Source organism: Onishia taeanensis, assembly GCF_013349955.1.
GTDB classification, from domain to species: domain Bacteria; phylum Pseudomonadota; class Gammaproteobacteria; order Pseudomonadales; family Halomonadaceae; genus Onishia; species Onishia taeanensis_B.
Map to the genome: position 1 here is coordinate 170,643 of NZ_JABVXC010000002.1, position 55,381 is coordinate 226,023.

Annotated in this window: 58 protein-coding genes and 1 other RNA gene (2 of these 59 only partly in view); 19 read left to right on the forward strand and 40 right to left on the reverse strand. The window is 63.2% G+C overall.

Annotated elements, in window-relative coordinates:
* Positions 1–315: the 3' portion of a carbon-nitrogen hydrolase gene (locus HUS66_RS03570; protein WP_175069592.1), read on the forward strand. The gene continues 600 nt to the left of window position 1, outside the view; 315 of the gene's 915 nt are visible here — the last part of the coding sequence; the start codon falls outside the window, past its left edge; it ends in the stop codon at positions 313–315.
* A gap of 136 nt (positions 316–451) precedes the next feature.
* Here the strand turns inward: HUS66_RS03570 and HUS66_RS03575 are convergent, their stop codons facing one another.
* From HUS66_RS03575 to HUS66_RS03590, 4 genes are all read right to left on the reverse strand, one after another.
* Positions 452–1,399, reverse strand: a complete 948-nt coding sequence (locus HUS66_RS03575) for a Nudix family hydrolase (RefSeq protein ID WP_175069593.1) — start codon at positions 1,397–1,399, stop codon at positions 452–454.
* A gap of 78 nt (positions 1,400–1,477) precedes the next feature.
* Positions 1,478–2,701: a bifunctional glutamate N-acetyltransferase/amino-acid acetyltransferase ArgJ gene (gene argJ / locus HUS66_RS03580; protein ID WP_175069594.1), complete on the reverse strand. Its 1,224-nt coding sequence runs from the start codon at positions 2,699–2,701 to the stop codon at positions 1,478–1,480.
* Positions 2,702–2,749: 48 nt separating this feature from the next.
* Positions 2,750–5,491: a preprotein translocase subunit SecA gene (secA, locus tag HUS66_RS03585; protein ID WP_175069595.1), complete on the reverse strand. Its 2,742-nt coding sequence runs from the start codon at positions 5,489–5,491 to the stop codon at positions 2,750–2,752.
* A 90-nt stretch (positions 5,492–5,581) separates the two neighbouring features.
* Complete coding sequence (locus HUS66_RS03590; RefSeq protein ID WP_175069596.1) at positions 5,582–5,926, reverse strand: hypothetical protein; 345 nt, start codon at positions 5,924–5,926, stop codon at positions 5,582–5,584.
* A 64-nt stretch (positions 5,927–5,990) separates the two neighbouring features.
* On the opposite strand from HUS66_RS03590, the gene HUS66_RS03595 reads away from it, so the two are divergent.
* On the forward strand, positions 5,991–6,482 hold the full coding sequence (locus tag HUS66_RS03595) for a DUF721 domain-containing protein (protein ID WP_175069597.1): 492 nt from the start codon (positions 5,991–5,993) through the stop codon (positions 6,480–6,482).
* Between the two features lie 289 nt (positions 6,483–6,771).
* Here the strand turns inward: HUS66_RS03595 and lpxC are convergent, their stop codons facing one another.
* From lpxC to rsmI, 17 genes are all read right to left on the reverse strand, one after another.
* Positions 6,772–7,683, reverse strand: a complete 912-nt coding sequence (gene lpxC / locus HUS66_RS03600; RefSeq protein WP_175069598.1) for a UDP-3-O-acyl-N-acetylglucosamine deacetylase — start codon at positions 7,681–7,683, stop codon at positions 6,772–6,774.
* Between the two features lie 115 nt (positions 7,684–7,798).
* Positions 7,799–8,974: a cell division protein FtsZ gene (ftsZ, locus tag HUS66_RS03605; protein WP_175069599.1), complete on the reverse strand. Its 1,176-nt coding sequence runs from the start codon at positions 8,972–8,974 to the stop codon at positions 7,799–7,801.
* Positions 8,975–9,007: 33 nt separating this feature from the next.
* Positions 9,008–10,279 carry a cell division protein FtsA gene (gene ftsA, locus HUS66_RS03610; protein ID WP_175069600.1) on the reverse strand — a complete coding sequence of 424 codons (1,272 nt, stop codon included), beginning with the start codon at positions 10,277–10,279 and terminating at the stop codon, positions 9,008–9,010.
* A 213-nt stretch (positions 10,280–10,492) separates the two neighbouring features.
* Entirely contained in the window at positions 10,493–11,203 is a 711-nt protein-coding gene (locus HUS66_RS03615; protein ID WP_175069601.1) for a cell division protein FtsQ/DivIB, read from the reverse strand.
* A gap of 6 nt (positions 11,204–11,209) precedes the next feature.
* Positions 11,210–12,172 carry a D-alanine--D-alanine ligase gene (locus HUS66_RS03620; protein ID WP_254628674.1) on the reverse strand — a complete coding sequence of 321 codons (963 nt, stop codon included), beginning with the start codon at positions 12,170–12,172 and terminating at the stop codon, positions 11,210–11,212.
* The gene (gene murC / locus HUS66_RS03625) at positions 12,169–13,581 is read right to left on the reverse strand and encodes a UDP-N-acetylmuramate--L-alanine ligase (protein WP_175069809.1); all 1,413 of its coding nucleotides are present in this window, start codon (positions 13,579–13,581) and stop codon (positions 12,169–12,171) included. Before murC ends, HUS66_RS03620 begins: the two co-directional genes overlap by 4 nt.
* Before the next feature lie 43 nt (positions 13,582–13,624).
* Positions 13,625–14,680: an undecaprenyldiphospho-muramoylpentapeptide beta-N-acetylglucosaminyltransferase gene (gene murG / locus HUS66_RS03630; protein ID WP_175069810.1), complete on the reverse strand. Its 1,056-nt coding sequence runs from the start codon at positions 14,678–14,680 to the stop codon at positions 13,625–13,627.
* Positions 14,681–14,705: 25 nt separating this feature from the next.
* Positions 14,706–15,929, reverse strand: coding sequence for a putative lipid II flippase FtsW (gene ftsW / locus HUS66_RS03635; RefSeq protein WP_175069602.1), 1,224 nt, complete (start codon positions 15,927–15,929; stop codon positions 14,706–14,708).
* Complete coding sequence (gene murD / locus HUS66_RS03640) at positions 15,926–17,308, reverse strand: UDP-N-acetylmuramoyl-L-alanine--D-glutamate ligase (protein WP_175069603.1); 1,383 nt, start codon at positions 17,306–17,308, stop codon at positions 15,926–15,928. Before murD ends, ftsW begins: the two co-directional genes overlap by 4 nt.
* Positions 17,308–18,390, reverse strand: coding sequence for a phospho-N-acetylmuramoyl-pentapeptide-transferase (mraY, locus tag HUS66_RS03645; protein WP_175069604.1), 1,083 nt, complete (start codon positions 18,388–18,390; stop codon positions 17,308–17,310). The genes murD and mraY overlap by 1 nt, the downstream gene beginning before the upstream one ends.
* 9 nt (positions 18,391–18,399) lie before the next feature.
* The gene (locus HUS66_RS03650) at positions 18,400–19,770 is read right to left on the reverse strand and encodes a UDP-N-acetylmuramoyl-tripeptide--D-alanyl-D-alanine ligase (RefSeq protein ID WP_175069605.1); all 1,371 of its coding nucleotides are present in this window, start codon (positions 19,768–19,770) and stop codon (positions 18,400–18,402) included.
* The gene (locus HUS66_RS03655) at positions 19,767–21,305 is read right to left on the reverse strand and encodes a UDP-N-acetylmuramoyl-L-alanyl-D-glutamate--2,6-diaminopimelate ligase (RefSeq protein ID WP_175069606.1); all 1,539 of its coding nucleotides are present in this window, start codon (positions 21,303–21,305) and stop codon (positions 19,767–19,769) included. The genes HUS66_RS03650 and HUS66_RS03655 overlap by 4 nt, the downstream gene beginning before the upstream one ends.
* Before the next feature lie 15 nt (positions 21,306–21,320).
* The gene (locus HUS66_RS03660) at positions 21,321–23,051 is read right to left on the reverse strand and encodes a peptidoglycan D,D-transpeptidase FtsI family protein (protein ID WP_175069607.1); all 1,731 of its coding nucleotides are present in this window, start codon (positions 23,049–23,051) and stop codon (positions 21,321–21,323) included.
* Positions 23,048–23,365, reverse strand: coding sequence for a cell division protein FtsL (gene ftsL / locus HUS66_RS03665; RefSeq protein WP_175069608.1), 318 nt, complete (start codon positions 23,363–23,365; stop codon positions 23,048–23,050). Before ftsL ends, HUS66_RS03660 begins: the two co-directional genes overlap by 4 nt.
* A gap of 79 nt (positions 23,366–23,444) precedes the next feature.
* Positions 23,445–24,401 carry a 16S rRNA (cytosine(1402)-N(4))-methyltransferase RsmH gene (rsmH, locus tag HUS66_RS03670; RefSeq protein ID WP_175069609.1) on the reverse strand — a complete coding sequence of 319 codons (957 nt, stop codon included), beginning with the start codon at positions 24,399–24,401 and terminating at the stop codon, positions 23,445–23,447.
* Positions 24,402–24,464: 63 nt separating this feature from the next.
* Positions 24,465–24,826: RNase P RNA component class A (gene rnpB / locus HUS66_RS03675), an RNA gene on the reverse strand.
* A gap of 61 nt (positions 24,827–24,887) precedes the next feature.
* Positions 24,888–25,748: a 16S rRNA (cytidine(1402)-2'-O)-methyltransferase gene (gene rsmI, locus HUS66_RS03680; RefSeq protein WP_175069610.1), complete on the reverse strand. Its 861-nt coding sequence runs from the start codon at positions 25,746–25,748 to the stop codon at positions 24,888–24,890.
* 37 nt (positions 25,749–25,785) lie between these two features.
* Here rsmI and HUS66_RS03685 point away from each other — a divergent pair, with 37 nt between their 5' ends.
* From HUS66_RS03685 to HUS66_RS03700, 4 genes are read left to right on the forward strand one after another with little or no spacing between them, the layout of a single operon-like run.
* Positions 25,786–27,663 (forward strand): penicillin-binding protein activator, encoded by a 1,878-nt coding sequence (locus HUS66_RS03685; protein ID WP_175069611.1) that lies wholly within the window; start codon positions 25,786–25,788, stop codon positions 27,661–27,663.
* On the forward strand, positions 27,647–28,015 hold the full coding sequence (locus tag HUS66_RS03690; protein ID WP_175069612.1) for a YraN family protein: 369 nt from the start codon (positions 27,647–27,649) through the stop codon (positions 28,013–28,015). The genes HUS66_RS03685 and HUS66_RS03690 overlap by 17 nt, the downstream gene beginning before the upstream one ends.
* A 24-nt stretch (positions 28,016–28,039) precedes the next feature.
* The gene (locus HUS66_RS03695) at positions 28,040–28,633 is read left to right on the forward strand and encodes a phosphoheptose isomerase (RefSeq protein ID WP_092524643.1); all 594 of its coding nucleotides are present in this window, start codon (positions 28,040–28,042) and stop codon (positions 28,631–28,633) included.
* A 5-nt stretch (positions 28,634–28,638) separates the two neighbouring features.
* Positions 28,639–29,214: a BON domain-containing protein gene (locus tag HUS66_RS03700; RefSeq protein ID WP_175069613.1), complete on the forward strand. Its 576-nt coding sequence runs from the start codon at positions 28,639–28,641 to the stop codon at positions 29,212–29,214.
* 195 nt (positions 29,215–29,409) lie between these two features.
* Here HUS66_RS03700 and HUS66_RS03705 read toward each other — a convergent pair whose 3' ends face one another.
* The 8 genes from HUS66_RS03705 to zapE all read right to left on the reverse strand — a co-directional run bounded on the left by HUS66_RS03705 (position 29,410) and on the right by zapE (position 35,770).
* Positions 29,410–29,904 (reverse strand): ClpXP protease specificity-enhancing factor, encoded by a 495-nt coding sequence (locus HUS66_RS03705; protein WP_175069614.1) that lies wholly within the window; start codon positions 29,902–29,904, stop codon positions 29,410–29,412.
* A gap of 50 nt (positions 29,905–29,954) precedes the next feature.
* Positions 29,955–30,581, reverse strand: coding sequence for a stringent starvation protein SspA (sspA, locus tag HUS66_RS03710; protein WP_175069615.1), 627 nt, complete (start codon positions 30,579–30,581; stop codon positions 29,955–29,957).
* 144 nt (positions 30,582–30,725) lie between these two features.
* Positions 30,726–31,496 carry a cytochrome c1 gene (locus HUS66_RS03715; protein WP_175069616.1) on the reverse strand — a complete coding sequence of 257 codons (771 nt, stop codon included), beginning with the start codon at positions 31,494–31,496 and terminating at the stop codon, positions 30,726–30,728.
* Positions 31,496–32,755, reverse strand: coding sequence for a cytochrome b (locus HUS66_RS03720; RefSeq protein WP_175069617.1), 1,260 nt, complete (start codon positions 32,753–32,755; stop codon positions 31,496–31,498). Before HUS66_RS03720 ends, HUS66_RS03715 begins: the two co-directional genes overlap by 1 nt.
* Positions 32,755–33,351 carry a ubiquinol-cytochrome c reductase iron-sulfur subunit gene (petA, locus tag HUS66_RS03725; protein WP_175069618.1) on the reverse strand — a complete coding sequence of 199 codons (597 nt, stop codon included), beginning with the start codon at positions 33,349–33,351 and terminating at the stop codon, positions 32,755–32,757. Before petA ends, HUS66_RS03720 begins: the two co-directional genes overlap by 1 nt.
* Before the next feature lie 217 nt (positions 33,352–33,568).
* The gene (gene rpsI / locus HUS66_RS03730; RefSeq protein ID WP_175069619.1) at positions 33,569–33,958 is read right to left on the reverse strand and encodes a 30S ribosomal protein S9; all 390 of its coding nucleotides are present in this window, start codon (positions 33,956–33,958) and stop codon (positions 33,569–33,571) included.
* Positions 33,959–33,971: 13 nt separating this feature from the next.
* The gene (gene rplM / locus HUS66_RS03735; protein ID WP_175069620.1) at positions 33,972–34,400 is read right to left on the reverse strand and encodes a 50S ribosomal protein L13; all 429 of its coding nucleotides are present in this window, start codon (positions 34,398–34,400) and stop codon (positions 33,972–33,974) included.
* Positions 34,401–34,579: 179 nt separating this feature from the next.
* On the reverse strand, positions 34,580–35,770 hold the full coding sequence (zapE, locus tag HUS66_RS03740) for a cell division protein ZapE (protein ID WP_175069621.1): 1,191 nt from the start codon (positions 35,768–35,770) through the stop codon (positions 34,580–34,582).
* Positions 35,771–35,995: 225 nt separating this feature from the next.
* Here zapE and HUS66_RS03745 point away from each other — a divergent pair, with 225 nt between their 5' ends.
* Positions 35,996–36,436, forward strand: coding sequence for a YhcB family protein (locus HUS66_RS03745; protein WP_175069622.1), 441 nt, complete (start codon positions 35,996–35,998; stop codon positions 36,434–36,436).
* Between the two features lie 77 nt (positions 36,437–36,513).
* Here the strand turns inward: HUS66_RS03745 and HUS66_RS03750 are convergent, their stop codons facing one another.
* On the reverse strand, positions 36,514–37,302 hold the full coding sequence (locus tag HUS66_RS03750) for a Nif3-like dinuclear metal center hexameric protein (protein ID WP_175069623.1): 789 nt from the start codon (positions 37,300–37,302) through the stop codon (positions 36,514–36,516).
* A 99-nt stretch (positions 37,303–37,401) separates the two neighbouring features.
* On the opposite strand from HUS66_RS03750, the gene HUS66_RS03755 reads away from it, so the two are divergent.
* Positions 37,402–38,640 (forward strand): Do family serine endopeptidase, encoded by a 1,239-nt coding sequence (locus HUS66_RS03755; RefSeq protein ID WP_175069624.1) that lies wholly within the window; start codon positions 37,402–37,404, stop codon positions 38,638–38,640.
* A gap of 240 nt (positions 38,641–38,880) precedes the next feature.
* On the opposite strand, the gene hisD is transcribed toward HUS66_RS03755, so the two are convergent.
* The 9 genes from hisD to HUS66_RS03800 form a co-directional block, all read right to left on the reverse strand.
* Complete coding sequence (gene hisD, locus HUS66_RS03760) at positions 38,881–40,203, reverse strand: histidinol dehydrogenase (RefSeq protein ID WP_175069625.1); 1,323 nt, start codon at positions 40,201–40,203, stop codon at positions 38,881–38,883.
* A gap of 172 nt (positions 40,204–40,375) precedes the next feature.
* Positions 40,376–41,017 carry an ATP phosphoribosyltransferase gene (hisG, locus tag HUS66_RS03765; RefSeq protein WP_175069626.1) on the reverse strand — a complete coding sequence of 214 codons (642 nt, stop codon included), beginning with the start codon at positions 41,015–41,017 and terminating at the stop codon, positions 40,376–40,378.
* Between the two features lie 26 nt (positions 41,018–41,043).
* Positions 41,044–42,309: a UDP-N-acetylglucosamine 1-carboxyvinyltransferase gene (murA, locus tag HUS66_RS03770; protein ID WP_175069627.1), complete on the reverse strand. Its 1,266-nt coding sequence runs from the start codon at positions 42,307–42,309 to the stop codon at positions 41,044–41,046.
* Between the two features lie 13 nt (positions 42,310–42,322).
* Positions 42,323–42,577 carry a BolA family protein gene (locus HUS66_RS03775; protein ID WP_175069628.1) on the reverse strand — a complete coding sequence of 85 codons (255 nt, stop codon included), beginning with the start codon at positions 42,575–42,577 and terminating at the stop codon, positions 42,323–42,325.
* A 155-nt stretch (positions 42,578–42,732) separates the two neighbouring features.
* Entirely contained in the window at positions 42,733–43,083 is a 351-nt protein-coding gene (locus HUS66_RS03780; RefSeq protein WP_175069629.1) for an STAS domain-containing protein, read from the reverse strand.
* Positions 43,080–43,748 (reverse strand): MlaC/ttg2D family ABC transporter substrate-binding protein, encoded by a 669-nt coding sequence (locus tag HUS66_RS03785; protein WP_175069630.1) that lies wholly within the window; start codon positions 43,746–43,748, stop codon positions 43,080–43,082. Before HUS66_RS03785 ends, HUS66_RS03780 begins: the two co-directional genes overlap by 4 nt.
* Positions 43,749–43,774: 26 nt before the next feature.
* The gene (gene mlaD / locus HUS66_RS03790) at positions 43,775–44,239 is read right to left on the reverse strand and encodes an outer membrane lipid asymmetry maintenance protein MlaD (RefSeq protein WP_175069631.1); all 465 of its coding nucleotides are present in this window, start codon (positions 44,237–44,239) and stop codon (positions 43,775–43,777) included.
* The gene (mlaE, locus tag HUS66_RS03795; protein ID WP_175069632.1) at positions 44,236–45,018 is read right to left on the reverse strand and encodes a lipid asymmetry maintenance ABC transporter permease subunit MlaE; all 783 of its coding nucleotides are present in this window, start codon (positions 45,016–45,018) and stop codon (positions 44,236–44,238) included. Before mlaE ends, mlaD begins: the two co-directional genes overlap by 4 nt.
* Positions 45,015–45,836, reverse strand: coding sequence for an ATP-binding cassette domain-containing protein (locus HUS66_RS03800; protein ID WP_175069633.1), 822 nt, complete (start codon positions 45,834–45,836; stop codon positions 45,015–45,017). The genes mlaE and HUS66_RS03800 overlap by 4 nt, the downstream gene beginning before the upstream one ends.
* Positions 45,837–45,886: 50 nt before the next feature.
* Between HUS66_RS03800 and HUS66_RS03805 the strand changes: the two genes are divergently transcribed.
* The 11 genes from HUS66_RS03805 to HUS66_RS03855 all read left to right on the forward strand — a co-directional run bounded on the left by HUS66_RS03805 (position 45,887) and on the right by HUS66_RS03855 (position 54,229).
* Positions 45,887–46,951 (forward strand): calcium/sodium antiporter, encoded by a 1,065-nt coding sequence (locus HUS66_RS03805; protein WP_340162731.1) that lies wholly within the window; start codon positions 45,887–45,889, stop codon positions 46,949–46,951.
* A 31-nt stretch (positions 46,952–46,982) separates the two neighbouring features.
* Entirely contained in the window at positions 46,983–47,963 is a 981-nt protein-coding gene (locus HUS66_RS03810; protein WP_175069634.1) for a KpsF/GutQ family sugar-phosphate isomerase, read from the forward strand.
* A gap of 9 nt (positions 47,964–47,972) precedes the next feature.
* A complete protein-coding gene (locus HUS66_RS03815; RefSeq protein ID WP_175069635.1) occupies positions 47,973–48,557 on the forward strand; it encodes a KdsC family phosphatase in 585 nt (194 codons plus the stop codon).
* Positions 48,557–49,138 carry an LPS export ABC transporter periplasmic protein LptC gene (gene lptC, locus HUS66_RS03820; protein WP_175069636.1) on the forward strand — a complete coding sequence of 194 codons (582 nt, stop codon included), beginning with the start codon at positions 48,557–48,559 and terminating at the stop codon, positions 49,136–49,138. The genes HUS66_RS03815 and lptC overlap by 1 nt, the downstream gene beginning before the upstream one ends.
* Positions 49,135–49,662 (forward strand): lipopolysaccharide transport periplasmic protein LptA, encoded by a 528-nt coding sequence (lptA, locus tag HUS66_RS03825; RefSeq protein ID WP_175069637.1) that lies wholly within the window; start codon positions 49,135–49,137, stop codon positions 49,660–49,662. Before lptC ends, lptA begins: the two co-directional genes overlap by 4 nt.
* An 8-nt stretch (positions 49,663–49,670) precedes the next feature.
* A complete protein-coding gene (gene lptB, locus HUS66_RS03830) occupies positions 49,671–50,396 on the forward strand; it encodes an LPS export ABC transporter ATP-binding protein (protein ID WP_175069638.1) in 726 nt (241 codons plus the stop codon).
* A gap of 203 nt (positions 50,397–50,599) precedes the next feature.
* On the forward strand, positions 50,600–52,012 hold the full coding sequence (locus HUS66_RS03835) for an RNA polymerase factor sigma-54 (protein WP_175069639.1): 1,413 nt from the start codon (positions 50,600–50,602) through the stop codon (positions 52,010–52,012).
* A gap of 157 nt (positions 52,013–52,169) precedes the next feature.
* Positions 52,170–52,478: a ribosome hibernation-promoting factor, HPF/YfiA family gene (gene hpf / locus HUS66_RS03840; RefSeq protein ID WP_175069640.1), complete on the forward strand. Its 309-nt coding sequence runs from the start codon at positions 52,170–52,172 to the stop codon at positions 52,476–52,478.
* Between the two features lie 4 nt (positions 52,479–52,482).
* Positions 52,483–52,950 (forward strand): PTS sugar transporter subunit IIA, encoded by a 468-nt coding sequence (locus HUS66_RS03845; protein ID WP_175069641.1) that lies wholly within the window; start codon positions 52,483–52,485, stop codon positions 52,948–52,950.
* A 98-nt stretch (positions 52,951–53,048) separates the two neighbouring features.
* Positions 53,049–53,954 (forward strand): RNase adapter RapZ, encoded by a 906-nt coding sequence (gene rapZ / locus HUS66_RS03850; protein WP_175069642.1) that lies wholly within the window; start codon positions 53,049–53,051, stop codon positions 53,952–53,954.
* A 5-nt stretch (positions 53,955–53,959) separates the two neighbouring features.
* Complete coding sequence (locus tag HUS66_RS03855) at positions 53,960–54,229, forward strand: HPr family phosphocarrier protein (protein WP_175069643.1); 270 nt, start codon at positions 53,960–53,962, stop codon at positions 54,227–54,229.
* Positions 54,230–54,387: 158 nt separating this feature from the next.
* On the opposite strand, the gene pmbA is transcribed toward HUS66_RS03855, so the two are convergent.
* On the reverse strand, positions 54,388–55,381 hold the 3' portion of the coding sequence (gene pmbA, locus HUS66_RS03860) for a metalloprotease PmbA (RefSeq protein ID WP_175069644.1). Its footprint extends 347 nt past the window's final position; the window shows 994 of its 1,341 coding nt (coding positions 348–1,341); its start codon lies beyond the right edge, outside the window; its stop codon occupies positions 54,388–54,390.

The following is a 55,381-nucleotide window of genomic DNA, read 5'->3' on the forward strand; positions in this document are numbered from 1 at the left end:
AAAACCCGCCAGAAGGACGCCTGGACGCTCATCCAGCGCGCCCATGGCGTTGCCAACGGTCTCCCGGTGGTGGTCGCCAACCGGGTCGGCCATGAACCCGATCACAGCGGCGCCAGCGATGGCATCGACTTCTGGGGGGGCAGCTTCGTCTGCGGCCCTCAGGGAGAACTGCTGGCCCATGCCGGCGAGGACAGCCAGCGGCTGCTGGCCGAGGTCGACATGCGCCGTGCCGAGGACACCCGGCGTATCTGGCCCTTCCTGCGCGACCGGCGCATCGATGCCTACGGCGATCTGACGCGCCGCTATCGCGACTAGGCGAAGGCTACGGGCACGCGGCTACCCCGGCGCCGCTCACTCGAAGCCCGGATCACCCCCCTCTATGAGGAAACCCCCACAGGCAAGGTCCATGGGGGTTTTCTTACAGCTTCCAGCTTCAAGCTTCCGACTGGGGTTACTTCCAGAAGTCGCGGATGGAAGCGATCCCCTGGGCACCCACGGCTCGCGCATGATTGGCATCGAAGCGGGTCATGCCCCCCAGCGCGAAGACCGGCATCGCCGCCGTCTCCACCAATTGCTGGAAGTCATGCCAGCCAAGCGGTGCCGCATCCGGATGGGTCGGCGTGGTGCGCAACGGCGATAGCGTCACGAAATCACAACCAATTCGGCCGGCCTGTTCCAGCTGCTCACTGTTGTGGGTCGAGGCAGACTGCCACTTGCCCTGGGCCAGCGGACGGCGCTCGAGACTCATCAGCCGCTCGCTGGTCAGGTGAATGCCATCGGCATCCACCTCATCGAGAAGCTCAGGCTCGCCATTGAGCAACAGGCGCGCCCCATGCTTACGGCACAGCGCCAGAGCGCCCTCGGCACGCGCTAGATAGGCATCGCGGTCCAACCGTTTGGCCCGCAGCTGAACCAGACGCACCTTGTCCTCGACCAGCGCCCGCTCGAGCTTGGTGAAGAAGACTTCCTCATCGTCCTCTTCGGCGGTGATCAGGCACTCTGTGGGCAGGATCACCGCCCGCAGGATCGGCAGGTTGGCCGCCGGGAAGGGATAGTTGAACAGGTCATTCTTGTCGACCCAGCGCACGGCCTGCCCCTCACGACCGAACGGCTCGCCAGCAAAGGCATGCACCTGCCAGACGTCGAGCAGGATATGCTTGTCGGGATACTCGTGATTGACCCGGATCAACGGCTGGGCACGCTGAATCTCGACGCCGAGCTCTTCATGCAGCTCGCGCTTCAGGGCCTCGAAGCCGGTTTCATAGGGCGCGAGCTTGCCGCCGGGAAACTCCCACAGGCCGCCTTGATCGACATTGGAGGGGCGCCGGGCGATCAACACCTGGGTCGTATCCTCGCTGACGATGGCGGCGGCAGCCACATGTACCCTTCTCTTGACCATTGTGTGTATTACCTTTCAAACATGAATAACGCGCGACCCGAGGCCCCTGAGGGGCACCCCGGCAACAACAGGCCAGGCCTAGCTGCGGTAGTCGGCGTTGATGGAGACATAGTCGTGGGACAGATCTGAGGTCCAGACGGTGGCCTGGGCTTCTCCGCGTCCCAGTCGAATGCGGATAGGGATCTCCTCGCCCGCCATCACGGCGCTGCCGGCGGCCTCCGTATAGCCGTCGGCGCGTCCGCCCTGCTCGACCAGACGCACATCGCCCAGGTCGATCACTACTCGATCGACATCGAAGTCCGCCACCGGGGCACGCCCCACCGCGGCCAAGATGCGCCCCCAGTTGGCATCCGAGGCATAGAGCGCGGTCTTGACCAATGGCGAATGCGCGACCGTAAAGGCCACGTCCAGGGCTTCCTGACGTGAGGCGGCCCCTTCGACGTCGAGGGTCACAAACTTGGTTGCCCCCTCGCCATCGCGAATGATCGCCTGAGCAAGCTCGACCAGCACCTCATCGAGGGCGGCGCGAAAAGCCTCGAGCGCTTCGTCGCTCTCAAGCGTCGCGCCCTGTCCGGTAGCCACCAGCATGCAGGCATCGTTGGTGGAGGTATCACTGTCCACGGTGATGCAATTGAAGGAGCGACTGACGCCATCACGCAACAAGGCCTCGAGCCGCTGCTGGGGAATGGCGGCGTCGGTCGCCACGAACCCGAGCATGGTGGCCATGTTGGGCTGAATCATCCCCGACCCTTTGCTGATGCCGGCGATGGTGACCGTCTCACCATCGATGGTGAGCGAGCGGGTCGCGCCCTTGGGTCGGGTATCGGTGGTCAGAATACCCTCGGCCGCATCCTCCCAGCCATCTTCGCGAAGCGCCTCGAGGGCCTGGGGCAAGGCTCCCAGCAGTCGCTCCATGGGCATTGGCTCGCCAATCACACCGGTCGAGAACGGCAACACCGACTCGCCTTCGACGCCGGTCAACCTTGCGAGCTCGTCGCAGCTGGCCTGGGCATCACGCATGCCGGCGGCACCGGTTCCGGCATTGGCATTGCCGGTATTGATCACGAAGTAGCGCGGGGCCAGGCCCCGCTCGCAGCGGGCCGACAGATGACGCTTGGCCACCTGAACCGGCGCCGCACAAAACGCATTGCGGGTGAAGGTACCGGCGACGCTGGCCCCTTCCGGCACATCGATCACTACCAGATCGCGACGCCCCGGTTTCTTGATACCCGCACTGGCGGTGCCAAGACGCAAGCCCTTGATCACCGGCATCTGCGGAAAGACCGTTTCCCCCACTGCCATGCATTTACTCCCTGTTGCGTTTCCCGCCGGCGATGATGCCGACAGCGATCAGTTAAGCGTGCCGTGACACTGCTTGTACTTCTTGCCGGACCCACAGGGGCAGGGTTCGTTGCGCCCCACCTTGGGCCCGTCGCGGCGCACCGGGCGACCATCGCCACCCTCAGCAGCCGACTGTTCGGCCGGCGCCTCGGCGGTGCCCGCCGCGGCATCGTCACGTCGGCTGGCGGCGCCGGCCTGCTCACGAGCCAGCGTCTCACGGCGCTGCTGTTCAAGCTCCTCGACCTCTTCCTGGCGACGCACCTGGACGTGACTCAGGATGCGCGTGATATCGGCCTTGATGTTGCTCAAAAGCCCCTGGAAAAGCTCGAACGCTTCGCGCTTGTATTCCTGCTTGGGATTCTTCTGGGCGTAGCCGCGAAGATGGATACCGCGACGCAGATGATCCATCGACTGGAGATGCTCCTTCCAACGGGTATCCAGCACCTGCAGCATCACCTGCTTCTCGAAGCGACGCATCAGGGGCTCGCCGACGGCGGCCACCTTTTCCTCATACAGCTTGCGATGCGCCTCATACAGGCGCTCGCGCAACTGCTCCTCGCTCAGGCGGGCATCCTCGGCAGACCATTGGGTCACCGGAGTATCGAGATTGAACTCGGCCTTGAGGTGGGCCTCCAGTCCGGCGAGGTCCCACTGCTCGGGCAGGCTCTGGGGCGGCACGAAGTCGCTGATCGCCTCGCCCAGGACCTCGTCGCGAATGCCCAGCACATTCTCGGAGACATCTTCCGCCTCGAGGATGTCGTTGCGCTGCTCGTAAATCACGCGACGCTGGTCGTTGGCCACGTCATCGTATTCGAGCAACTGCTTGCGGATATCGAAGTTGCGCCCCTCGACTTTCTTCTGGGCGCGTTCGACGGCATTGGAGACCATCTTGTGCTCGATGGCTTCACCGCGCTCGAGCCCCAGCGCCTGCATCAGCCGCTGGACCCGGTCGGAGCCGAACAGGCGCATCAGATTGTCTTCCAGCGACAGGAAGAAGCGCGTCGAGCCCGGATCCCCCTGACGACCGGAGCGACCGCGCAGCTGGTTATCGATGCGCCGAGACTCGTGGCGCTCGGAACCGACAACGTGCAGGCCACCGGCGGCCAGCACGGCATCGTGACGTTCCTGCCAGGCGGCCTTGATGGCTTCGATCTTGGCCTCATCGGGGCTGTCGAGCTCGGCGACCTCTGCCTCCCAGCTGCCACCGAGCATGATGTCGGTACCGCGACCGGCCATGTTGGTGGCGATGGTCACCGCGCCGGGGCGGCCGGCCTGCGCAATGATCTGGGCCTCGCTCTGGTGCTGCTTGGCGTTGAGCACGTTGAAGCTCATATTGGCCTTGCGCATCAGCCCAGCCAGGTACTCCGAGGTTTCGATGGAGGCGGTACCGACCAGCACCGGGCGGCCGGCCTCGGTCTCTGCCTGCACATCCTTGATGATTGCCTCGAACTTCTCCTCGGCGGTCATGTAGACCAGATCATTCTGGTCACGACGGATCAACGGCCGGTTGGTGGGAATCACCATCACATCCAGGCCATAGATCTGACGGAATTCGAAGGCCTCGGTATCGGCGGTCCCGGTCATGCCGGAAAGCTTGTCGTAGAGGCGGAAATAATTCTGGAAGGTGGTCGAGGCCAGGGTCTGGCTCTCGCGCTGCACGGTCACCCCTTCCTTGGCCTCGACCGCCTGGTGCAGACCCTCGGACCAGCGGCGGCCCGGCATGCTGCGCCCGGTGTGTTCATCGACGATCACCACCTGCCCGTCATCGATGATGTAGTCGATGTCGCGCTGGTAGAGGTGTCGCGCCCGCAGTGCCGAATGCATGTGTTGAAGCAGGTTGAGGTTCTGGGCAGCGTAGAGGGAGTCATCCTCACCCAGCAGCCCTTCGCCGCGCAGCAGAGCCTCGACCTTGTGGTGCCCTTCCTCGGTGATCTCGACCTGCTTCTGCTTTTCATCGAGTATGAAGTCGCCCTCCGGCGGCACGTCATCGTCTTCGCTGTGCTCGCCTCGCACCAGGTCAGTTGCCAGGCGATCGACCACTTTGTAGAGCTCGGTATTTTCTTCCACCGGGCCGGAGATGATCAGCGGCGTGCGCGCCTCATCGATCAGGATGGAGTCGACCTCATCGACGATGGCGTAGTGGAGCCCACGCTGAACCTTGTCCTCCAGTGAGAAGGCCATGTTGTCGCGCAGATAGTCGAAGCCGTACTCGTTGTTGGTGCCATAGGTAATATCGCAGGCATAGGACTGGCGCTTTTCATCGGAATTCTGGCCGGAATAGATCGACCCCACCGATAGATCCAGGCTTTCGTAGAGCGGGCGCATCCACTCGGCGTCACGGCGTGCCAGATAGTCGTTGACCGTGACCACGTGCACGCCCTTGGCCGGCAGCGCATTCAGGTACACGGCAAGGGTGGCCACCAGGGTCTTACCCTCGCCGGTTTTCATCTCGGCAATACGGCCGGTGTTCAGCGCCAGGCCGCCAATCATCTGGACATCGAAATGGCGCATCCCCATGACACGTTTGCTGGCCTCACGCACCACGGCGAAGGCCTCGGGCAGCAGGGCGTCGAGCGATTCCCCCGCCGCCAGACGCTCGCGAAACTCGCCGGTCTTGGCGCGCAGGGCGTCGTCGCCGAGGGACTCGAACTGCGCCTCCATGCCATTGATCTTGGCAACGACCTTGCCAAAGCGTTTGACCTCGCGGTCGTTCTTGGAGCCGACCACTTTGCGCAATAAATTATTGATCATGAAACGTCCGTTCTCTACCAAGTATCCGAATCCGGGCCTAGCACCTTGGCCAGGTACTGGCACCCACTATCCACCCAACGGGCGGGCATCTCAGACGACTTGGCAAGGAGGGCCGCGACGGGTCAACACATCATGAGCGGCGGCGGGAACCCGTACCACATGACGTGGCAGCGGGCGACGCGGCAACTGAAGGCGCCAGCGGCGCAGCGGCCGCCAACGACGCTGGCTCGCCTGACGACGGCTTTCAGCGCGAATGACCGCCGGCGCCAGCCAGCAGATATGTACCACCCGTTCGACCAAGCGCACGCCGTCGGCCTGCACCAGGCCCGCCGGCAACAGGCAGCCCACCAGCAAGCCTGCCAACCACCAGCGCGTGCGACGGCGCGAGGCCGTATCGGCAGGCCGACTTGGGCTAGCGTTAGTAGAGCCGTTCATGCTGTTGGAGGTCTCGCGGGCATGATAAATTGCCGGTTATCGATTGGCGTCAAAAGTGCAGCCCATGAGTATAAAGGTTAAGCGTTTCCGCGCCCAGCCCGTCACGTCGCTGCTCGGCGGCCGCGGTAAACTCGGCGGCCTGATGCGCATGGCCGGCCTGATTGACCGGGCCCAGCAGGAACTGCGCGAACATCTTCCCGAAGAAGTCCGCGACCACGTGTTCGTGGGCGGTTACCGGGACGGCAAGCTGACCCTGATTACCGATCGCGCGGTCTGGCTCACCTGGCTACGCTACGAACAGCCTCGATTATTGGAGCTGCTGAAACGACGACCGGAATTCGAGGCCGTGCTGGGATTTACGCTCAAGGTCCGCCCGATACGCCCTCCCAAGGCCCCGCCGCGCCATAGCCGGCGGCTTTCGACCAGCGCCGCCGGAGAAATTGCCAGCTGTGCCGAAGATACCGAAGATCCACGATTGAAACGCGCCCTGCAGCGCCTGGCCTCTCACGCCGACGACCATAACAAGCCCACGGATAACGACACGAAAAACGACTAGCCGAAATGGCTCGGCAGGAATGGCTCGGCAGGGCTAGCCCGGCCCGGGCGGTCTTGCAACACGCACTACCGATCTCGTCTCGACCTAGCCCGCAAGAGCTATCCTGCCAGCTGTCGCTCACGACTCACCCTGCCAGGCGTGCGAACGCGGGGTACTTGCAACGCGGAGTACCAGAAACCTACAAAAAACGCCGCTCCCCGAGAGGGAAACGGCGTCAAGCAATAACGTCAGCCATGGCTATCCTGCCTGCCAGAGTGACGACTCGGCGAAGAGGCGCATGCCCCGGGCGTCAGGCCATGGCCGGCGCCGCGTAGGAGATCGGAGAAGTCTGGTGCGCATCCTCGAAGGTCACCAACTCCCAGGCGTCAGTCTGCGCCAGCATGGCGCGACAAAGCTGGTTGTTGAGCGCATGGCCGGACTTCACGCCGCGGAACTCGCCGATCAAGCTGTGACCGAGCTGATAGAGGTCACCGATGGCGTCCAGCACCTTGTGCTTGACGAATTCGTCGTCGTAACGCAGGCCGCCCTCGTTGACGATGCGATAATCATCCACCACCACGGCGTTATCCAGGCTACCGCCCAGCGCCAGGTTCTGGGAGCGCAGGAATTCCAGGTCACGCATGAATCCAAAGGTGCGTGCGCGGGACACTTCCTTGACGAAGGAAGTGGTGGAGAAGTCCACGACCGCGGTCTGGTTGCGCAGCTCCGACACGGGATGGTCGAAATCGATGGAGAAGGAAACCTTAAAGCCGTGATGGGGCAGGAAAATGGCTTCCTTGTCACCATCGCGGACCACCACTTCGCGCTTGATGCGAATGAAGGTCTTGGCCGCCGCCTGCTCTTCGATGCCTGCCGACTGGATCAGGAACACGAAGGGACCTGCACTGCCGTCCATGATCGGAACTTCGCCAGCGCTCAGTTCGACGAAGACGTTGTCGATCCCCAGGCCCGCAAAGGCAGACATCAAGTGCTCGACCGTCGCCACCTTGACGTCACCCTGAGACAGGGACGTACACAGCGAAGTGTCGGTCACGAGGTTGGCATTCGCCGGGATCTGCACTTCGGGAGAGAGATCGGTACGAACGAAGATGACGCCGGTATTGACCGGTGCCGGGCGCAGGGTCAGACAGACCTTTTCGCCCGAATGTAGACCCACGCCAGTAGCGCGGATGGTGTTCTTGAGAGTACGTTGCTTAATCATGGGCAATCGCCGAGCCGTGATATGTAGTTATCAAACAGTGTTCACTATACCATCGAACGAATGTTTCAACAAAGAAAACTCACCCCGGCGAACCCTATGTCAACAATAGATTGCCTCAATCGGCTTGACGACGCAGAAATGCCGGGATATCCAGGTAGTCATCCATATCCTTGGCCTTGCGCTGGTCGGCGCGGGCCTTGGCGGCTTCCTGGTCGGCCGTCTTGGCGGCCTGCTGACGCATCACTGCAGGCTGCTGCTGCAGAGTGCGATAATCGGTGGCCTCAGGACGTGAGGCTGCCGTTTCACGCGGGGCGGAGGCTGCCTTGGGTGCGCGACCATCGAGACCCGCCGCCACCACGGTGACACGCAGCTCGTCGGACATTTCCATATCAATGGAAGTTCCGACCACGATGGTGGCATCCTGAGAAGCAAACTCCTGAACCGTTGCACCGACGTCGTTGAACTCGCCGATGGACAGATCCGGACCTGCCGTGATGTTGACAAGAATACCGCGGGCACCGTGCAGGTCGATATCCTCGAGCAGCGGGCTACGAATGGCCTTTTCTGCGGCCTCACGCGCACGGTTCTCGCCGGTAGCACCACCGGTGCCCATCATCGCCATGCCCATCTCGGACATCACGGTTCGCACGTCGGCAAAGTCGACGTTGATGATACCGGGGCTGGTGATCAGCTCGGCGATCCCCTGAACGGCGCCCAGCAGCACGTCATTGGCGGCGCTGAAAGCGGTCAGCAGGCTGGCGCTCTTGCCAAGCACCGACAGCAGCTTCTCGTTGGGAATGGTGATCAGCGAGTCGACGTGCTCGGAGAGCTCTTTCATGCCCTCCTCAGCCGCGCGCATGCGCTTGGGCCCCTCGAAGGGGAACGGACGCGTCACCACGGCGACGGTCAGGATGCCAAGCTCCTTGGCCACCTGAGCGACCACCGGTGCACCGCCGGTACCGGTGCCACCCCCCATGCCGGCGGTGATGAACACCATGTCGGCACCTTCCAGCAGTTCGGCGATCCGCTCACGATCTTCCATTGCTGCTTGGCGACCCACCTCGGGATTGGCACCCGCACCAAGCCCCTTGGTGATCTCGCTACCCAGCTGGAGAACGGTCTTGGCGGCCACTCGCTTGAGGGCCTGAGCATCGGTATTGGCACAGATGAACTCCACGCCCTCGATGTTGCTCTCGACCATGTGATTGACGGCATTGCCACCGCCGCCACCAACACCGACCACCTTGATGACCGCACTGCTTGAAGGTGCGTTATCAACCAGTTCGAACATATGCCCCGTCTCCTGGACCGCATGCGGTCCGTGTCAGAAATTTCCTTTGAACCAGCCCTTGATTCTCTCTAGAGCCGGCATCGCTTCCTTGAATCCCCGGGAGACGTCCTCCCTCTTCGGCTGCGCCGAAACGACCCGGCCCTGCCCCTGCCTGGCATCACGCATGCCGTAATGTAGCAAACCGACTCCTGTCGAATAAATCGGGTTGCGCACCACATCGGCGAGCCCTCGCACGTTTTGGGGGCAAGCGATACGCACAGGCATGTGGAAGATCTCTTCGGCAAGCTCCACCACGCCTTCCATGCGTGATGTCCCACCCGTCAGCACCACCCCAGCCGCGACCAGGTCTTCGAATCCACTGCGGCGCAGCTCTTCTCGGACTAGCGTAAACAGCTCCTCATAGCGCGGCTCCACCACCTCGGCCAGTGCCTGTCGCGACAGGTCACGTGCTGGGCGGTCGCCGACGCTTGGCACCTTGATCATTTCATCGCTTGCGGCCAGCTGAGTCAGCGCGCAGGCATACTTGACCTTGATGTTTTCGGCGTACTGGGTCGGCGTACGCAACGCCATGGCGATATCATTGGTGACCTGATCACCGGCAATGGGAATGACCGCCGTATGCCGAATCGCCCCCTCGGTGAAGACCGCTATATCGGTGGTTCCACCGCCGATATCGACCATGCAGACACCCAGCTCACGCTCATCTTCGGTGAGTACCGCATGACTCGATGCCAGCTGCTCCAGAATGATCGCATCGACTTCGAGGCCGCAGCGACGCACGCATTTCTCGATATTCTGGACGGCATTGAGCGCCGCCGTCACCAAATGTACCCGCGCCTCCAGACGCACACCCGACATCCCCAGCGGCTCGCGAATTCCCTCCTGGGTATCGATAGCGAATTCCTGAGGTAACACGTGCAGCACACGCTGACCTTCGGATATCGCCCTTGCCCGAGCTGAGTCAATCACTCGCTCGATGTCGGAAGAAGACACTTCACGGTCCTTGATGGCGACCACGCCATCGGAGTTCATCGAACTGATATGGCTACCGGCAATGCCGACATAAACCGAATGAATGTCGCAGCCGGCCATTAACTCGGCTTCCTCGACGGCCCGTTGAATCGATTGAACGGTCGATTCGATATTGATCACCACGCCCTTCTTCATCCCCCGAGAGGGATGCGAACCGATGCCGGCAATTTCGATGCCGCCATCGTCGCTGGGCTGACCGACGATCGCCACCACCTTGGATGTTCCGATATCCAGCCCGACTACCATATTGGAAGCGTTGGAATGTCCTGCCATGGGTCGGGAATACTCCTAGAAACTGTCCGGATGATCATCCGTGAATCTGCAAAAAAGTTACATTGAGGCAATTATAGGAACAACTACCCCACTTTCACCACCCCAGCATAAAAACATGCCACACAATAAGCGGTTTTTTCACGGAAAGAAACACCTTGAACTCCCAGCTGGCGGGAGCTGCACCGAAAAAAGGTGTCTGCCCTCATTAAATCTTCACGGCTCGACGGGAGCGGTCTCGCCATGCCAGGCAACCGCTACGCCGTTGGGGTATCGCAGGTCGATGTAGCGAATTTGCGACGCTTCACTGCCCAATTGACGCCGCCAAGCGGACTCGAGTCGTGCCAGCCGGGCCTCCCGATCGCTACGGCCGAGCATGATCCAGACACCGCTACCAAACTGCATCCGCCAGGCCCCTCGAGGCTCGAGGCGCAGCTGACGAATATCGACGCCCAGCGTCGCGAGCTGTTGCCGCAAACGATCATAATAGGCAAGGACTTCTGCTCCACTTCCATCCGGCCCGGCCAAGTCGGGCAGTCCCTTGGGGGGGGGCACCGAACCGAAAGCGAAGGGCTCGCCGCGGGGGTTGAGCAGTTCATCGTCATGCCAGCGTGCCACCGGCTCCTGCTCGAAGAGCTCCAGGGTCAGGGCATCAGGCCAGCGACGCGACACCCTCACCTCGTCGAGCCAGCCTATATCACGCACTCGCTGGCGCAGCTCGCCGAGATCAAGTGCCAGCCACGACTGCCCTTCGACCAGCGGCGCCAGTTGGTCTCGCAGGTAATCGGCGTTGACGTGCTCGAGTTCGCCACGGATCGATACTCGCTCAATGGGACGGTCCAGCCACAGCCACATCACGCGACCACCGGCCACCAGCAGCACGATGAACAGAATCAGACCCAACCATGGCCCTCGGGAACGCTCCATTACCGGTCAGGTCTCCCGCGCAGCGTTGAGGCTGCTTTCGAGAATGCGCAGCACCAGTGCATCGAAGCCGATACCGGCATGCGCCGCCGCCTGCGGCACCAGGCTATGATCGGTCATGCCCGGCACGGTATTGGCCTCGAGCAACCAGAACTGCCCGTCGGCATCACGCATCATATCGACGCGCCCCCACCCCTTGGCGCCGATAGCCTCGAAGGCGCGACGGCTCAAGTCGCCAAGCGCCGCTTCGTCTTCGCTAGAGAGCCCGCAGGGCAGATGGTACAGGGTCTCGTTGGACAGGTACTTCGCCTCGTAGTCATAGAAGCCGCTAGGGACTTCGACCCGAATCGCCGGCAGCACGCTGTCGCCGAGCAGCGACACCGTATATTCAGGCCCTTGGACGAAGCGTTCCGCCATCACGGCCGCATCGAAACGCGAGGCGTCACGGTACGCTGTCTCGAGGGCTTCGGGGCTCTCGACGATGGCGATGCCAATCGTCGAGCCCTCATGCACCGGCTTGACGATCAGCGGCAGACCCAGCGTCTCGCAGACGGACTGCCAGTCGGAGGCGGCATTCAGGGTCAGGCTCTCTGGCGTGGGCAGCCCGGCATTGTGCCAGACGGCCTTGGTGCGCTGCTTGTCCATGCCCAGCGCCGAGGCCAGTACACCGCTGCCGGTAAAGGGGATCTCGAGCAGCGATAACGCCCCCTGCAGGGTGCCGTCTTCGCCGACACCGCCGTGCAGGGCGATGAAGACCCGGTCCGGCGCCAGCGCCTGCAGGCCAGGAAGGCCACTCTCGGCCAGATCATAACCAATCGCATCGACGCCGCTGCGCTTGAGAGAGGCAAGGATCGCACTGCCGCTGATCAGCGACACCTCACGTTCGGCGGATGCACCTCCATAAACGACCACCACCCGACCAAAGCGCTCGGCGCCCACGTCTGGCTTCGTCATCATTGCATCATTGGTCATAGCACCACCTTATCGAGCTCGAGGCGTTGTTCGGCGAGACCCAGCGCGATTCCACCGACATCGCCGGCACCCTGGGTGATCAGGATGTCGTCGGGACGCAGAATGCGCTTGAGCAGATCGGGAAGTTCCGCCTTGTGTTCGACAAACAGCGGATCGACCCGGCCACGCTGACGGATCGAGCCGGCGAGGGTCTTGCCCTCGGCGCCGGGAATCGGCGTCTCGCCGGCAGCATAGACATCCAGCAATACCAGCGTATCGACCCCAGACAGCACCCGCACGAAGTCCTCATACAGATCACGAGTACGCGAATAGCGGTGCGGCTGATAGACCATCACCAGTCGCCGCTTGGGCCAGCCGGCACGGATCGCCCGAATCACCATGTCCACTTCTCGGGGATGGTGGCCGTAATCATCGACCAACATGACCTCGCCCTCACCGCTCGGCGCCGGAAATTCACCATGCACCTGGAAGCGGCGCCCGACGCCAGCAAAGCTGGCCAGGCCGCTGAGGATAGCGGCGTCGGAGACACCGGCATCGCAGGCAACAGCGATCGCCGCCAGGGCATTGAGGGCATTGTGTTCACCCGGCATCGCCAGGCGTACCGCCAGCGGCGACTGGCCGTCCGGGCGCAGCGCGGTGAAACGCACTTCACCGGCCTCCTGGACAAACTCGGTGATGCGGTAGTCGGCGTCTTCGCTGAAGCCGTAAGTGACGAACTGGCGATGCACCTGGCTCAACAGCCCACGCACGTGTTCATCGTCGATGCATAGCACGGCCAAACCGTAGAAGGGTAGATTGTGCAGAAACTCGACGAAGGTGCCCTTGAGGCGTTCGAAGTCGCCGCCATAGGTGCTCATGTGGTCGGCATCGATGTTGGTGACGATGGACACCATCGGCTGCAAGTGCAGGAAGGAAGCATCCGATTCGTCGGCCTCGGCGACCAGATAATCACCTTCGCCGAGGCGCGCATTGGTACCAGCGCTGGTCAGCTTGCCACCAATCACGAAGGTCGGATCCAGCCCGCCCTCGGCCAACAGCGTCGAGGTGATACTGGTGGTAGTGGTCTTGCCATGGGTGCCGGCCACCGCGATGCCGTGGCGAAAGCGCATCAGCTCGGCGAGCATCTCGGCGCGACGCACCACCGGCACACGGTGTTCCTGGGCCCAGCGAATCTCGGGGTTCGACGGGTCGATGGCGGTGGACACTACCACTACATCGGCCTGCTCGACGTTCTCGGCGGCGTGCCCCAGCGCCACACGGATGCCGCACTGGCGCAAGTGGGCGACCACCGGGGATTCCTTCACATCGCTACCGCTGACTTGGTAGCCCTGATTGGCCAGCACCTCGGCGATGCCACACATGCCGGCGCCGCCGATGCCGACGAAATGAATGCGCCGGATGCGGCGCATGCCAGGCCCACGGACGTCACCGCCGGCCAGCGGGGATTGCTTGCTATCGTTCACTGTCTATCTCCATGCAACCGGCCACCAGGCGATCGACGGCATCCAGCCGAGCGTTGGCTCGGGCGCGGCTCGCCATGGTGGCCAGGGTATCGGGGACCAAGAGCGTCTCGAGCCGCGCGGCGAGCGCGGCCGGCGTGATCTCGGCCTGAGGCATCAGTTCACCGGCGCCGACATCCAGCAGCACCCGGGCATTGGCGGTCTGATGGTCATCCACCGCATGCGGGAAAGGCACCAGCAGCGCGGGCTTGGCGGCCGCTGCCAGCTCGGCCACGGTCAGGGCGCCAGCGCGACATACCACCAGATCGGCCCAGTCATAGGCTTCTGCCATGTCATCGATGAAGGCGCTGACCTCGGCGGTCACGCCCTGCTCGGCATAGCTTTCGCGAGTTGCCGTGTCCTTGTCGCGCCCAGCCTGATGACGCACCTCGGGTCTTTGTTCCGCCGCGAGCTTGGCCAACGCCGCCGGTAGCTGATCGTTGAGCGCCTTGGCGCCCAGCGACCCCCCCACCACCAGCAGGCGCAGCGGGCGGCTGCGCAGCGTGGCCACGTCGCGGGGAGTTTCACCCAGAGCGGCAATATCGGCGCGCACCGGGTTGCCGATCACCTCGGCGCGACCGGGGAAAGCCCCCGGAAAGGCGGCATAGACCCGTCGCGCTAGCCGCGAAAGCGCCTTGTTGGTCATGCCGGCCACGGCATTCTGTTCGTGAATCAACAGCGGACAGCGGGTCAGCCAGGCGGCCAGGCCGCCCGGACCACTGGCAAAACCGCCCATGCCCACCACCAGGTCCGGCTTGAAACGGGCGATTACCCCCCGGGCCTGCCAGATGGCTCGACTCAGCCGCCAGGGTGCCGACAGCCAGCCCGCCGGCCCGTTGCCGCGCAGCCCGGCAATATCAATCTGGTGAAGCACAATACCGGCCTCGGGTACCAGGCGATTCTCGATGCCCCGCGGGCTACCGAGCCATTCGACGCGCACGCCACGGGCCTCGAGGCCGCGAGCCAGCGACAGCGCCGGAATCACATGCCCGCCGGTGCCGCCGGCCATGATCAGCACCCGCTCAAGTCTTGATTCAGTCACGCACGCTCTCCCTGCGAGTCGGTGTCTGGTTAGGCTGGGCCTTGCTCGATGAGGGCCGGGGCGCCGTCGGGCGAGCCCGACGCACAACCTGCCGCGTCTCGATATCAACCCTCAGCAACAGTGCCACCATGACGGCACTGATCACCAAGCTCGAGCCGCCGTAGCTCAGAAGCGGCAGGGTCAGGCCCTTGGTCGGCAGCATGCCGGTACTCACCGAAATATTGATGAAGGCCTGGGCGCCGATGATCAGGGCGATACCGTAGCTGAGGTAGGCAGCGAACGGCAATTTGGCAAGCTCCGCGCGCCGCCCCACCGCCAGTGCCCGAATGACCAGCAGTGCGAAAAGCCCAACCACCGTGATGGCGCCAATCAGACCCAGCTCTTCGGCAATCACCGCGAAAACGAAATCGGTATGCGCCTCGGGCAGGTAGAAGAGCTTTTGTACGCTGTTGCCCAGCCCCAGGCCAAACCAGTGGCCGCGGCCATAGGCGATCAGCGCCTGGGTCAGCTGATAGCCGCTGGCGAACTGGTCCGCCCAGGGGTCCGAGAAGCTGGTCAGCCTCGCCATGCGGTAGGGTTCGGCGATTGCCAGCAGAAGCCCTAGCGCCGCCAACAGCACCAACAGCAGCAGAAAACGCCACATCGGCGCCCCCGCCATCAGCAGCATGCCCATCACGCAGCCGGTTATCACCACCACCGAGCCATAATCGGGCTCTAGAATCAGCAGCAAGGCGACCACGCCCGTCACCAGCAAGGGCCGCAGGAAGGCGCCCCAGGTCTTGCGTACCATCGGCAAGAAGCGCTCGAGATAGCCGGCCATATAGGCGATCATGCACAGCTTGGCGATCTCGGAGGGCTGCAAGTTGAGAGGCAAACCGGGGATCGACAGCCAGCGGGTACTGCCGTTGACCTCACGGCCGACGATAAGCACCACCAGCAATAAAAAGACGGCGACGCCCAACAGTAATTGGCCGTTGACCCGCCACCAGCCCAGCGGCACCCACAGCACCGCATAGCCCACCGCGATCGCCATGACCACGAAGAGTCCATGGCGAATACTGAAGTAGAAGGGATTACCGGTAAGCCCCGACGCGACTTCACTGGAAGCCGAGGTGACCATCACCCAGCCCACCAACATCAGCGACAGGGCCGACAGCAACAACCAACCATCGAAGGGCTGGTGTGCGGTGGACAAGCGCTCGCGAAGCCCTTTCATTCGCCCTCTCCCAGCGTCGTCAGCACCCAGTCGCGGAAGGCATCTCCGCGGGCCATGTAATGGGGGAACTGATCGAGACTCGCACAGGCCGGCGAGAGCAGTACCGCATCCCCGGGCCGGGCAACCATATGCGCCCGCTTCAGGGCAGAGGTCAGATCATCGACCCGAGTCACGGTGACGCTCTCGTTCAGAGCCGTCGCCAAACGCGCGGCATCGGCACCGAACACCACCACTTCACGGGCATGACGGGAAAGCGGCGCGGCCAGGGGGGAAAAATCGGCCCCCTTGCCCACGCCGCCGGCCAATAGCACTAGGCGACCCTCGAGTGTCGGCCCCAGGCCTTCGATGGCCGCCAGGGTGGCGCCCACATTGGTGCCCTTGGAATCGTTGATCCAGAGGATGTCATTGGCCTTGGCCACCAGTTCGCCACGGTGGGCAAGCCCGGCGAAACGCTCGAGCACCCTCCGCATGGCCACAAGTGGCAGCCCCAGGCGCCTTCCCATGGCCATTGCGGCCAGGGCATTGGCCTGATTGTGACGCCCGGGCAGGCGCACTGCGGCAGCCGGCATCAGAGGGATGTCGCCATGCATCAGCCAGGGCGCTGTGCCCTGACCGTCATCATGGTCCGCAATGCCCCAGTCATCAGCGGCCGGCGCCCCGGTCGTGAAGCGATCCAGTGCCGGCAGCGGAGCAGCCGGCCAGGTCATGGGGTCATCGACGTTGACGACGCCATGCGCCGCTCCGCGGAAGATACCAAGTTTGGCGGCGCGATACCCTGCCAGGTCGCCATGGCGGTCCAGGTGGTCTTCGCAGAGGTTGAGAAAGGCCGCCGTTTCGGCGCCGAGCCAAGGCGTGGTCTCGAGCTGGAAGCTCGACAGCTCCAGCACGTAGAGCTCGGCATCGGGCACCTCTGCCAACAGATCCAGCGCCGGCGTACCCAGGTTACCGCCCACCGCGACGCGCCGGCCGGCCTCCAGGGCCATATCGCCGAGCAAGGTGGTCACGGTGGACTTGGCGTTGGCGCCGGTAATGGCGGCGATCGGCGCACGGGCCGCGCGCACGAAGAGTGCAATCTCACCGACCAGGCGCGGCCGCCCTTCTTTATCGACAGCCGAAAGCGATGGCAGGCCCGGCGTTTTCGGGTCGACGCCGGGGCTCAGCACCACTTCGGTGGCCGCCGACATGTCGAGCGAGTCGAGCGACCCGCAGTGGATGGCAACGCCAGGATGCTCCGCCCGCACGGCATCGAGGCCGGGCGGAGCGTCACGGGTATCGGCGATCATGAAGGGAGTACCCAGGCGCGACAGGTGTCGAGCAATGGCGCGGCCCGACACGCCGAGCCCCACCACCAGGGTCATCCCCTTGGGGACCACAGCCATCAGCGCACCTTCAGGGTCGCGAGTCCCAGCAGCACCAGCACTACCGTGATGATCCAGAAGCGCACGATTACCCGCGGCTCGGGCCAGCCCTTGAGTTCGAAGTGATGGTGCAGGGGCGCCATGCGGAAGATGCGACGTCCGGTCAGCTTGTAGGAACCGACCTGCAGGATCACCGACACCGTCTCCATGACAAAGACCCCGCCCATGACGAACAGCACGATTTCCTGACGCACGATCACCGCCACGACACCCAGGGCAGCGCCCAGCGCCAGGGCGCCCACGTCGCCCATGAAGACCTGGGCCGGATAGGTGTTGAACCACAAAAAGCCGAGACCGGCACCAGCGATGGTGCCGCAGAAGACGGCAAGCTCGCCGGCGCCGGGAATCAAGGGGATATGCAAATAGTTCGCGAAGACGGTGTTACCGCTGGCGTAGGCAAACACGGAGAGGCCCATGGCCACCAGCACGGTGGGCATGATGGCCAGGCCGTCCAGGCCATCGGTGAGGTTGACGGCGTTGGAGCTGCCGACAATCACCAGATAGGTCAGCACCACGAAGAACAGCCCCAGCGGCACCACCACATCCTTGAACAGCGGTACGATCAGGCTGGTCTCGACCGGGCTCGCCGCCGTCAGGTAGAGCAACAGCGCGGCGGCGAGCCCGATCACCGACTGCCAGAAGTACTTCCAGCGGGCCGGCAGACCACGCGGATTCTTCTCGACCACCTTGCGGAAATCATCGACCCAGCCGATGGCGCCGAAGCCCAGGGTGACGCCGAGCACGATCCAGACATAGTGGTTGGTCAAATCGCCCCACAGCAGGGTGCTGACGGCCATCGCCATCAGGATCATCGCTCCGCCCATGGTGGGCGTGCCGGCCTTGGAAAGGTGTGACTGAGGGCCATCATCGCGCACCGCCTGACCGATCTGGCGCTCGACCAGACGGCGGATCATCATCGGCCCCAGCCACAGGCACAGCAGCAGGGCCGTCAAGGTCCCCAGGATCATGCGCAGGGTCAGGTAGCTGAAGACGTTGAAGGCGTTATTGTAGTGCGCCAGTAGCTCGGCAAGAAAAAGCAGCATGGGTCGCGTTCACCTTGATGCATCCAGGCGCAGCTCGGCAATCAGACGTTCCATGCCGGCGCTGCGCGAGCCCTTGACCAATACGCTGGCCCCGGGCGGAAGATGGTTGTGGGCATGGCGTGCAAGCGCCTGCCAATCGTTGAAATGACACCCGCCTTCTCCGAAGGCAAGACTCGCCGACTCGGCCGGCGCGCCCAGAGTGCCGAGGAAGTCGATCCCTCGTTCCCGCGCATGGCGCCCAATATCGGCATGCAGCCGCTCGGACGCCGTTCCCAGTTCACCCATGGCCCCCAGCAGACACCAGCGGGGGCCCGGTAGCTCGGCCAGCAGGTCTATCGCCGCCTTCACCGCACCGGGGTTGGCATTATACGTATCGTCGAGCAAACGTGAATCGCGGATTCCCGGCACCACCATCAGGCGACCGGGCATCGGCATTGCCGCCGACAGGCCCGCCATCAGCGAGGCCTCATCGAGCCCCATGGCCAGGGCGGCCGCTGCGGCCGCCAGGGCATTGGCCACATTATGACGGCCAAGCAGACCCAGCTGCACGCGACCCAGCGAACGTCCGTCGACGAGGAGTGTGAACGCATAGCGCCCCTGGTCATCGCAGACCAGATCGGCCGCCCGCACCCGAGCGCCCTCCTCGAAGCCGAAGTCCAACACCTCGCGCGGCTCGGCCAGGCGGCGCCATAGCGGGTAAAACACATCATCGTGGTTGAGCACGGCCACCCCGTCGGCACCGAGGCCAGAGAGGATTTCGGCCTTGGCCTGGGCGATGTATCCCATGCCACCGAACTCACCCACATGGGCGCCGGTAACGTTGGTAATCACCGCCACCTGAGGTGCTGCCAGGAGCGTCGTCCAGGCGATCTCACCGAGATGATTGGCGCCCAGCTCGAGCACCGCATGGCGATGCTCGGGGGCGAGGCCCAGCAAAGTCAGCGGTGCGCCGATGTCGTTATTGAGGTTACCGCGAGTCGCGAGCCCCTTGCCGCCTGCCGCGAGCAGTGTCGCCAGCAGCTCCTTGACCGTGGTCTTGCCGCTGTTGCCGGTGACGGCCACCAGTGGCCCGCCCCAGGCCTGGCGGCGGGCCTTGGCCAGCACGCCCAGCGCCAGCCGGGTATCGGCGACCACCAGCTGGGGCAGCGGGTCTTCGACCGGTCGTGACACCACCGCGGCCAGCGCCCCGGCCTCCCGGGCCTTGGCGAGATAATCGTGGGCGTCGAAACGCTCGCCGACCAGCGCCACCAGCACCTGACCCGGCGCCAGCGCCCGGGTATCGGTGGTGATGCCGGCGACCTTTGAGTCAGGCTCGACCGGACAGGATGCGCCCAGCAGCTCGGCCAGCGCACCCAGTGTTTCGAGGCCGGCGCCACTCATGAACGCGACTCCGACCCAGCATCCCTGGGCAAGGGTGCGAGGTCATCCAGGGCCTTGGCGATCTCCTCGGCATCGGAAAAGTCATGGCGTACACCGCCGATCTCCTGATAGGTCTCGTGCCCCTTGCCCGCGACCAGTATCACGTCGTCCGGACCAGCGGACTCGAGACAGGCGCGAATCGCCGCGCGACGCCCCTCGAGGCACCAGGCCGCGTTGCGCTGAGCCGGTTCGAGCCCCTCGAGGACCTGAGCCCGGATCTCCGCCGCCTCCTCGCCCCGCGGGTTGTCGTCGGTGATCACCAGCCGGTCGGCGTGAGCAGCGGCCGCGCGGGCCATCAGCGGGCGTTTGCCACGGTCGCGATCACCGCCGCAGCCAAACAGGCACCACAGTTGGCCGGACTTGCCCAGGTGCGCCCGCAGCGCGGCCAGGGCATTGTCCAGCGCATCCGGCGTATGGGCGTAATCGATCACCACCGACGGCTGGCCGGGACGGGTGATCAGCTGCATGCGCCCCGGCACCGGGGTCAGCTTGCCTGCGGCCACGCTGATATCTTCAAGGGATTCGCCGAGGCCATAGAGGGTGGCCATCGCCAGCAGTACGTTATCCAGGTTGAAACGTCCCATCAGTGACAGCGCCAGCGCGAACTCCCCGTCGGGGCTTGCGATCAGGGCTCGCTGACCGTCGGGACGCGGCTCCCAATCGAGCACCCTGAAGGTGGTGGCCTCTTGCTCGCCGGTGGCCAATACCCGCACGCCCTTGGGCAGACCGGCCAGCATCAGCCTTGCTAGCGAATCATCGCCGTTGACCACGGCCAATTCGAGTTCCGAGCGCTTGAAGAGTTTTGCCTTGGCGGCGGCGTAGTCGGCCATACCGCTGTGATAATCCAGGTGATCGCGGGTCAGGTTGGTAAACACCGCGGCCTGCACCCGGCAGCCCTCGAGGCGCTGCTGATCGAGGGCGTGAGACGACACTTCCATGGCCACGCGATCAAGACCCTGGGCGGCCATCTCACCGAGACTCTCCTGCAGCGTCAGCGGCCCCGGCGTCGTCAGGCCGCTATCCACCAGCGCCCCCGGGCGACCGCTGCCCAACGTGCCGATCAGCCCGCAGGGACGGCCGACCGCCTCGCTCAGGGCGGCAATGTAGTGCGTCACCGAACTCTTGCCGTTGGTACCGGTGACACCGATTAGCTGCTGGTGCTCAGGCACCTGGAACAGTGCCCGGCCCAGCTCGCCCACACAGTGACTGAGGCCGGTCAGCATCAGCACCTGCGGATCATCGGCTTCCTCAAGGGGAGGCGTCTCGGCATCGAAATGACAAAGCACCAGCGCGGCACCGGCCGCAAGCGCCGGGGCCAGATAGTCACGGCCATCGACATGCACGCCAGGCAGCGCGATGAAGACATCGCCCGGCGTTACAGCCCGGCTGTCCTGAACCAACCGGCGCGGCCCCTCGGGCTGAGCGGGAAGCGAGACGGTGATGCCGGGCCAGAAGGCCTCAAGGCTGGCGAGGAGTCGCGAGTTGTCGACCTGCATGCGTGTCTCCTGGAATCAAGGGGCGTCGGCGGACGAGAGAGTGTCTTGGTCGGGCGGCACGTCGAGCAGGCGCAGGGCGTTGCCGACGACGGTCGAAAACACCGGCGCCGCGACCAAGCCGCCATAGTAGTCTCCCCCGCGGGGATGGTCGATCATCACGACCGTGACGAGCCGCGGATTCGAGGCCGGGGCAATGCCGACGAAGAGACCGCGATAGGCGTCCTCTTCATAACCACCCCCGGACGCCTTGTGCACGGTACCGGTCTTGCCGGCCACCCGGTAGCCCGGCACCACGCCACGGTGCGCGCCGGTATCCGGCTGCACCACCTGCTCCATCATGCCCAGTAGCTCATCGGCAACCCGTGGCTCGATGACCACAGACCCTTCGGGTGGCCCGTCGCGCTTGAGCAGCGAAGCGGGCAAGCGGCGTCCATGGTTGGCAATCGCTGTATAGGCGCTGGCCAGCTGCAGAGCCGACACTGACAGGCCGTAGCCGTAGGCCAGGCTGGCACGCTGGCTATCGGCCAGGCGCACGGGAGCCGGCAGGCTGCCGTCGGCCTCTCCAGGGAAGCCGGTGCCAGGCGACTGCCCGAGCCCCAGGCGGCGATAGGTATCGACCACAGCCGTATCGGGCAAATCGAGCGCAATGCGGCTCATGCCGATGTTCGAGGACTTCCTGAGGATCCCGCCTAGGGTCAGCTTGCCGTAGTTGCGAAAATCGCGGATGGTGAAACGGTTGTCCAGGCGCATCCAACCGGGCGAGGTATCGACCACGGTATCGGGCGAATAGCGATCGGTCTCGAGGGCTGCCGACATCGCCAGCGGCTTCATCACCGAACCTGGCTCGAAGACATCGACGATAGCCTGGTTACGCAGACTGCGGGGATCGAGACCGGCACGGTTGTTGGGGTTGTAGGACGGCTGGTTGGCCATCGCCAGCACTTCGCCGGTGCGAGCATCCATCATCACCAGCGTGCCACCGTCGGCGTTACGTTCCTGAACGGCCGCCTTGAGCTCCCGGTAGGCCATATACTGGAGTCGCTGATCTATCGCCAGGACCAGCTCACCGCCGGGATCCGCCTCCTTGAGCAGGTGCAGGTCGCGTACCAGGCGTCCCCGGCGATCCTTGAGCACCCGGCGCTTGCCCGGCGTGCCAGATAGATAGCCATTGTAGGCAAGCTCCAGCCCCTCCTGCCCATGATCATCGACGTTGGTCACGCCCAGCAGCTGGGCCGAGGCCTCGCCCGAGGGGTAGTAGCGACGATATTCGAGCTGGCGGTAGATGCCCGGCAGGTTGAGATCGAGAATCTCCTGGGCATCGGCGGGCGTCATCTGCCGGCGCAGATACATGAACTCACGCTCGGAATAGCGGGCAATACGTGCATTCAGGTCATCCAGGTCGACATCCAGGGCCCTGGCCAGCACCAGGCGCTGGATATCGTCGGGCGGCAATTCCTGAGGGTTGGCCCAGAGGCTGACCACCGGCGTGGAGATCGCCAACGGCTCGCCGTTGCGGTCGGTGATCATGCCACGGTGAGCGCTGATCGGTTCGACGCGCAGGGTGCGGGCATCGCCCTGCCCCTGCAGGAAAGAGCGGTCGATGACGTGCAGATAGGCGATACGCGCGCCGAGCGTGCACAGGGCCAGCAGGATCAGCCCCAGCATCAGCCGGTAACGAAAAGCGCCCAAGGGAGCACTGGGAGGCGGGCGGCGCGGTGTGGCGGCGCGGCGCTGGGTGGTGCTCATGGGCCGATCACCTCGACCCGCTCGATATCGGGCAGGCGCATCTCCAAGCGCTCACTGGCGAGCCGCTCGATACGCGCCGGGCTCGACCAGGCGCTCTCTTCGAGGAGCAACTGCCCCCACTCGGTCTGTAGCTGGTTCTGCTCGCGTTCGAGCTGCTGGAGGCGGGCGTATTGCACCCGGGTCAAATGGCTGCTGGTGGTGACGGCCACGGCACTCACCAAGGCCGCCACGACCAGCACCACCACCAACAGGAGACGCAGCTTCGGAAGTTGGCTCGCCTCCAGGCCTGGCATCCAGACTCGTCCCTGGCTCATGTCGCTCCTTTTAGCTGCTGCGTCTTAGCTGCGGTCTCTTGGCTGCCAGCAAATCGCGGGGGCTCACTATTAAGGCTGACTATTTCAGCTTGCGTGCCACTCGCATCACGGCGCTGCGGGCACGAGGATTCGCCTCGACCTCGCTGGCGCTGGCCCGCCGAGCCTTGCCGACGGCTTCAAGGCGGCGATTGAGCTGATCATCGCGGATCGGCATGCCACGGGGCAAGTGCGTGTCGCCGCGCACATGCTCGCGAATGAAGCGCTTGACGCGACGATCCTCGAGAGAATGGAAGCTGATGACCACCAGATGGCCGCCCGGCGCCAGGGCCTCAAGAGCGGCGTCGAGGGCGGCATCCAGTTGGTCGAGCTCGCCATTGACATGGATGCGCAATGCCTGGAAGGCACGCGTCGCCGGATGCTTGCCCTTTTCCCAGGCGGGGTGCGCCGTCTTGATGACTTCTGCCAGATCGCCGGTGCGAGTGAAGGGGCGCTCCTGGCGACGCTCGACGATGGCTCGGGCCAGACGCTTGGCGAAGCGTTCTTCGCCATGGGTCTTGAACACCCAGGCAATGTCCTCGACCTTGGCCCGCGCCAGCCAGTCGGCGGCGCTCTCACCGTGGTCAGGGTCCATGCGCATGTCCAGCGGACCATCGCGCATGAAACTGAAACCACGCTCGGGATCGTCGAGCTGGGGAGACGATACGCCCACATCGAGCAGAATGCCGGATAACCGACCGTGCAGATCGTGTGCGCTGGCGATCTCACCAAGCCTTGCGAATTCACCGCGCTCGATGCCAAAGCGGGCATCATCGATGCTGGCCGCCTCGTCCAAGGCCTGAGGATCACGATCAATGGCCAACAGGCGCCCTTCCGGCGCCAGTCGCGAGAGGATCAGCCGGGAATGCCCGCCGCGTCCAAAGGTGCCATCGAGATAGGCACCGGTGGGGTCGACGAGCAGGGCATCGACCGCCCCGTCGAGCAGCACGCTTTCATGCAGAAAGGAAGACGGGGCCGCGGCGTTCTCAGGTGAGGTCATGCAGGTCTCGATACGAACATAAACACCGGCCGACCATGCATGGCCAGCCGGTGATGGGGAATGGAAGGGAGTCGGCCGATAAGCCGGGTTCTGTCGTGGACAGTCATTCCTCTAGGAAAGGCGTCGCCACCTTTCTCAAGCAACCTACCCGAACCCAACGCGGGCCACGCCAATGGGTTCCTATTTGGTCTTGCTCCGAGTGGGGTTTACCGTGCCACGCACTGTTGCCAGGCGCGCGGTGCGCTCTTACCGCACCCTTTCACCCTTACCGGCCTCCCGAAGGAGACGTAGGCGGTCTACTCTCTGCTGCACTAGCCGTCGGCTCACGCCGCCCAGGCGTTACCTGGCACTCTGCCCTATGGAGCCCGGACTTTCCTCCCCCGATGACCCTAGAGGCCCTCGGCGGCGACTGTCTGGCTGACTCCCAGCGGCGAAGAATACCAGCGCAGCCATCCCCCCTCAAGCAATGAGTTCCGCCATACCAGGTCATTCAGCCTCGTCCTTGAGCGCCTGAGCGCGGGCGTACCAGGCCTTCTTGGTGCCCCCAAGCAGACGGGTGGTGATCGCCGCCGCCTGCTTGACGCCCACCCCTTCGGCCAGCAGCGCCTTGAGCAGCGTCTCGGCCTCGACCAGCGCCTCATCGTCCTCCGCCTTCGGCGAGGCCCCGGCCACCATCACCACGAACTCTCCCCGCGCCTGGTCCGGGTCCGCCTCCATGCGTGTCAACAAGGAAGCGGCATCACCATCGAGGAAGGTCTCGAAGGTCTTGGTCAGCTCTCGGGCCAGGACCACCCGCCGCGCGCCGAAACTGCCGGCAATATCCTCGAGGGTGCCACGAATACGATGAGGCGATTCGTAGAAGATCAGGGTTTCTTCTCGCTCCACCAGCGCCGCCAACCGTCCTCGGCGCCCGCTGCCCTTAGCGGGCAAAAAGCCTTGAAAGAGGAAGCGGTCGGTGGGCAGCCCCGCCGCAGAAAGCGCCGTCACGAAGGCGCAGGCGCCAGGAATCGGCACCACCCGATAGCCACTGGCCCGCAGCTCGCGGACCAGCAGGAAGCCTGGATCACAGATCAGCGGCGTGCCGGCATCGCTGATCAAGGCCACATCCTCACCGGCAGCCAGCCGCGCCTTGAGCTGAGCGACTCGCCCGCTTTCATTGTGCTCGTGCAGCGAGAGCATCGGCCGCTCGAGCCCCAGGTGGCGCAGCAGGCGCGCGCTATGGCGGGTATCCTCGGCCGCAATCACAGCGACATCGGCCAGCACCTGACGGGCCCTCGGCGACAGGTCGTCGAGATTCCCAATCGGCGTGGCGACCACGTACAATGCTCCAATATCTGAAACTGTCATTACGATTCCGAAAGCGGGTTATCAAAGGAAGGGATTCATGAACAAATCGTCACGCGGCTTGCTGGCTGCGGCGTTGCTTGCACTGCTGGTCAGCGGCTGCGCCGGCCCCAGCATGATGTCGACCGAGCGTTCGCCGCAGGCCCTGCTCGGCCAGGCCGAGCAGCAGGCTCCCGCTCAGGCTGCCGCCAGCCGACTCGAAGCGGCCATCATCCTAGCACGCCGCGGCGAGGCGGCTAAGGCCCAGGAAGTCGCCAGCCAGCTCGACGACACCGCTCTCAGCGCCGAGCGCCGCCAGGAATGGGCACTGCTGCTGTCGCGCCTGGGGCTGGAGGCCGAAGACGGCTGGAGCGTGATTCAGGCCACCGACCTGCTTGAAGCCGGCGCGCAACTTGATCAGGATGCCGCCAACAACCTGCGCTACCGCCGCGGCCTGGCGCTTGGCCTGCTCGGCGAACCGCTGGCCTCGACTCAGGCCATGCTGAAAGCCCAGGCAGCCACCGGCAGCGATGTCCCCAACGACGCTATCTGGAAGCAGCTAAACCGTCTCTCGGCACAGGAGCTGATGACCCTGCGCAGCAACGCCGATGAGCTGACCCAGGGCTGGCTGTCGCTGCTGGAGCTGCAACGCCAGAGCGGTGGCGATATTGATCAACTGCTCGGCCAGCTGTCCAACTGGCGCGACGCCAACCGCCCCCACCCCGCTGCCCGCAAGCCGCCCGCCGAGCTGCTGGCCCTGCGCGACCTGCGCGGCACACGGGTCGAGCGCATTGCCATCCTGCTGCCCGAATCGGGCTCGCTGGCGTCCGTCGCCGAACGCATCCGCCGCGGCATCGAAACCCGTCATGAACAGGCTGGCCAACAGGGCGCCTTCACCCCCAAGCTAGATTTCATCGACTCCAGCCAACAGGATCTCAACACCCTGTATGCCGAAGCCACCATGCGTGGCGCCCAGGTCGTGATCGGCCCCCTGGCCAAGAGCAAGGTCGAAGAGCTGGAAAAACGCCAGCGACTGCCGCTGCCGACACTCGCCCTGAACTACGGCACAGCCGAGCGCAACGGCGCCGAAAACCTCTTTCAATACGGCCTTTCCGTCGAAGATGAAGCACGCCAGGTGGCCATCCGCGCTGCTCGAGACGGCCACCGTCGCGCCGCGGCGATGGTGCCCAACAATGACTGGGGGCGCCGAGTCGGCACGGCCTTCCGTGAGAGCTGGGAAGACCAGGGCGGCGACATCGGTCACCTGATGCACTACGACCCGGAAGCCCTGGTCAATAACAGCGTCAAGCGCCTGCTCGACCTGAGCGGACCGGTCGATATGATGTTCCTGCTCGGACTGCCAAGCTATGCTCGCCAGGTTCCCCCCACGCTCGACTATCAGAAACAGCCGGACCTGCCGGTCTATGCGACATCTCAGGCCTACGAGGGGCGGCCTCAGCCGCGCTCCGACAGTGACCTGAACGGCGTGCGTTTCGTCGAGATCCCCTGGCTGATTCCCGATGCGGCCGTTGGTGGCGTCGAGGCGCTACCCTTCTATGCGAGCTATCGCACCCTTTCTGCCGAAGCCGACGACCCTGCGCTATTGAAGCTAATGGCCATGGGCGTCGACGCCTATGAACTCGGCGTGCGTCTTCCCCAGTTCCAGGCCATTAGCGGCAGCGAGTTGTTCGGCGCTACCGGCACCTTGCGCGCCGCCAGTGACGGCCGCATCCAGCGCCAGTTGCCTTGGGCAGAGTTCATCGACGGCCTGCCACAGCCGCCCCTGGAGGCCGAAGGCCAACGAGTGATCGGCTCCGGTTCAGGCAAGGGAGCCCAGGCCGGGCAAACAAACGGTCGAGGCAATGCCGACACCAGTGATGGCGAGCTTACCAACAGCGGACTAGGCGATGGTGACCTGAGCAATGGCGAGCTCCGCTGACGCAAGGGCGCGCGGCGCTGCCATCGAGGCCCTGGCCAACGACTGGCTCGCCGCCCGTGGCCTCACTCCTCTGGCACGCAACCAGCATGCCAAGGGTGGCGAGCTCGACCTGGTGATGCGCGAGGGAGAAACCCTGGTGTTCGTCGAGGTTCGCCACCGTCGCAATAGCCGTCACGGTCACCCGCTGGAGACGGTGACGGCCAGCAAGCAGCGCCGCCTAATCAAGGCGGCGCGTTTTTATCTCGCCCGCAACGGGCTATCATGTCCCTGCCGCTTCGATGTAGTCGCCGTCACCGGCACCGCCCCCGACCTGGAATTTCTCTGGGTAAAGGGCGCCTTCGATGCGTTCTGATCGCTATAGGACCAGGAAGCCAAGATGGATTTCCAATCACGAATTCTCGGACACTTCAACGCCAGCATCGACACCAAGACCTACGCCAGTGAAGTGTTGCCACCCTTCATCGAGGTCGCCAGCCAGATGATGGTTCAGTGCCTGGTGAGCGAAGGCAAGATCCTGGCCTGCGGCAACGGCGGCAGCGCCGGTGACAGCCAGCACTTCTCTTCCGAACTGCTCAACCGCTTTGAGCGTGAACGCCCTAGCCTGCCGGCACTGGCACTGACCACCGACACCTCGACCCTGACCTCCATCGCCAACGACTACAGCTACAACGAGGTCTATTCAAAGCAGATCCGCGCCCTCGGCCAGCCCGGCGACGTGCTGCTCGCCATCTCCACCAGTGGCAACTCGGCCAACGTGGTCCAGGCCATCCAGGCCGCCCATGACCGGGACATGACCGTAGTCGCCTTGACTGGCCGAGACGGTGGCGACATGGCATCGCTGTTGGGTCAGGAGGACTGTGAAATCCGCGTGCCCGCCACCTCTACCGCGCGCATCCAGGAAGTGCATCTCTTGGTCATCCACTGCCTGTGTGATTTGATCGATGAACAACTCTTCGGCCCAAGCGAGTGATTTCCATGCGTAACGCAATTATCCCCACCCTCGTTCTTGCCCTGACCCTCGGCCTTGGCGGCTGTACCACCATTGCCAATGTGACCAACGATGGCCCGATTGGCGAGAACTATGGCGAACGCACCCTGGGCAGCAAGGTCGAGGACGAGAGCATCCAGACCAAGGTCAGCGTCAACCTTGGCAAGACCGACGCTCGATTGGCCGATGCCCGCATCAACGTGAACGTCTTCAATGGCGTGGTACTGCTGACCGGCCAGGTACCGAGCGATGAGCTCAAGAACAAGGCCGCCAGCGTCGCCGAACAGGTGCGCAACGTGCGCCAGGTACACAACCAGTTGGCGATTGCCGCCAACCTGCCGATGAGCCAGCGCCTGTCCGACGGCTGGTTAGCCACTCGCCTCAAGACCAGCCTGGCGACCAACGAGAACATCGACGCGAGCCGCATTAACATCGTGGTGGAAAACGCAAGCGTCTACCTGATGGGCCTGGTGACCCGCGCCGAAAGCGAGCGCATCGTTTCCGCCGTATCCGCTACAGGAGGCGTGCAACGGATCGTCAAGGTCTTCGAATACCTCGATTGACGGCGCTCTGCAGAGCCCAATGACGCAAACGCAAAACGGCAGGCCCGAGGGCCTGCCGTTTTGCGTTCAAGGGCTTTTTGACTCAAGGGGCTGACTAAAGAGGCTTACTAAAGAGGCTGACTCAAAGAGTATTCCCTATAGAGAAGATGCCCGCCCCCTCAAGCCTGAACTCAGAAAGAAAAGCATCAACTGAGTCTACTTGATGACCCGCAGCGATGGCCGACCCTTGGGCGGCGCCTTGGGATCACTCTCATCGTCGCTACTGGCCTCGTCTCCGGTATCCTCGACGCTCGAAAGTGACGGGCGCTCCTCGGATGCTGCTTCACCACTCTCGGCGCCACCCTCGGCGTCAGCCTCTTCCGCTTCATGGCCCGGCATGACCGGCTCGTGACCAAACACCATGCCCACACCGTTTTCACGGGCATAGAGCGCGATCAAGGCATCGATCGGTATCATCACCCGCATTGACTTGCCGCCAAAGCGAGCGCTGAAGCTGATCGCATCGTTTTCCATGAACAGCTCTTCAACGGCCTGCGGCGCGATATTCAGCACGATCTGGCCGTTCTGCACGAACTGTTCCGGCACCTCGACGCCAGGCTGTTTGGCATCGACGACGACATGAGGGGTCTGATCGTTGTCCAGGAGCCATTGATACAGAGCCCTGGCAAGATAGGGACGACTCGATAGCATCTCGGGCCTCCATTGTCAGTGGACCGGGCGTTATGGCCCGGTCGCGGGTATCAGGTACGCATCTCGCGCTCGGCTTCCGACAGCGAGGCCTTGAAGGACTCACGCTCGAAAGTGCGCTCCATATAGTTCATCAGCGGCTTGACCTGTTTCTCAGGAAGCTCGATGCCTAGTACCGGCAATCGCCACAGAAGCGGCGCCAGACAGCAATCCACCAGCGAGAACTCTTCGCTCATGAAGAACGGCATGTCCTCGAAGATCGGCGAGATCCCGACCAGGCTCTCACGCAGTTCCTTGCGTGCCTTCTCGGCATCCTTCTTGCTGCCCTGTTGGATCTGCTCGATCAGCGGGCACCACTCCCGCTCGATGCGGTGCATCCACAGGCGACTCTGCGCCCGGGCTACCGGATAGACAGGCAGCAGCGGGGGATGCGGAAACCGCTCATCCAGATACTCCATCATCACCTTGGACTCATAGAGCACCAGATCGCGATCCAGTAGCGTCGGTACGCTATTGTACGGATTGAGATCCGCCAGCTCTTCGGGATGACTGTCTTCCTTGACTTCCAGGATGTCGACGGCAACCCCTTTTTCTGCCAGCACGATTCTCACGCGATGACTAAAGTGATCATCGCTACCGGAGTAGAAGGTCATCGACGACCGCTTGGCCACAACACCCATTTAACATTCCTCGCAACAGTTCGAGCCTGGATGATAACACGTTGACCGCGCTTCCAGGCGTCGAGACCCGCGATACGGGCCATGGAAAATAGACAAGGGCGCATGCCCAACGGCCATGCGCCCCCATGCATCCACTGGGTCATGTCAGTGGATGTCGCGCCAGTACTCACGCTTGAGCAGATAAGCGATGACACCGAAGATGAAGATAAACATCAACACCTTGGGCCCCAGAGCCTGAGCCTGGAGCTTGGACGGCTCCCCGACGTAGGCCAGGAAATTAGTCAGATCATAAACCGCCCGATCGAATGCCTCCGGCTCGAGCTTACCCGCCTGGGTCACCTTGAGCACATCGCAGGACTGATACTTGCCTGTCAGCGGGTCGGGCTCATGCCCGGGAACCGGCCGATCAGTCTCAGCACAGACCATTTCCTTCACACCCTGCAGCGGCTCCAGCGCATTGGGCATGCCCACCAGCGGGAACACCGTATTATTCACGCCCAACGGGCGCTCCGGGTCCTTGTAGAAGCTGCGCAGATAGGTATAGATCCAATCCGTGCCGCGCAGGCGCGCCTCGAGGGTCAGGTCCGGCGGCGCGGCACCGAACCAGGAAACGGCATCGCCCTTCTGCATGGCATTGCGCATCTGATCATTGAACGCCAGGTCCTCGGAAAATATCAACTGCTGCTCGACCAGATCCTGGGGGATGCCCAGGTCCTCGGCGGCCCGGGAATAACGCTGATACTGTAGAGAGTGACAGCCCATGCAGTAGTTGGTAAATAGCTTCATGCCATTCTGTAGCGATGCCTTATCGGACAGGTCCGGGGTCATCTCGTCGAGATGAACTTCATTGCCACCCGCAGCAAACCCGGTCATCGGCATCAGCGCCACGAGCAAGGCGAACAAGTGCTTTTTCATTAGCCAGTCACCCTTTCCGGTACAGGCTTGGTGGTCTCCAGCCGCGTGTAGATCGGCATCAGCAGGAAGAAGGCGAAATACACCGCTGTGCAAATCTGAGCCACCAGGGTTCTCCCTGGCGTCGACGGCAGCACGCCAATCACCCCGAGCACCACGAAACTGATCGCAAACAACGCCAGCATGACCTTCGACAGCCAGCCCTTGTAGCGCATGGAAAGCACAGGGCTCTTGTCCAGCCATGGCAGCACGAAGAGGATCGCGATCGCACTTCCCATGACCATCACACCCAGGAACTTGGAATCCAGGCCGAACAGCGAGAAGGTGATGGCGCGCAGCATCGCGTAGAAAGGCGTGAAGTACCACACTGGCGCGATGTGGTCTGGTGTCTTCAACGGGTCGGAGGGTTCGAAGTTGGGCTTTTCCAGGAAGTACCCACCCCCTTCCGGGAAATAGAAGATCACCACGCAGAACACGAACAGGAATACCGCCACCCCCACCAGATCCTTGACCGTGTAATAGGGGTGGAACGGAATGCCGTCCAGCGGCTTGCCGTTCTCGTCCTTCTTGGCCTTGATGTCGATGCCATCGGGATTGTTGGATCCCACTTCGTGAAGCGCCAGTATATGCAGGACTACCAGACCGAGAATCACGATCGGCAGAGCCACCACGTGCAGGGCGAAGAAGCGATTCAGGGTGATCCCGGAGACCAGGAAATCACCGCGAATCCACTGCGTCAGGTCCGCTCCCACCACCGGGATGGCCGAGAAAAGCGAGATAATGACCTGCGCTCCCCAGTAGGACATCTGCCCCCAAGGCAGCAGATACCCCATGAAGGCTTCGGCCATCAAGGCTAGATAGATGGTCATGCCAAAGATCCACACCAGCTCGCGAGGCGCCTTGTAGGAGCCATAAAGCAGCGCGCGGAACATGTGCAGATAGATGACCACGAAGAATGCCGTAGCCCCGGTGGAGTGCATATAGCGAATCAGCCAGCCGAACTCGACATCTCGCATGATGTACTCGACAGAGGCAAAGGCCCCTTCCGCAGAAGGGTTGTAGCTCATGGTCAGCCACACCCCGGTCAGTATCTGATTAACCAGCACCAACAGAGCCAGTGAGCCGAAGAAGTACCAAAAATTGAAGTTCTTGGGGGCATAGTACTTGGCCAGATGCTCTTCCCACATCTGGGTGGCAGGAAAGCGATCATCGATCCAGCGCATGATGCCACCTTCTGCCTTGACGCGATTCGGATTACCCATCAGGCCGCCCCCTTGTCTTCGCCGACAACGATAATGTTGTCATTGTCATAGCGATGCGGTGGCACTTCCAGGTTCAAAGGCGCCGGCACCCCAGTGAAAACCCGGCCCGCCAGATCGAAGCGCGAGCCATGGCAGGGGCAGAAATAGCCCCCCGGCCAATCACCGCCTAGATCAGCAACACCAGGCTCAGGCCTGAAGGTAGGCGAACAACCAAGGTGCGTGCAGATGCCCACCAGCACCAAAACCTCAGGCTTGATGGAGCGCAGTTCAGGGTCCACGTAACTCGGCTGCTGCGGTGCCGAGGACTCGGGGTCTCGCAGGCGGGAAGGGTCGATGCGCCGGATCTGTTCGATCATGGCATCGTCGCGCCGCACCACCCACACGGGCTTGCCACGCCACTCGACGGTCATCTGCTGGCCGGACTCGAGCTTGGATACATCCGCCTCCACCGGAGCTCCTGCTGCCCGCGCCTTGGCACTGGGTTGCCAGGAGGCAACAAAAGGGACAGCGACACCCACCGCACCCACCGCGCCGACGACGGTCGTAGCAGCGACGAGAAAGCGACGCCGCCCCTTGTTCACGCCCTTGTCCGCCATCTTGTCATGCTCCCTATCCAATCACCCGCTGCCTGACCGCGCCAGACACTGTCGCGACCTACGGATAAGATGATCTTCATGTTAGAAAACCGCCTGAACTAAAACAAGCGAAAGCCTTGCCACATGACGCAGCATAGCTGACTCAAATCATTGAACAGGCATAAAAAAACGCCCGGCCCCCAACGGGGACCGGGCGTTTGCCGGGCTCTCGAAACGTTTAACGCTTGGAGAACTGCGGGCTGCGGCGTGCTTTACGCAGGCCGACTTTCTTACGCTCGACTTCGCGGGCGTCACGAGTGACGTAGCCGGCGTCACGCAGCGGCTTGCGGAAATCTTCGTTGTACTGCATCAGCGCACGGGTGATGCCGTGGCGGATCGCGCCGGCCTGAGCCGAGCCACCGCCACCCTTGACGGTCACGTAGACGTCGAACTGGTCCAGTGTCTCGGTCAGCTCGAGCGGCTGACGGACGACCATGCGGCCAGTGACACGACCGAAGAACTCGTTGAGTTCGCGGCTGTTGACGGTGATTTTGCCGGTGCCCGGCTTGAGGAAGACGCGCGCGGTGGACGTCTTGCGGCGACCGGTACCGTAATACTGTTGAGTCATGGCAATCTACCCCTTAGATGTTCAGTTCTTGCGGCTGCTGGGCGGCATGCGGATGCTCGGTACCGGCATAGACCTTGAGTTTCGAGTACATGGCGCGACCCAGCGGGCCTTTCGGCAGCATGCCCTTGACGGCAGACTCGATGACACGCTCAGGAGCGTGACCGATCATCTTCTCGAAGTTCATGGAGCGCAGGCCACCCGGATAACCAGTGTGACGATAGTAGGTCTTGGCCTGTGCCTTGTTGCCGGTGACCGTCACCTTCTCGGCGTTGACCACGACGATGTAATCGCCAGTGTCGACGTGCGGGGTGTATTCCGGCTTGTGCTTGCCACGCAGGCGGCGAGCGATCTCGGTGGCCAGGCGACCGAGGGTCTTGTCCGTAGCGTCGACGACATACCAGTCGCGCTCGACGGACTGCGGCTTAGCAGAAAACGTCTTCATGGGTTGAATCACCAATTGTCGCATGGGGTAGGACCAAAACGTCTAATGACGCCGCCTACCATCCCTATTTTTCTTGGTTGTCGACCGCTTGCCAAAACGGCAAAAACGAGCGACAACGTTCGAGCGAGCGCGCAGTGTACACGACTCGTTCGATCAGGTTAAGAGTCCACACGGGAAATTCATGGCTTGTGCGCCAGCGCAAGATACTCGTGGGACTGCATTTCCTGCAGCCTCGAGAGCGTGCGATCGAACTCGAAACCGAGACTGCCTTCGGTGTAGAGCGATTCGACCGGTACTTCGGCAGACATCAGAAGCTTAACCGCCCGGTCATAGAACTCGTCGACCATATTGATGAAGCGCCGCGCCTGGTCGTCGCTGCCCCGCCCCATCCTCGGCACACCGGACACCAGCACGGTATGAAACTCGCGGGCCAGCTCGATGTAATCATTCTGGCTGCGGGGACCGTCACACAGCTCGGCAAAGTCGAACCACACCACATCTTCATGCAGACGGCGCGAACGCAGCAACCGATGGTTGATTTCGATGCGCTCGCCCTGCTCGCCATCGTGTCCGGCGACCTCACGAAAACTGCGTGCCAGCTCGTCGTCGGCGGCCTCATCCAGCGGTGCGTGAAAGATGGCAGCACGCTGCAAGGCGCGCAGCCGGTAGTCGACACCCGAGTCGACGTTGACCACCTCGCAATGACGCTCGAGCAGGTCGATGGCGGGCAAGAAGCGCGCCCGCTGCAGGCCGTCCTTGTACAGCTCGGAAGGCACGATATTGGAGGTCGCCACCAGCACCACGCCGTGCTCGAACAGCGACTCGAGCAGGGTGGCGAGAATCATGGCGTCGGTGATGTCCTTGACGAAGAACTCGTCGAAGCAGATCACCCTCGCCTCGCGGGCGAACTTGGCGGCGATTAGCTTCAGCGGGTCCTTCTCGCCCTTGTAGTGCTCGAGTTCATTGTGCACGCGCTGCATGAAGCGATGAAAATGCGTGCGCATCTTCTCGGAAAAGGGCAGCGCCTCGTAGAACGTATCGACCAGATAGGTCTTGCCGCGGCCCACTCCTCCCCAGAAATACAGGCCCATCACCGCTGGCGGCGCTTCGAAAGGCGAGGCGGCCTGCTTGGCGCCAAACAGACCAGCGACACGGGACTTGAGTCCCTTGCGCTCACCGGCGGGGGGACGCGGCGCTCGCTGGGGTGTGGCCAGCAGGTCATCATAGAGCCGCTGCAGATGGCGAACCGCCTGCTCCTGAGCCTCATCGTAGGCGAATCCCTCGCGCTCGAGGTCGGCCTGGTAGCGAGCCAGGGGCGTGCCCGCCTGAGCGGACGCAGAAGAACCAGCGGAAGTCGTTGTCGCACACATCAGCGTCTTGGCTACCTCGGACGGTGGTGATCGAAAGCGAACATTATACGTATCGAGACGTCGAGCGCACAGGGCAGCCATGATGGCAGCGCCTGCGCATTGACCTGAGTCTCGCTCTCCCTCATATAATGGGACTAGGGGAGGCGCAGGTCGCGACCTCGATAACGCGCCACCCCCGGCAGTCAAGTACCGGTGCCGGGAAGACAGAACCATAAGGGGAACGACGTGTACGAGAGCAACATCGACTGGATCCTGGCCCTGGCCTGCGGGCTTGCCGGCATCGGCATTGGCGCGCTGGGCTACCATCTGCTCAACGCCAACGTGGCGCGTAATCAGAAGGTGCGCCAGCGCTTGGCCGAGACTGAACTCGAGCTTCACCAGGTCAAGGACTCACTGAACGACCATTTCGTACGAGCGGCCGACCTAGTGGCCAGCATTCAGCGCCAGAGCCGCGAGCTGGAACAACAGCTGGCGCTGGGGGCTGACCAGCTCGGCCAGGACCAGCAGATCAAGCGCCGCCTCCACCCGGAGACCGACAAGCCAGAGCCTGATGAAACCCTCGATATGCCGCGCGACTATGCCGACGGCGGTCACGGCACTCTCTCCGAGGACTTTGGCCTGCAACGTGGCGACGAGCAAAACCCGGCTCAGCCTCCCCGCTACTGACCTCGCCGCCCCTACCGACGCAAGCGCCGGCCTCGAGGGCCGGCGCTTGCGTTTGTGGGGCAGTTTTCAGGGGAATGTCAGGCCGGATTGTCGATATCCACAAAACGGTGGGTGACGCCGTACTTGGCGGCCAGCCACTCTCCCATGGCCTGAACGCCGTAGCGTTCGGTGGCATGATGGCCTGCCGCTAGATAGCCAATGCCCAGCTCGCGTGCCAGGTGAGTGGTGCGCTCGGAAATCTCGCCCGATATGAAAACATCTGCGCCCGCCGCATGAGCCGCAGTGATCATGTCCTGAGCACCGCCGGTGCACCAAGCGATACGTTTGACCGGCCCTCGATGCCCCTCGATCAGAAGTGGCTTGCGACCTAGCTGCTCGGCGACATGCTTCGCCAAGCCACGCTCATCGAGGGCCTGGTCACTGTCATCCGAACCGATCAGCGCTTCTCCAGGGCGCCCCAGCCACACAAGCCCCTCACCCAGCTCACCATCGGCGCAGCCATCCACGACCAAGCCTAGCCGCTCGGCCAAGCAAGCATTGTTGCCAAGCTCGGGATGGGCATCCAACGGCAAATGGTAGGCCAGCAGATTGATATCGTTGGCCAGTAAGGCCGCTAGCCGGCGCCGCTTCATGCCGACCACCTCGACCGGCTCGTTCTTCCAGAAGTAGCCGTGATGAACCAGTAGCAGGTCCGCCTGCCAGGCAATCGCCTCATCAACCAGCGCCTGGCAGGCGGTGACACCAGTCATCACGCGGGCCACACGGTTGCGCCCCTCGACCTGCAGGCCATTGACGGTGTAATCCTTGAAGCGCGTCGGCTGCATGCGCTCGTCGCAGGCGCTGACCAGGTCATCGCGAGATATCATTCGGGCCTCCGGGCATCGGTACATGAGCAATGATACAATCCGCCAATTGTACCGGCTGAGTCGGCCCCCAGCGACCGCCACCGATGACAAGGATTCTTCATGCGTCGTTTTCTCCTGCCCCTCGTCTGGCCGACTGTGGCCGGTGTCCTGGTTGCCATCGTACTGCTGATTGCTTTCCCTAAGCTCAGCGGCCAAGCCCCTTCCGTGTCGACGCCGGCCGCCAGTCAACAGCCCGCGCAACAGACGGCGGCGCCCCCCGAGGTCAAACGCCCGGCTCCCGAGGTCAAGAATGCCCCGGCATTATCACGAAATGCCGGTCCGGTGAGCTATTCAGAGGCGGTAGAGAGAGCGGCGCCCGCCGTAGTCAATATCTACTCTTCGCGTATCGTCGAAAGCGAGCAGCACCCGCTGATGTCGGACCCCTTTTTCCGTCAGTTCTTCGGCAAGGACACGCCCAGCCGCCAGCGTATGCTTTCTAGCCTGGGGTCGGGGGTCATCATCAGCGATGAGGGCTATGTGCTGACCAATCATCACGTCATCAAGGGTGCCGATCAGATCCAGGTAGCCCTGCGCGACGGCCGCGAAACGCTCGCCGATGTCATCGGCACCGACCCGGAGAGCGACCTGGCCGTACTGCGTATCGATCTCGAAGATCTGCCGGTCATTGCAATCTCCGACTCGACACAGGCGGCGGTAGGCGATGTCGCCCTGGCCATCGGCAATCCCTTCGGCGTCGGCCAGACCGTCACCATGGGCATCGTCAGTGCCACTGGCCGCAGCCACTTGGGCCTGAATGCCTATGAGGATTTCATTCAGACCGATGCCGCGATCAATCCGGGAAACTCCGGCGGTGCTCTGATCAACCCCGAAGGCGCGCTGGTCGGCATCAACACCGCTATCTTTTCCCGCTCCGGCGGCTCACAGGGCATCGGCTTCGCCATTCCGGCCAACCTGGCACGGGAAATCCTCAACGAACTAGTCACTCAGGGCCGAGTGATTCGCGGCTGGCTGGGCATCGAGGCCCAGGAGATGACCCGCGAGCTAGCCGCCTCCTTCGGCCTGGACTCCGTAGCCGGGGTCGTGATCTCGGGCATAGTCCCAGATGGCCCAGCCGATGCAGCGGGCCTGCAGCCCGGCGATGTGTTGATCAAGGTCGATGGTCGCACCATCCGCGATGCCCAGGCGGTGATGACCGATATCGCCGCCATCTCTCCTGGCACCCAGCTGCCGCTAAGCCTGGTGCGCAACGGCGAGCGTATGGACGTGACGCTTGAGGTGGGCGAGCGCCCCACCGCCGAGGTCAGCCAGCCCCAGTCACAACCTCAACCCCAGCCGTAGCCTATGCACCGGGCCCTCGGCGGCAACCAGACGTCTGACAGGGAGGCTGCCTTACACGAGGCAGCGCTTCCTTGAGCGGCCGAGTGACCATATCGGCGCGCCTTGATGACCATCTAGCCTCTAAAAAATCAGACCTAAAGGAAAGCCAGACCCAAAGGAAGAGCAGCCACTAGACGGATACAAATAGGCCCCGCCAAGGCGGGGCCTATTTAGTGTGCAAGCAAGCACCTCTGATTCACCTCAATCCTTGATACGATACTCGGCAGAGCGTGCGTGTGCGGTGAGCGATTCGCCCCGGGCGAGCACCGACGCAGTACGCCCAAGCATCGAAGCACCATCCGCCGAACAGTGAATGACCGAAGAGCGTTTCTGGAAGTCATAGACCCCGAGCGGCGAGGAGAAACGCGCGGTACCGGACGTCGGCAGCACGTGATTCGGGCCGGCGCAGTAGTCGCCCAGGGCTTCGGCGGTATAGCGGCCCATGAAGATCGCCCCCGCATGGCGAATCTCTGGCAGCAGCGCCTCGGGGTCCTCTAGCGAGAGTTCGAGATGCTCAGGTGCGATGCGGTTGATCAGCGCAACGGCCTCGTCGCGGTCGCGACAGGTGATCAGGGCCCCGCGACCGGCCAGGGAATCACGAATGATCGGTGCTCGCTCCATGGTCGGCAGCAGGCGGCTCATGGCCTCCTCGACCGCGGCCACATGTTCGGCGTCCCAGCTGACGAAGATCGCCTGAGCGTCCTCGTCGTGCTCGGCCTGGGAGAAGAGATCCATGGCCAGCCAGTCCGGGTCGGTCCTGCCGTCGGAGATTACCAGGATCTCCGAAGGGCCGGCGATCATGTCGATACCCACCTGACCAAACACGGCTCGCTTGGCGGTGGCCACATAGATATTGCCGGGCCCCACTATCTTGTCGACCCGCGGCACCGTCTGGGTGCCATAGGCGAGCGCTGCCACAGCCTGAGCGCCACCAAGGGTAAAGACCCAGTCAACGCCCGCCAGGTGAGCCGCCGCCAACACCAGCTCGTTGAGGATGCCATCCGGCGTGGGCACCACCATTACAATCTCGCGCACGCCGGCAACATGGGCCGGAATCGCGTTCATCAACACCGACGACGGATAGGCCGCCTTGCCACCGGGCACGTAGATGCCGGCGCGATCCAGCGCCATGACCTGCTGGCCAAGCACGGTGCCGTCATCCTCGGTGTATTGCCAGGAGCTCGGCTTCTGGTGCTCGTGGTAGACCCGCACCCGCTCGGCGGCCGCTGCCAGGGCCTCACGCTGCTCGGCAGGCAGCCCGTCGAAGGCCTCTCGCAGCCGCTCGGCGCCGATCGTAAGCTCATCCATGCTCTGGGCCGACAGCCGGTCGAAGCGGTTGGTGTACTCGACAAGCGCTGCATCACCGCGCTCACGCACCCCGCGCAGGATTTCCTCGACTCGCGACTGGACGTCGGCGTCGGACACGCCTTCCCAGGCCAGCAGTGCCTCGAGGCGGGCTTCGAAATCGGCATCCTGCGTGGACAATCGGGAGATCTCGAGGGAAGCGGCAACGGAATCGGTCATGATGCTCTCTACACAGACGATGGAATAAGAATGAGACGCCAATCATGGGTCGCCGCCCTCTGACTGACAAGGGAGGCGATGCTATAAGGCCGAGACACACAAGCTATCGTGCCCGCAGGCCAGGCGCGGGCCTGGCAGACTCCGCGCTCGACCTGGTGGGTCGCAAGGCGACCTAACCGCGGCGGCTGGCCACCGCTTCGCGCAGCCGGTTGAGCAAGGGCTTCAGGCGATCATGCTTCATGGTCATCGCGGCCTGATTGACGACCAACCGGGTGCTGATATCCGCGATTTTCTCGCGGGGCTCCATGCCGTTGGCGCGCAAGGTGTTGCCGGTATCGACGATATCGACGATCTCGTCGGCCAGGTTCATCAGTGGCGCCAGCTCCATCGCTCCATAGAGCTTGATGACCTCGGCCTGGATACCTTGTTCGGCGTAATAGCGCCGCGCCACCGAGACGAACTTGGTGGCCACACGACGCCGGGCACGGGCCGGCTCGGCGCCGGTGATACCAGCGGTCATCAGCTTGCAGCGCGCGATCTCGAGATCCAGCGGCTCATAGAGTCCCTCTGCACCATGTTCGAGCAGCACGTCCTTGCCGGCGACCCCCAGGTCGGCAGCGCCCAGCTGCACATAGGTTGGCACATCGGTCGCACGAATCACTACCAGCTTGACGTCCGGCAGGTTGGTATCGAACAGCAATTTGCGGCTCTTGCCCAGGTCTTCGGCGGGCCAGATGCCGGCATCCGCCAGCAGCGGCAGGGTCTCGTCGAGAATACGGCCCTTCGAGAGGGCCAGGATCAGTTGCTTGGACATGATGGGGTTCGCAATTCCGTGGATGACTAGCCGGGCACGCGGCGGATCTTGGCGCCCAGCAGCTGCAGCTTTTCCTCGATGCACTCATAGCCGCGATCGATATGATAGATGCGATCGACCATGGTCTCGCCCCTGGCGATCATCGCCGCCACCACCAACGAGGCCGAGGCGCGCAGATCGGTGGCCATCACCGGTGCACCTGAGAGCTGATCGACGCCGGTGACCACCGCAGTGTTGCCTTCGAGGGCAATCTTGGCGCCCATTCGGTTGAGTTCCTGGACATGCATGAAACGGTTCTCGAAGATGGTCTCGACGACCCGCCCGGTGCCTTCGGCCACCGCATTCATGGCCACGAACTGCGCCTGCATGTCGGTGGGAAAGGCCGGATAAGGTGCGGTACGCACATTGACCGCCCGCGGGCGCTGCCCCTTCATGTCGAGCTCGATCCAGTCCTCGCCGGTGGTGACATGACCACCTGCTTCCTCGAGCTTGGCCAGCACGGCCTCGAGAATATCGGCACGCGTCCGGCGGACTCTGACGCGACCACGAGTCACCGCAGCGGCCACCAGGAAGGTGCCGGTCTCGATGCGATCGGGCATGATGTCGTGATAGCAGCCATGCAGTCGCTCGACGCCTTCGACAGTGATGGTATCGGTACCGTGACCGCGAATCCGTGCCCCCATCTTGATCAGGCACTCGGCGAGATCGGCTATCTCGGGTTCTTTGGCTGCGTTCTCGAGCACCGTAGTGCCCTCGGCAAGCGTGGCCGCCATCAAGAGGTTTTCGGTGCCGGTCACGGTCACCACGTCGAAGAAGATCGTCGCCCCCTTGAGACGACCACCCGGCGCCGTGGCACGAATGTAGCCGTTCTCGACATTGATGTCGGCGCCCATCGCCTCCAGGCCACGGATATGCAAATCGACCGGGCGCGAGCCGATGGCGCACCCGCCCGGCAGCGACACGTCGGCCTTGCCGAAGCGCGCCAGCAGCGGACCCAGCACCAGGATAGAGGCGCGCATCTTCTTGACCAGATCATAAGGCGCATGACATTCGGTGACCTGAGAGGCATCGAGCTGGATGGCCATCTTGTCGCCCATCACCAGATCGACGCCCATGCGCCCCAGCAGCTCGAGAGAGGTCGTGATGTCCTGCAGATGCGGCAGGTTGCCAAGCGTCACCGGCCCTTGAGCCAGTAGCGACGAACACAGGATCGGCAGGGCCGAGTTCTTGGCACCACTGGCCCACACCTCGCCATCGAGTGGGCCGTTGCCGGTAATGATCAGCTTATCCATGAAAGTCCGTCACTCAAGCCCCGACATTTTCGGCGGCGGTCTGCCACTGGGTCGGGGTATAGGTCTTGATGCTGACGGCATGCAGAGCGCCGCTGGCGATTTCTTCGGAAAGCGCGCCATAGATCAGCTGCTGTCGCTTGACCGGCGTCAGGCCATTGAAGACTTCGCCCACGGCGACGACCTGAAAGTTGCAGCCTTCACCCTGGATATGAAAGTCGCAGTCGGCAATGCGCGTCTCAAGCAGCGCCTTGACGTCTTGGGGTTGCATGGGGATGCCTCCTTGGAAACACGGGAAGGATACGGTGCAGACACGTCACCGCATCACGAGACGAAGAGAAGAAAGGCCACATGGTAATCAAAAGCGCCGTCGATGGCGATGGCAGAAAACACCGGTGCTTTTGGCCAGAGCCGTGGCCGACGCACTCAGTCGGCCGCGGCAACCCTGTGGACGTCCGCCTGCGGCAGGAGGGAATCCAGTCCGGCCAACGCCGTGAGCTTGGCCAACGCCGGGGAAAGCTGCACCCCGGCCACCTCAATACCGGCACGCTGGGCACTACGCAGCCACTCGAGCATAACGCTGAGCGCGGCACTGCTAACCCGATCAACGCCGCGCAGATCAAACTGCAGCGCATCGGTGACAGGCTGGTCGGCGATCCACTTGGCACCAGCGGCGGCAAGCGGGGCGGCGACGTCAAAGTCCACGTCGCCGCTCACGGCAAGCTCTCCCTCTGCGGCCTCGAGGCACACATCATGCTCGTCGAAGAGACGCGTCATGCGTCCTGACCTTCTTTCGTGACGTCGACATCGGGCGACCAGCCATCGATGGTGGCATCGTAGTCTCGACCGTTGTCGCGCATCGCCTGATCGAACTGGTTGCGGAAGGTCAGCCCCAGATTGATGCCATTGACGATCACGTTGACGACTTTCCACTGCCCGTCATCCAGCCGCAATGAATAGCTGACCGGGTAGATGGTGCCATCGTTGGCGACCACTTCCATGCCGACACTGGCCTGATCGGACTGACGGGAGTCCTGCTGCTGATCCAGCACCCGTACCTCGCGGTAGTCGAAGGTCACCAGGCCCTTGGCATAGGTATCGATCAGGGTCTGGCGGAAGGTGTCGACAAAACGCGAACGCTGAGCGGGGCTCGCATTCCGGAAATAGCGGCCCATGACGCTGGCGCCGATATAGCGGAAGTCGGCCACGTCCCGAAGGCTGTCATCGACCAACGACTCCAGCTCGCTGGGGTGCTCGGAGAAGTAACCGCGGCGGCCCTCAATCTTGCTCATCAGGTTGTCGATGCTTTCGCGGATCAGTTGCTCCGGCGTCTCGTCGGGCGTCTTTGACTGGGCCTGAGCCGGCAGCATTATCAGGCACAGCAACAGGGCCAATACCGAGTGGGAGAACCAGCGGGAAAAGAAACTTGATTGGGCTCGCATAAGTCGTCTCTCAAGGCAGATCATGATTAATCCGTAGCCATATTGGCGACGAATTGCTGGATGAGTTGCTCCAACACCAGCGCCGACTGGGTATCGGTGATGGTGTCCCCGTCGGCCAGCGTATCGGGGTCACCGCCCACCGACAGGCCGATATACTGCTCGCCGAGCAGTCCAGAAGTGAGAATCGAGGCCGTGGTATCACGGGACAGCTGGTCTTCCAGGCGGCTGTCGAGCGCCAGGGTCACTCGGGCGTCATACCACTCGGTATCCAGTTCGATATTCTCCACCCGACCCACGGTAACACCGGCCATGGTGACCCTTGCTTGCGACTTGAGGCCACCGATATTGGCGAAATTGGCCTGCAGCGTATAGGTGTCCTTACCGCCGCCGACAGTTAGGCCGCTGACACTCACTCCCAGGAAGATAATCCCGACAATTCCGGCCAGCATGAACAGCCCGACCCCAAATTCCATCATCTTGCTGCGCTTCATCCCAGTTCTCCAAACATCAGCGCGGTCAGCACGAAATCCAGTCCCAATACTGCCAGCGAGGAATACACCACCGTTCTTGTGGTAGCGCGTGAAATGCCTTCCGAGGTCGGCACCAGGTCATACCCCTGGAAGACCGCAATCCAGGTCACGACCAGGGCGAACACCAGGCTCTTGAGCATGCCGTTGCCGATATCATCGACGAAGTCGACGCTGGACTGCATGTTGCCCCAGTAAGAGCCCTCATAGACGCCGAGCCACTCGACGCCCACCAGATGGCCGCCCCAGATGCCAATGACGCTGAAGCCGACGGTCAGCAACGGCAACGACACGAAGCCCGCCCAGAGGCGCGGCGCCACCACCCGCTTGAGCGGGTCGACGCCAATCATCTCCATGCTGCTCAGCTGCTCGGTTGCCTTCATCAGGCCGATCTCGGCGGTCAGTGCCGAACCGGCACGCCCGGCAAACAGCAGCGCCGCCACCACCGGCGCCAGCTCGCGCAGCAGCGACAGCGACACCATCTGCCCCAGGGCATCCTCAGCGCCGAAATCCACCAGAATGGTAAAGCCCTGCAGCGCCAGCACCATGCCGATGAAGAGACCCGACACCAGTACGATCGCCAGCGAAAGCACGCCGATGAAGTGCATCTGGCGCAGCCAGAGTTTAAAGCCTTCAACGGAGGGACGCCCTACCAGCGACTGTCCGAGGAACATGCCGGCACGGCCAAGCGCCTCGACCAGATCGCAGCCATGGCGCCCCAAGCGGGTTATTCGCGTCATCATCGCATCTCTCCCGCATTCCCCGCATTGAGCATATCGCGGTAGAAGTCGTCGGCCGGATAGTGGAACGGCACCGGCCCGTCAGGCTCGCCGTGCATGAACTGGCTGACGCGTGGGTCCTGGTCGACATTGAGGCTCTGCGGCGTGCCGTGAGCCATCACCTTGCCGTCAGCGATCACGTAGACGTAGTCGGCGATCGATAGTGTCTCCTTGATATCATGGGAAACCACAACGGCGGTGAGTCCCAGCGCATCATTGACGCGACGAATCAGCTGCACCAACACGCCCATGGAAATGGGATCCTGGCCGACGAAGGGCTCATCATAAAGGATAAGCTCGGGATCCAGCGCCAACGCCCGTGCCAGAGCTACCCGTCGGGCCATGCCGCCGGACAGTTCGGCGGGCATCAGCTCACGGGCGCCGCGAAGCCCCACGGCCTCGAGCTTCATCAGCACCACGTCGCGGATCATCGCGTCAGGAAGGTCCGTATGCACGCGCAGCGGAAAGGCCACGTTCTCGAAAACGCTAAGGTCCGAAAACAGCGCACCGCTTTGAAACAGCATGCCCATCCGGCGACGTAGCGCGAACAGTTTCTTGCGGGACAGGGCGTGGACATCATGACCGTCGATCGTCACCCGGCCGGCCTCTGGCGCCAGTTGGCCACCGATCAGCTTGAGCAGGGTCGTCTTGCCGGAGCCGCTCGGCCCCATGATCGCAGTAATCTTGCCGCGGGGAATGGTGAGATCCACACCCCGAAAGATATCCCTATCGCCACGTGAAAAACGCAGCCCTTCGACCACGACCAAGGGCGAATCATTCATGGTGTCCTAACCTCCACCCGAAAATTATCGAACATTGTATATTAACCGCCATGATCACCGCTAGCGCCAAGGGCGCGACCGGTGACGTCACCTTGATTCGCGGCGCTCCAACGCGTTTAATTGGCCGCTCTTCACTGACCGACACGGACCCCATGATGATGCTGCTACCCCTGTCTGCCGTCGCACTTGGCTTCGTAGGCCTACTATGGAGTGCCGACCGCTTCGTGGGAGCCGCGGCCGCCACCGCCTACCGCGCCGGCATGAGCACGCTGCTGATCGGCATGACCATCGTCGCGCTGGGCACCTCGGCCCCAGAGATCATCGTCGCCATCATGGCCTCGCTGGACGGCACGCCCGATCTCGCCACCGGCAATGCCCTGGGATCCAACATCGCCAATATCGGCCTGGTGCTCGGCATCACGGCCTTGATCGTGCCCATCCCGGTGCGCTTTTCAATCGTACGACGCGAACTTCCCCTGCTGCTCGGCGCCACCGGCCTTGCCGGCTATGCGCTGGCAGACGGTGACCTGGGCCTCTATGACGCCCTGTTGCTCACCGCCCTGCTGGTATTCAGCCTGTGGTGGCTGTTCCGGGCAGACGGAGGCACCGGCAGTGAAGAAACCCAGGACGGCGAGATCCCCGATATGGCCCTGCCCAAGGCACTGGCCTGGCTGACAGGCACCCTGGTGCTATTGGTCGCAAGTTCGCGGCTGCTGGTATGGGGCGCCAGCGAGATTGCCAGCGCCTTCGGTGTCAGCGAGCTGGTGATCGGCCTGACGGTGGTGGCCATCGGCACCAGCCTGCCGGAACTTGCCGCCTGCGTGGCCAGCGCCCTCAAGCGTCACCATGACATCGCCATCGGCAACGTCATCGGCTCCAACCTCTTCAACATGCTGGCCGTACTGCCCATGCCCGGGCTGCTGGCGCCGGGCCCGGTCGATGCCCACGCCATCAGCCGCGATTACCCCACCATGCTGCTGCTGACCCTGCTGCTCGGCAGCTGGCTGCTCTGGCAGCGCCGCGGCAGCCTAGGCCGTATCCCCGGCGCCCTGCTGACCTTGATCTATGTCGGCTATCTGGGCCTGCTGATCCAGTCAAGCATCACGGGTGCTTGAGTGAAACCTGACAACGGGCAACAATTTCGTCATGACTGACACCAACGACTCGCCCTACCGGGCAAGCGCCCGCCGCACCTTGAACATCGAGCGCGACGCTATCGAGGCGCTCACCACTCGCATCGACGCTAACTTCGATCGCGCCTGCGAGCTGCTGCTCGGCTGCCAGGGCCGCGTCGTAGTGACCGGCATGGGCAAGTCAGGCCATATCGGCGGCAAGATTGCGGCGACGCTTGCCAGTACCGGCACCCCAGCCTTCTTCGTCCACCCCGGCGAAGCCAGCCACGGCGACCTGGGCATGATCACTCCCGGTGACGTGGTCGTGGCCCTTTCCAATTCCGGCGAAACCGCCGAGGTAACGGCGCTGCTGCCGCTGCTCAAGCGCATGGGCGTACCTCTGGTCAGCATGACCGGTCGCCCCGGCTCGACCCTGGCTCGCCATGCCGAGGCCCACCTTAACTCAGGTGTGGAACGCGAGGCCTGCCCGCTGGATCTGGCGCCGACCGCCTCGACCACCACCGCCCTGGTACTGGGCGACGCCCTGGCGGTAGCGCTGCTCGAGGCTCGCGGCTTTACCGCCGAAGACTTTGCCCTCTCGCATCCCGGTGGCAGCCTTGGCAGAAGGCTGCTGCTCACCGTGGGCGACCTGATGCACCAGGGCGAACGCTTGCCTCAGGTACCGCTGGGCAGCCCACTGCGTGATGCGCTGATCGAAATCACGCGCCAAGGGCTCGGCTTCACCTGCGTGATCGATAGCGAAGGCCTGCTCGCTGGCGTCTATACCGATGGTGACCTGCGACGCACCCTCGACCAGCACAGCAACCTGCACGCCCTGAGCGTCGATGAGGTCATGACCTCACCCGGCAAGCGCACCTCCGCCAACGTGCTTGCAGCCGAAGCCGTGCGTATCATGGAGGGCAGCCGCATCAGCGCGCTGGCCGTCGTCGATGCGCAAGGGCGTCCGATTGGCGCCCTGCACATGCACGACCTGCTGAGAAGCGGCGTCATCTAAGGAGATGTCATGACACCCGAGTCCACGCTTCCCCCGGAGCTTGTCGATCGCGCCCGCCAGATCCGCCTGCTGGCGCTGGACGTCGACGGCATCCTCACCGATGGCCGCCTCTATTTCCAGGCCGACGGCATCGAGATCAAGGCTTTTCACACCCAGGACGGTCATGGCATCAAGCTGCTGCGCCAAGCCGGTATCGAGGTCGCCCTGATCACCGGTCGCGAATCGCCGATGGTCACCCAGCGCGCCGCCGCTCTGGGGCTGAAACACGTCTTCCAGCACCGCGACGACAAGCTCATTGCTCTGCGCGAACTGACGCATAGCCTGGGTCTCGAACTGTCTCAGGCCGCCTACTGTGGCGATGATCTTCAGGATCTGGCCGCCATTCAGGCCGCAGGCCTCGGCATCAGCGTGCCCAACGCCCCCTCCTACATGCGACAAGCGGCCGACTGGGTCACCGCACGCTGCGGCGGCCACGGTGCCGTACGCGATATCTGCGACACCCTGCTGGACACCCAGGGCCACTGGACGGCGGTGCTGGAGTCCTACGCCGCCGACGCGTCGGGACCCGCCACCGTGGCCCCCGGTCACTGCTGATGGCCATGCGTCTGCCTCGCCCCTCGCCCCGCGTCTGGCTGGCCCTGCTGCTGATCGCGCTGGGCGGTGTGCTGACATTCATCGAGCAAAACGATGTCCGCACGCCGGGACCGGTGCCCACGGACAGCGCCGGCGAGCCCGACTTCTATCTCGAGGGCGTGACCCTGACCCGCTTCGATACAGAAGGTCAGCCTCATCAGCGCCTGGAAACACCCAGACTGGTACACACCCCACACGACGACGTGACCCGTGCAGAGACCCCCAAGGCGCGCCTGCTCGACAGTGATGGCGATCTATGGCTAGCCAGCGGTCAGGAAGGTACGCTGGGCGCGGACGGCAACCCACTGGTGCTACGCGGCGACGCTCGCCTCAGGTCACCCGTAGAAGGCTGGCAGCTAGACACCGACGTTCTGCACGTCGATACCGTCACCAACCACGCCTGGAGCGATGGCGAGGCCCAGATTACCCAGCCCCCCCAGCGCATGCGGGGCGACAAGCTGGATGTATGGTTCGATGATGACCTGATGCGCCTGACCGGCAACGTTCATGGTTTCCACCCTCCCAAGGAGCAAGCCCCATGATGAGACGCGACCTTACACGCCGGGCTCTTGGCCTGCTGCTACCCGCCATGCTGAGCCTGGGCGCAGCACCGGCCCTGGCCCTCGAGGGTGATGCCAGCGCTCCCATCGAGATCGCCGCCGACCGCCTGGAACTCGACGACCAGGCGGGTACCGCCGTCTACACCGGCGATGTCGACATGCGCCAGGGCAGCATGAAGCTGACTGGCCAGCAGGTCACGATCAGCCGCACCGATCAGGGCGACGTGTCCCGCATCGAGGCCACCGGCAACCGGGCCTACATCGAGCAGAAGCCGAGCCCGGATGCGCCGCTGGCGAAGGGCTGGGGGCGTACCATCATCTATCACACTCTCGAGCGCCGAGTAGAGCTGATCAATCAGGCAGAGCTGCATCGCGGCCAGGACACCTTCACCGGCGCCAAGGTCGACTACTACCTGGATCGTCGCGTGGTCGAAGCCACCAGCAATGGCAATAGCGATGGCGAGCAAGACCAGCGCGTGCGCATGACCCTGACACCTCAGCAATAAGGCCCTTCATGAAGACCCTGAGCGTTCGCCACCTGGCCAAAAGCTACAAACGTCGCCGCGTGGTCAAGGACATCAGCCTGTCCATCGACCAGGGCCAGATCATCGGCCTACTGGGCCCCAATGGCGCAGGCAAGACCACTTCGTTCTACATGATCGTCGGGCTGGTGCGCGCCGATGCCGGCACGGTTCACATCGACGACCTGGACCTGTCCGCATCCGCCATGCACGAACGGGCACAGGCCGGTATCGGTTATCTGCCTCAGGAAGCCTCAATTTTTCGCAAGCTGTCGGTCAAGGACAACATCCTGGCCATTCTCGAGACACGGCGCGACCTCGACGGTGCCGGTCGTCAGGCCCGGCTCGAGGAACTGCTGAGCGAGTTTCACATCGACCATATCCGCGACAATACCGGCATGAGCCTGTCCGGGGGCGAACGCCGCCGAGTCGAAATCGCTCGCGCACTGGCCACCGAGCCGGCCTTTATCCTGCTCGATGAACCCTTCGCCGGCGTCGACCCGATCTCGGTATCCGATATCAAGTCGATCATCCGCGCCCTACGCGAACGAGGCATCGGCGTGCTGATCACCGATCATAATGTGCGCGAAACCCTGGACATCTGCGACGGCGCCTACATCGTCGGTGACGGTGAAATCATTGCCTCAGGCGATGCCGAGGCCATCCTCACCAACCAGAAGGTCAAGGACGTCTATCTGGGTGAAGATTTCCGGCTTTAGGCCTCACTTCGGCGTGCTGGTTGCTAACCTTGCGCAGCAACCGCATACCTCGATGGCGAGGCAACATCCCCACCTGACAAGCGGGATGAAGATAGTCGCCTATCGATGGCATGTTTATTGCTAACAGATTGCCTTCAGTGGCTTGCATGGCACCCGACCAGGGGCTAAGTTATTCATTCCATTTTGCTGACATCCGCCACGCCATGGTCATGAAACCCTCGTTGCAACTCCGCGTCGGCACCCAGCTGACCATGACACCTCAGCTCCAGCAGGCGATCGCGCTGCTGCAACTCTCGACTCTGGATTTGCGCCAGGAGATTCAGCAGGCGCTGGAATCCAACCCAATGCTGGAACTCGACGAGGCCTATGGCGAGCAGGACGTGGCCGAGCCCCGCGAGGATGACTGGTCAACGGAGATTCCAAACGAGCTATCTACCGACAGCGACTGGTCCGATACCTATCAGGATATGGCGTCCTCAGGCGCCGGCTCGGAAGGCCCCGATCTCGATCGCAACGCCATCGGCGTCAGCCTGCACGACCATCTCGCCTGGCAACTGGCCATGGCCGACGTCGATGAGGTCGAACGCCAGATCGCCGAGAGCCTGATCGATGCCGTGGCCCCCAGCGGCTACCTGGAAGGTAGCCTCGACGAAGTGACACAAGGCCTGCGCGCCCAGGGGCTCGACGGCCTCAAGATCAGTGACGTCGAACGGGTCCTGCTGCGCCTGCAGCAGTTCGAGCCCACCGGCATCTTTGCCCGCGATCTGCGCGAGTGCCTGCTGCTGCAACTTGGCGCCCTGCCGACAGACATTCCCCTGCTTCCCCAGGCCAAGCGCCTGATTCGCCAGTTTCTCGAGGCCCTGGCCAGCGATGATCGCAAGCTGCTCAAGCGGCGGTTACGTCTCGACGACGAACAGCTCGGCCAAGTGATCGCTCTGATCCGCACACTCGATCCGCGCCCCGGCCAGGCGTTCGACAGCGCCGGCAGCGATTACGTGATACCCGACCTGATCGCCCGGCACAGCCATGAAGGGTGGCACATCGAACTCAACCCCGAAGCACTGCCGCGGATGCGCATCCAGCCCGATTATGCCGCACTGATCCGCCGCGCCGACAAAAGCGACGACAACACCTTCATGAAGCAGCACCTTCAAGAGGCTCGCTGGCTGATCAAGAGCCTGTCGAGTCGCAACGACACCCTGCTGCGCGTGGGACGCGAAATCATGGCGCGTCAGCTCGACTTCCTCGATAAGGGCGAAGAGGCCATGAAGCCCCTGATCCTGGCCGACATCGCCGCCCAGGTCGACATGCATGAATCGACGATCTCGCGGGTCACCACGCAGAAATTCATCCATACCCCGCGGGGCGTTTTCGAGTTGAAGTATTTCTTCTCGAGCCAGGTTGGCGGCGAAGGCGGCGACGCACACTCCAGTACGGCCATTCGCGCGCGGCTCAAGAAGCTGATCGGCAGTGAGCCAGCACGCAAGCCGCTGTCCGACAGCAAACTGGTCGACCTGCTGGCCGATAGCGGCATACAGGTAGCCAGACGTACCGTGGCCAAGTATCGAGAAGCGATGGGCATCCCACCATCCAGTGAGCGCAAGCGACTTTCCTGATACCGTGAAGAACCACGCCTTATCGGGCATAACCTATTGACCTGGCGGTGGAAAAACACCGAAAGTAGTTACGTTGGAAAAGCGCCTTGAGAGGGGGTATGCAGGGCGCCAAAAAGGGTTACAATCGATTGGCCAACCGCAGGATAAGGAGCGTGCCATGCAAGTCAACATCACCGGCCATCACGTCGAACTCACCGACGCACTGCGTGACTATGTGAACGAGAAGCTCGCCCGCCTGGAGCGTCATTACGACAACATCACCACGGTTCAGGTCACCCTTTCCATCGAGAAAGAGCGCCAGCAGGCCGCCTGTACCTTGCATGCAGCCGGTGCTGAATTGCATGCCGAAGCCGAAGAGACCGATATGTACGCCGCGATTGACGCCCTCGCCGACAAGCTCGACCGTCAGCTTGTCAAGCACAAGGAAAAAACACAGGCGCGCGCCCAAGGCGCCAGCGTTCGCTGACATCATGACGTTGGAATCCATCCTGCCCCCCGAGCGCGCCCTGTTCGGCGTGCCCGGGGGAAGCAAGAAGCGTGTGCTGGAGTTCTTCAGCACCTTCATCGCCCAGAACACCCCCAGCCTGGACAGTCAGGAGGTCTTCAGCCGCCTGGTCGGCCGTGAGCGGCTGGGCAGCACGGGTATCGGCCATGGCGTTGCCATCCCACATGCCCGCAACCCGCACTGCAAGTCACCACTGGCCGGTTTCCTGAAGCTCAGCGAGCCCGTTGATTTCGATGCCATCGACGGTGAGCCCGTCGATCTGGTCTTCGTATTGTTGGTTCCTGAACAGGCCGATGACGCTCACCTCGCCCTGCTCGGCCAGGTCGCAGCGGTCATGAACGACCCCGATACGCGTCAGCAGCTGCGCCAGAGCGAGACTCAGCGCCAGCTGTACGATACCTTGCTGGACGCCATCCGCCGCCACGCAAGCTAAGTCCAGACCGTTCCGGCTAAGCGCCAGACCTGCGTCTTACCGCACTCTGATACTCAATGATCACCACAGCACTCTGACCCGGCAAGCAGGAGACATTCATGCAGCTCGTGATCATCAGCGGCCGCTCTGGTTCAGGCAAGTCGATTGCCCTGCAGGCCCTGGAAGACCTGGGCTACTACGCGATCGACAACCTGCCTGCCATGTTACTGAGTTCGTTGGTCGACGAGCTGCAGCGCGACGCGACGCGACGCTCTTCCAGCGCCGTCAGCATCGATGCCCGCAACCTTCCCGATGCGCTGGAGCGCTTCCCGAGCCTGCTGGCCGATCTGCAGGCCCGCGGCATCCAGTGCCAGGTGGTCTATCTGACCGCCGAATCGAAGATTCTCCTCGAGCGCTACTCGGCTACCCGCCGACGCCACCCGCTGACGCGCGACAGCCAGATGACCCTCGCCGAGGCCATCGACAGCGAAGAAGGCACTCTCGCCGAAATCCTGGATCTCGCCGACCTGATCATCGACACCTCCCGGCTGTCGGTTCACGAGCTGCGGGGCCGTATCTGCGAGCAGGTCGCCCAGCATCGCGACCAGCAAATGACCCTGACGTTCGAATCTTTCGGCTTCAAGGGCGGCGTGCCGCTGGATGCTGATACCGTCTTCGATGCTCGCTGTCTTCCCAACCCCTACTGGGACCCGCGCCTGCGTCAATCCACCGGACGCGACCCGGAGATCATCGAATTCCTCGAGGGGTACGAAGACGTCGATCGGCTAGCCTGTGACATCATCGACTGGCTGACGCGCTGGCTGCCGGCCTATCAGGCCAGTCACCGCAGTTACATGACAGTGGCCATTGGCTGCACCGGCGGCCAGCATCGCTCGGTCTATCTCGCCGAGCGGCTGGCCCGCCACTTCGCCACGCACCATCCCGGGGTGCGACTGCGCCACCGTGAACTGGGTATCCACACCGCCATCTCTCAGCCCGACGCTTCAGGCCAGCAAGGACGCTGACGGCCATGCCAAGACGTGAGCTCACCCTCGTCAACAAGCGCGGCCTGCATGCGCGTGCAGCGACCAAGCTGGTGCAGTGCTGCCAAGCCTATAAGGCCTGCGTCACCGTGTACCACCAGGGTCGAGACGCCGATGCTGCCAACGTCATGGCACTGTTGATGCTCGCCGCTCCCTGTGGCAGCGCGCTGGAAATCCATGCCGAAGGCGATGATGCCGAGGCCGTGCTGGCAGCCGTCGAGTCGCTGTTCGAGGCGCGCTTCGACGAGGATGACTGAGCCGCCAGCAGCCCAGCTCGGCGCGCACTCCACCGTTTAGATTCCAATCGGCAAGACCGCAAAAAGCCACCCCGCAGGATGGCTTTCGTTTTGCCTGGCCTGGCTGTGGAGCAGGCATCAGAACAGAGTCGGCCCCGACTGAGGCCATACCCTGACGGCTAGCCGCCGGCGATGGTCATCTCGTCGATCAGCCAGCTGCCGCTATGCACGCTTCCGCGCGTGTCGATATCGTCACCGACCCCGATCAGTCCCGCGAACATCTTCGGCAAGCTGCCAGCAATGGTGAACTCTTCCACCGGATACTGAATGCGACCATTCTCGACCCAAAAGCCTGCGGCACCGCGCGAGTAATCACCGGTCACGCCATTGACCCCCTGGCCCATGAGCTCGGTGACCAGCACGCCACGATCCATCTTCTTGAGCAGCGCCTCACGGCTCTCGAGGGGCGCGTCTAGACGCAGATTTCGCGCCCCGCCGGCATTACCGGTCGTGGTCATGTTCAAGCGCTTGGCGCTATATGCCGACAACATATAGCTGGCGATGCGCCCCTGGTCGATGAACACATTGTCACGGGTGTAGACGCCGTCATTGTCGAAGGGGCTGCTGGCCATGCCCCCCATCTCCCGGGGCCGTTCGAAGAGGCTGAACCAGTCAGGAAAGAGGCTGTCGCCAAGCCGGTCGCAAAGGAAAGACGACTCGCGATACAGAGCACCACCGGCCAGCGCTCCCATCAGGTGGCCCACCAGGCCGCTCGCCAGGCTTGGGTCGAACATCACCGGGAAACGGCCTGTGGCCGGGCGCTGAGCCCCCAGGCGCCGCAAGGTGCGCTCGGCGGCCGAGGCACCGATGGCCTCGGCACTGGCAAGCTTGCGGGGATCTCGTTCGCTCGAGTAGTCATAGTCGCGTTGCATGCCGCTCTCGTCTTCGGCGATCAGCATGCAGGACAGCGAGTGACGGCTGCCGCGCTGACTGCCGAGAAAACCGTGGCTGTTGGCGTAAACACGCACACCTTCACCGCTGGAGAGATCCGCCCCTTCGGACTTGCTGATACCTTCCACCGCCCGACCGGCCGCCTCGCAGGCCAGGGCACGCTCGATGGCTTCATCAGTGGTCAACGACCAAGGGTGGTGGACATCCAGATCCGGCAGTTCG

Excerpts from the sequence above, each read along its gene's own strand:
- lptA (WP_175069637.1), top strand. The coding sequence starts at position 49,135 with ATGATGAGACGCGACCTTACACGCCGGGCTCTTGGCCTGCTGCTACCC.
- HUS66_RS03855 (WP_175069643.1), top strand. The coding sequence starts at position 53,960 with ATGCCAAGACGTGAGCTCACCCTCGTCAACAAGCGCGGCCTGCATGCG.
- rplM (WP_175069620.1), bottom strand. The coding sequence starts at position 34,400 with ATGAAGACGTTTTCTGCTAAGCCGCAGTCCGTCGAGCGCGACTGGTAT.
- mlaD (WP_175069631.1), bottom strand. The coding sequence starts at position 44,239 with ATGAAGCGCAGCAAGATGATGGAATTTGGGGTCGGGCTGTTCATGCTG.
- HUS66_RS03705 (WP_175069614.1), bottom strand. The coding sequence starts at position 29,904 with ATGCTATCGAGTCGTCCCTATCTTGCCAGGGCTCTGTATCAATGGCTC.
- rapZ (WP_175069642.1), top strand. The coding sequence starts at position 53,049 with ATGCAGCTCGTGATCATCAGCGGCCGCTCTGGTTCAGGCAAGTCGATT.
- HUS66_RS03750 (WP_175069623.1), bottom strand. The coding sequence starts at position 37,302 with ATGATATCTCGCGATGACCTGGTCAGCGCCTGCGACGAGCGCATGCAG.
- zapE (WP_175069621.1), bottom strand. The coding sequence starts at position 35,770 with ATGTGTGCGACAACGACTTCCGCTGGTTCTTCTGCGTCCGCTCAGGCG.
- murG (WP_175069810.1), bottom strand. The coding sequence starts at position 14,680 with ATGGCCGGCGGCACCGGCGGGCATGTGATTCCGGCGCTGTCGCTGGCT.
- HUS66_RS03785 (WP_175069630.1), bottom strand. The coding sequence starts at position 43,748 with ATGCGAGCCCAATCAAGTTTCTTTTCCCGCTGGTTCTCCCACTCGGTA.
- HUS66_RS03775 (WP_175069628.1), bottom strand. The coding sequence starts at position 42,577 with ATGCAACCCCAAGACGTCAAGGCGCTGCTTGAGACGCGCATTGCCGAC.
- HUS66_RS03590 (WP_175069596.1), bottom strand. The coding sequence starts at position 5,926 with ATGAACGGCTCTACTAACGCTAGCCCAAGTCGGCCTGCCGATACGGCC.
- HUS66_RS03810 (WP_175069634.1), top strand. The coding sequence starts at position 46,983 with ATGACTGACACCAACGACTCGCCCTACCGGGCAAGCGCCCGCCGCACC.
- HUS66_RS03720 (WP_175069617.1), bottom strand. The coding sequence starts at position 32,755 with ATGGGTAATCCGAATCGCGTCAAGGCAGAAGGTGGCATCATGCGCTGG.
- hisG (WP_175069626.1), bottom strand. The coding sequence starts at position 41,017 with ATGTCCAAGCAACTGATCCTGGCCCTCTCGAAGGGCCGTATTCTCGAC.
- murD (WP_175069603.1), bottom strand. The coding sequence starts at position 17,308 with ATGGCTGTGGTCCCCAAGGGGATGACCCTGGTGGTGGGGCTCGGCGTG.
- HUS66_RS03805 (WP_340162731.1), top strand. The coding sequence starts at position 45,887 with ATGATCACCGCTAGCGCCAAGGGCGCGACCGGTGACGTCACCTTGATT.
- HUS66_RS03755 (WP_175069624.1), top strand. The coding sequence starts at position 37,402 with ATGCGTCGTTTTCTCCTGCCCCTCGTCTGGCCGACTGTGGCCGGTGTC.
- secA (WP_175069595.1), bottom strand. The coding sequence starts at position 5,491 with ATGATCAATAATTTATTGCGCAAAGTGGTCGGCTCCAAGAACGACCGC.
- HUS66_RS03685 (WP_175069611.1), top strand. The coding sequence starts at position 25,786 with ATGAACAAATCGTCACGCGGCTTGCTGGCTGCGGCGTTGCTTGCACTG.
- HUS66_RS03690 (WP_175069612.1), top strand. The coding sequence starts at position 27,647 with ATGGCGAGCTCCGCTGACGCAAGGGCGCGCGGCGCTGCCATCGAGGCC.
- hpf (WP_175069640.1), top strand. The coding sequence starts at position 52,170 with ATGCAAGTCAACATCACCGGCCATCACGTCGAACTCACCGACGCACTG.
- HUS66_RS03620 (WP_254628674.1), bottom strand. The coding sequence starts at position 12,172 with ATGACCAATGATGCAATGATGACGAAGCCAGACGTGGGCGCCGAGCGC.
- sspA (WP_175069615.1), bottom strand. The coding sequence starts at position 30,581 with ATGGGTGTTGTGGCCAAGCGGTCGTCGATGACCTTCTACTCCGGTAGC.
- HUS66_RS03615 (WP_175069601.1), bottom strand. The coding sequence starts at position 11,203 with ATGGAGCGTTCCCGAGGGCCATGGTTGGGTCTGATTCTGTTCATCGTG.
- lptB (WP_175069638.1), top strand. The coding sequence starts at position 49,671 with ATGAAGACCCTGAGCGTTCGCCACCTGGCCAAAAGCTACAAACGTCGC.
- HUS66_RS03595 (WP_175069597.1), top strand. The coding sequence starts at position 5,991 with ATGAGTATAAAGGTTAAGCGTTTCCGCGCCCAGCCCGTCACGTCGCTG.
- ftsL (WP_175069608.1), bottom strand. The coding sequence starts at position 23,365 with ATGAGCCAGGGACGAGTCTGGATGCCAGGCCTGGAGGCGAGCCAACTT.
- murC (WP_175069809.1), bottom strand. The coding sequence starts at position 13,581 with ATGCGCCGCATCCGGCGCATTCATTTCGTCGGCATCGGCGGCGCCGGC.
- murA (WP_175069627.1), bottom strand. The coding sequence starts at position 42,309 with ATGGATAAGCTGATCATTACCGGCAACGGCCCACTCGATGGCGAGGTG.
- HUS66_RS03660 (WP_175069607.1), bottom strand. The coding sequence starts at position 23,051 with ATGAGCACCACCCAGCGCCGCGCCGCCACACCGCGCCGCCCGCCTCCC.
- HUS66_RS03845 (WP_175069641.1), top strand. The coding sequence starts at position 52,483 with ATGACGTTGGAATCCATCCTGCCCCCCGAGCGCGCCCTGTTCGGCGTG.
- HUS66_RS03575 (WP_175069593.1), bottom strand. The coding sequence starts at position 1,399 with ATGGTCAAGAGAAGGGTACATGTGGCTGCCGCCGCCATCGTCAGCGAG.
- rsmH (WP_175069609.1), bottom strand. The coding sequence starts at position 24,401 with ATGACCTCACCTGAGAACGCCGCGGCCCCGTCTTCCTTTCTGCATGAA.
- hisD (WP_175069625.1), bottom strand. The coding sequence starts at position 40,203 with ATGACCGATTCCGTTGCCGCTTCCCTCGAGATCTCCCGATTGTCCACG.
- HUS66_RS03695 (WP_092524643.1), top strand. The coding sequence starts at position 28,040 with ATGGATTTCCAATCACGAATTCTCGGACACTTCAACGCCAGCATCGAC.
- HUS66_RS03650 (WP_175069605.1), bottom strand. The coding sequence starts at position 19,770 with ATGAGTGGCGCCGGCCTCGAAACACTGGGTGCGCTGGCCGAGCTGCTG.
- ftsA (WP_175069600.1), bottom strand. The coding sequence starts at position 10,279 with ATGGCAGGACATTCCAACGCTTCCAATATGGTAGTCGGGCTGGATATC.
- argJ (WP_175069594.1), bottom strand. The coding sequence starts at position 2,701 with ATGGCAGTGGGGGAAACGGTCTTTCCGCAGATGCCGGTGATCAAGGGC.
- HUS66_RS03800 (WP_175069633.1), bottom strand. The coding sequence starts at position 45,836 with ATGAATGATTCGCCCTTGGTCGTGGTCGAAGGGCTGCGTTTTTCACGT.
- HUS66_RS03780 (WP_175069629.1), bottom strand. The coding sequence starts at position 43,083 with ATGACGCGTCTCTTCGACGAGCATGATGTGTGCCTCGAGGCCGCAGAG.
- HUS66_RS03715 (WP_175069616.1), bottom strand. The coding sequence starts at position 31,496 with ATGAAAAAGCACTTGTTCGCCTTGCTCGTGGCGCTGATGCCGATGACC.
- ftsZ (WP_175069599.1), bottom strand. The coding sequence starts at position 8,974 with ATGTTCGAACTGGTTGATAACGCACCTTCAAGCAGTGCGGTCATCAAG.
- HUS66_RS03700 (WP_175069613.1), top strand. The coding sequence starts at position 28,639 with ATGCGTAACGCAATTATCCCCACCCTCGTTCTTGCCCTGACCCTCGGC.
- HUS66_RS03835 (WP_175069639.1), top strand. The coding sequence starts at position 50,600 with ATGGTCATGAAACCCTCGTTGCAACTCCGCGTCGGCACCCAGCTGACC.
- ftsW (WP_175069602.1), bottom strand. The coding sequence starts at position 15,929 with ATGAAAGGGCTTCGCGAGCGCTTGTCCACCGCACACCAGCCCTTCGAT.
- rpsI (WP_175069619.1), bottom strand. The coding sequence starts at position 33,958 with ATGACTCAACAGTATTACGGTACCGGTCGCCGCAAGACGTCCACCGCG.
- mlaE (WP_175069632.1), bottom strand. The coding sequence starts at position 45,018 with ATGATGACGCGAATAACCCGCTTGGGGCGCCATGGCTGCGATCTGGTC.
- petA (WP_175069618.1), bottom strand. The coding sequence starts at position 33,351 with ATGGCGGACAAGGGCGTGAACAAGGGGCGGCGTCGCTTTCTCGTCGCT.
- rsmI (WP_175069610.1), bottom strand. The coding sequence starts at position 25,748 with ATGACAGTTTCAGATATTGGAGCATTGTACGTGGTCGCCACGCCGATT.
- HUS66_RS03815 (WP_175069635.1), top strand. The coding sequence starts at position 47,973 with ATGACACCCGAGTCCACGCTTCCCCCGGAGCTTGTCGATCGCGCCCGC.
- HUS66_RS03655 (WP_175069606.1), bottom strand. The coding sequence starts at position 21,305 with ATGCAGGTCGACAACTCGCGACTCCTCGCCAGCCTTGAGGCCTTCTGG.
- lptC (WP_175069636.1), top strand. The coding sequence starts at position 48,557 with ATGGCCATGCGTCTGCCTCGCCCCTCGCCCCGCGTCTGGCTGGCCCTG.
- lpxC (WP_175069598.1), bottom strand. The coding sequence starts at position 7,683 with ATGATTAAGCAACGTACTCTCAAGAACACCATCCGCGCTACTGGCGTG.
- mraY (WP_175069604.1), bottom strand. The coding sequence starts at position 18,390 with ATGCTGCTTTTTCTTGCCGAGCTACTGGCGCACTACAATAACGCCTTC.